Raw genomic sequence first — 57,671 nt, 5'->3', positions numbered from 1 at the left:
TGAGGACCAAAGCCTTCTTCAATTAAATGATGAAATTCATACACTTCCATCGCAATAAAGCCTAAGCCCAATAATGCGGTGATCAGTAACCAACGTTTTAGCCCTGCAACATCTTCACGTTTCATCGCAATGATGCCAAAACCAAATGTAATACTACTTAATAGTAGCAACATGGTTTCGACAAAAACAAATGGTACATCAAAAATGTCTTTACCTGATGGCCCACCAGCTGTGGCATTCATAAGGACTGCATAAGTGGCAAATAAAGTGCCAAATAAGATGCAATCGCTCATCAAGTAAATCCAGAAGCCATATTGCTTCATCTCATTAGCATCGTGATGATCGTGGTCATCATGCCCATGCTCAACAGCAGGATTAGCGTGCATAATCAACCTCCACATCGGTATCAATGTTTGCTTGTTGTTTTGATTTACGCAAATTTTCTTTATGCGCATCTTCTACGGCTTTAATTTCTTCAACCGTAACGTAGTAATCACGATCTTCATTAAAGCTATGGGTAATAACGCTGACAATAACGCCCACGAAACCAATAGCCGCAAGCCACCAGATATACCAGATCATTGAGAAACCAAAAATCAACGCGAACCCTGAGATATACATCCCTGTCGCTGTATTTTTCGGCATATGAATTGGAGAGTAGTCTTCAGCTGCTGCCAATGTAGCCTCAACACCTGCTTCTCCACGTTGCTTTTGGTACCAAAATGCATCAATTTCATCGCCTTTCGGGATTTTAGCAAAGTTATAGAATGGCGGTGGTGATGATGTTGACCATTCAAGCGTACGTCCGCCCCATGGGTCACCAGTTAAATCCACGTTTTGTTCGCGATCACGAATACTCACGATGAACTGAATTGCTTGACACGCCACACCACAGAAAATGATGAAAGTACCAAACGCTGCAACTGCAAGGAGTGGGAAGTATTCAGGATCAATGCCTTGGCTTAAACGACGAGTCATCCCCATAAAACCAAGCGCGTATAAAGGAATAAAGGCAAATAAGAAGCCGATAATCCAACACCAGAATGCACGTTTACCCCATGTTTCATTCAGCATGAAACCTGTCGCTTTAGGGAACCAGTAAGTCACACCAGCAAAGCAACCAAATACCACACCACCAATAATAACGTTATGGAAGTGGGCTATTAAGAACACACTGTTATGCAATACAAAGTCAGCCCCAGGCACAGCTAGAAGCACGCCAGTCATACCGCCAACAGTAAAGGTGATTAAGAAACCAATCATCCATAACATTGGTGACGTAAATTCAACACGCCCACGGTACATGGTGAAGAGCCAGTTAAAGATCTTAACCCCTGTAGGGATAGAGATAATCATGGTCGCAATACCAAAGAAGGCATTAACGTTAGCACCTGACCCCATGGTAAAGAAGTGATGTAGCCATACAACGAAAGCAAGAATAGTAATAACAACGGTTGCCCATACTAATGATGTGTAACCAAATAGTTTCTTGCGAGAGAAGGTTGCCACAACTTCTGAATAAACACCGAATACAGGTAAAATCAAGATGTAAACTTCAGGATGTCCCCACGCCCAAATCAGATTGACGTACATCATCATGTTGCCGCCCATATCATTAGTAAAGAAATGGGTGCCGAGGTAACGATCAAGCGTTAATAAAGCAATAGTCACTGTCAGAATTGGGAACGAAATAATGATCAATACGTTTGCGCATAATGAAGCCCAAGTAAAAACTGGCATTTTCATCATAGTCATCGATGGCGTGCGCATACGCATAATAGTAACGAAGAAGTTCACACCAGAAAGCGTGGTTCCGATACCAGAGAGCTGTAGTGCCCAAATCCAATAATCAACACCGGTTCCTGGGCTAGCCTTAATTCCAGACAATGGAGGATAAGCAAGCCAACCAGTACGAGCAAATTCACCCACACCCAAAGAGACATTCGTTAAAATAACCCCAACAACAAACAACCAAAAGCTAAGGTTATTTAAGTATGGGAATGCCACATCACGTGCGCCGATTTGCAATGGTACTGCAATGTTCATTAAACCAATGATAAGAGGCATTGCGACAAAGAAAATCATGATCACGCCGTGAGCACTAAAGATCTGGTCGTAATGCTCAGGCGGTAAGTAACCGGCATCACCAGCCGATGATAGTAGCTGTTGACTACGCATCATGATCGCATCAGAGAAACCACGAACCAACATGATCATTGCAACAGCGATATACATGAAACCAATTTTTTTATGGTCAACCGAAGTGAACCACTCCGACCATAAATATTGCCACTTACCGTAATAGGTAATGGCGGAAACAACAGCAAGCCCAACAATGGCAATAACAGCCATAGTTACCACGAGAATTGGTTCGTGGTACGGGATACTATCGAGTGAAAGTCTTCCAAACATACTCTTTCCTGCCCTTAATCTTTTGCCATATCCGTGTGGTGCATCTCATCCATTCCATTTTCATGGGAATTCAAAGCGCCCTTATATTGTTTCACCACATCGGCAAACAAATGTTCTGGAACCTGTGAATAGTAAGTTACCGGTACATTTTCACTAGGCTTAGCTAATGCTTGGTAATCACTAAAATCATGCATGGTCAATGCGCCATCTTTTTCTTTAACACTTTGAACCCACTGATTAAAGTCATCACGAGTCTCGGTAACATGTGCTGTAAACTTCATGCCAGAGAATCCACCACCACTATAACTAGCAGAGATGCCTTTATAATCATTAGCTTCGTTGGCAATCAAATGAACTTGAGTCATCATGCCTGGCATCGCATAAATTTGGCTGCCTAAACGAGGAATAAAAAAGGAGTTCATGATGTTGTCAGAAGTAATTTTAAACTGCACAGGGACATCTTTCGGAAAAGCGACATAATTGACGGTAGCAATATGCTGTTCTGGGTAGATAAACAACCACTTCCAATCAAGTGATACCACTTCGATTGTCATTGGTGTCACATCGCTAACAAGAGGTTTTGATTGCTCAAGTTCGTGCGTACTACGCCATGTGATCGTACCCAAAATTGCAATAATAATAATGGGAACCGCCCACACCACGATTTCAATTTTGGTAGAATGAGCCCATTCAGGTTCGTACTTTTCTTCTGTATTAGATGTTCTATACTTGTATGAAAAGTATACCGTCATCAATATTACAGGGATAACAACTACCAACATTAAAAGTAATGCGGTAATGATCAGTTCTTTTTCCTGAATGCCTATAATTCCTTTAGGATCAAGCAAAGCAGAACTGCATCCAGACATAAGTAGAATTGCACTAAGCAACCCTCCTCGTGACAGGATACTTTTGTATCTTGAGGCTTCCATTCTAAATCTCGATATTAAAGGCGAATGAGGGAGCAATCATGGTCAATAACCAATGCGCCCCAAACGCAAAAAAACATGAAATCGATAAAAGCGGCATTTTCACTACAAATAGCAACATTTAAACACCACCCACGACCAAGCTAACTCACTAACGAGACGGTAAATAGAGTATATAAGCTACTCAAAAACCATCGAAGTTAAGAAGAGAGAACAACAAACCACGCCTAGAAACGTAGAATATACATTGTTACATTTGAAGCATTATGCTTACAGATAATAACAAACTCACGCAATATAAATGAAAACTAACATTACGTAAATGGCCATTTGTCATATTTGATAGGTGTCTTGTATACAATATAGCGCGGGTATTGTAATGACGAATGGGCGAGCAATAATTAAATATATCTATACATTGGTGAACTTAAGAGCAATTCAAATCTTTTAGCGTGATATATGACTAAAATAAGCGCATTTACAGGAAATCGCTCTCAAAGAAAATAATTTATTACAGTTTCAATTTTCATAGTTCAAATATAAAAAAACATCAACATTATGAGGATAATATTTTGTAAAATATGTCACAAATAAAGCCCACTTGTTACATGTGTCATTTCCTTCTAAGCAACAACACCCAAAATCAAGAAAATCAGCGATAATAAAAAGAAATCAAACTTCTTATATTGCATAGGTTTTTGGTGCCATAATTGGCTCTAAACAGAGCTGTTCTTATTTGTGATATTTGAAGGATATTGTCTAACTATTCAGTAAACTGATTTCAGAGGAGGCTTTATCCTTAATTAGGCTGCTTTTGGACGCGCTCTAACCAAGAAAAAATTTGTGATAAAGCAAAGCATAAAATGAAATAGCCTAGTGCTACCATGATCCATATTTCAAAGATCATACCGCTCGAATTAGCGATTTCTGTCCCGACAAAGGTCATTTCTTGAATTGAGATCAGCGATACAATTGAGGAATCTTTTACCAGTGATATTAATTGTCCAGCCAATGGTGGAACTATCGATTTTAATACTTGTGGTGCAATAATATAGCGATAACGATGCCAAGCAGACAAACCCAATGTTTTTGCCGCTTCATGCTGGCCTTTATCGATATTATCCAACCCCGACCTCACAACCTCTCCGATATATGCGGCGGATATCATCCCAATGCATAGTACACCAGAAGCTAGATTCTCCCATAAATTAGCTTCACCAAATAACCAACGCTGTAATGGGTTAATTAGTTCAGAATGCTCACGTAATATCTCTTCAAGCCCAAGCAATGGTACTAATTGATTGGCAATAAAAAAATAGAAGATAAAAATGAAAACCAAAGGTGGGATATTGCGAACTAATTGCACATAGCTGTTGGCGATGAGTCGAATTGCAACATAAGAGGAACGCCGCCCAACGCCCAGTAATACGCCCAAAATGAGTGCCAATAAAGATCCCCAAAACGTCAAACGTAGTGTCGATAATATCCCTTGGATAAAATACGAAACGCTGCCATCCACTTTGGGGATAAAAAGTAACGTTAATGCCTTGTGCCATTGCCAGTGATACGACAAGGCGCCACTGTCTTTGAGACAGAGCCATGCAATAAAACTTCCCGCGAATATCAACAACAAGATATCTAATCGGTTTAACTTCCACATTTTACTGAGCACTCATTTACCTATTACTGATAATCTTTTTCAAGCAATCTTTTACTGATTGGTATTGGAAACCTGCTTTTGCCAATCAACACTCTTAAACCAATAATCATAACGTTGTTGTAACCAACCATCTTGAGATCGAGCATCAATCCATTTATCAAAAAAGGCCTTTTTATCTTGTTCACCTAAACGTACTGCAAAACCTTCATTGCCCGTATATAGGCGTTCTTGCAGTGGGATATATAATTTATTAGGGTATTTTAATGCTTCAAATTCAGGCTTGGGCGTAGAAGCTATCACCGCATCGGCATTGCCGTTTAAGACTTCTTGGAACGCTTGCGCTTCATCATCAAACTGTAGGATTTTTGCTTTTGGGAAGTTTTCTCGCAAAACAGTGATCCCAAGCGCTCCACGTCGTGCTGCAAACTTTATCTTACGAGAATTAAAGTCTTCTTTGCTAAAGCCTTTGGTCGTCTCAATATTAGCTGCAATTTGGATACCGGAATGAGAATAAGGAACTGTGAACAATACACTTTTGGCACGCTCGTCTGTAATGGTTAAACCGCCGATGACTACATCAAATTTCCCAGCAATTAACGACGGAATAATGCCATCCCATGAAGTAGGAATAAACTCGACCTTCCAACCAGAATCTGATGCTAAACGCTTAGCAACATCAACCTCAAATCCTACTAGATCGCCTTGATCATTTCGCATCGCCCACGGAACAAAAGTGCTAAGCCCAACTTTTAATGTGCCACGTTGGTTAATTTTATCTAGGTTTGGTGTATCACTTGCCCACGCACTTTGCGCCAACCCCAGCCCAAATCCCAATAGCGTTAAACCGATTATCCATAAACGTTTCATTTTAGCTCCTAATGTCCTTTACGGCTTTGTAGTTCTAGCCATGCAGATAATGCAGACAAACTTAATGTTATTAATAAATAAATAGCTGCCACAGTGAACCAAATCTCAAATGGCATGGCTGTATCTGAGACAATATTGCGGCCTTCCGTGGTGAGGTCAAAAATAGCCATCACACTCACAATAGACGTATTTTTAACTAACGAAATCGCTTCGTTAGTTAATGACGGTAACGTTTTTTTAATCACTTGCGGCAAAATAATATAACGGTAACTATTAAAACGCGATAAGCCCAAGGTTCGAGATGCTTCAAATTGACCTTTATCGACAGCCAATAAACCTGAACGGATCACTTCTGCGGTGTATGCGCCTTGAAATAACGCTAACGCCAATATAGCCGTACTAAAGCGTTCTAACCCTAAATATGGCCCAAACACAAAATATAATAAGTATATTTGTACTAGCAAAGGTGTATTACGGATCACTTCGATATATATAAAAGCAAACAGTCGCCCGACTTTAGAATCCGATAAACGTAACAGTGCCGTGCATAAAGCTAAGATCAAAGTTGCGATTCCGCTCATTAACGTGAGTTTTAAGGTCACTAATAAGCCATCAATAAGTTCACCGTTATACCAATGCCCATCTTCAAAAAAGAACACATAATCAGGTACTCGCAACCATTGCCAGTGGTAATGCATTGCTTGCGCACCAGACTGCAAAATCCAACTTATGCCAATCAATAAAACAGCAATCTGCAACATGGCCGATAACAACGGTTTAGCGATTTTTATCGTAGCCGACACGCTAATAACTCAGAATCTGGTTAAGAAAATGTTGAGTGCGTTGATGCTTTGGTTGACCAAAAAACGCCATTGGTGGTGCTATTTCTACAATTTTGCCTTGATCCATAAACACCACGCGATCAGCCACTTTTTTAGCAAAGCCCATTTCATGAGTAACACACACCATGGTCATACCATCTTGAGCAAGTTGTGACATCACATCGAGTACTTCGCTGATCATTTCAGGGTCAAGCGCGGAGGTAGGTTCATCAAATAGTAGAATTTCTGGCTGCATACACAGGGAACGAGCAATCGCGACTCTTTGCTGCTGTCCTCCAGAAAGTTGCGAAGGGTATTTATTGGCTTGTTCGGCGATATTGACACGCTCTAAATAATGCATCGCTCGCTCTAGAGCATCAGATTTCGACAGCTTTAACGTTTTGACTGGAGATAGCGTCAGATTTTCGGCAATAGTAAGGTGAGGAAATAAATGAAAATGCTGAAACACCATACCAATTTGACCTTGCCATTGCTGTCTTGGTGTCACTTGCTGACCAAATACTCGAAGATCACCCGATTGAATGCTCTCTAGGTTATTAATACAGCGAATCAAAGTGGATTTCCCCGAACCAGAAGGGCCGCAAATCACTAACTTTTCACCTTTAGTTACCTGCAAGTTGATATCAGTTAAGGCCTGAAAGTCACCATAGAACTTATTCACTTGGTTAAATTGAATCACCGTTTGTTGTTCTATCACATCTTATCCTTTATCAGACTTTCATTCCTTGAACCCAGTTTATAGTAACATTGAATCATCATTTATAAATAACTCGTGAGATAAACTAATAGGCAAAAAAAATGGATTATCCGAACAGATAATCCATTGATGATAATTATTTTTACTACCTTTTTCTATGCCATTAAATGTTGTGCATGAAACTTCAAATGCTCATCAATAAAACTCGCAATAAAAAAGTAACTATGGTCATAACCAGAATGCACATTGATCTCAAATGGGTAATTTACTTGATTCGCCGCATTTTCTAATAAGTGCGGTTTTAATTGTTCTTCAAGAAAGTTATCCGCTAGACCTTGGTCAACTTTAATCGGAGGTAAATTTGACGTCTCACCTTTGATTTTTTTCATCAGTTCAACCGCATCGTATTTCACCCATAATGCTTGGTCATCGCCTAAATAAGCGGTTAATGCTTTGTGTCCCCACGGGCACTGCAATGAACTAACTATCGGGCTAAAAGCTGAGATCGACTGAAATCTTGGCGCATTACGTAAACCTATAACTAAAGCGCCACGCCCTCCCATTGAATGACCAGAGATAGATCGCTTATCCGTCACTGGGAAATTCGCTTCAATCAAAGCTGGTAATTCATAAGCAATATAATCATACATCTGATAATGCTTATCCCAAGGTGCTTGAGTCGCATTTAAATAAAACCCAGCGCCTTGACCTAAATCATACGCTTCATCATCAGCAATAATTTCACCATTAATACCCACCCCACGCGGGCTGGTATCAGGCATGACAATCGCAATCCCCAGCTGCGCCGCCATACGCTGAGCTCCTGCTTTTTGCACAAAATTTTCATCACTGCACGTTAAGCCAGAAAGCCAGTACAAGACTGGAACCTTGTGATCTTGCGTTGCTTGAGATGGTAAATACACCGAAAATTTCATCGCACAATGCAACACTTTTGATTCATGCTCAAACTGCTGTTGCAGCCCACCAAAGGATTTATTTGAACTCAGTTGCTTCATAAATACCCTTACTTAATAGTGGATCACAGTTCGAATGCTTTTACCTTCATGCATCAACTCAAATGCTTTATTAATGTCTTCTAAGCCCATGGTGTGAGTAATGAAATCATTGAGTTTGAATTCACCTTTCATGTAACGCTCAACATAAGTCGGTAATTCTGAACGTCCTTTCACCCCACCAAATGCCGATCCTTTCCAAACTCTTCCGGTTACTAATTGGAATGGGCGAGTTGAGATCTCTTGGCCTGCGCCTGCTACACCAATAATAATTGATTCCCCCCAACCTTTATGACAACACTCAAGTGCGCTGCGCATCAGATGAACATTGCCAACACATTCAAATGAATATTCGACGCCGCCATCTGTCATTTCGACAATCACTTCTTGGATTGGCTTATCAAAATCATTCGGATTCACACAATCGGTCGCACCCAATTGTTTAGCTAATTCAAATTTTGACTCATTAATATCAATGGCAATAATGCGCCCTGCTTTGGCCATCGCAGAACCAATCACAGCAGACAAACCAATTCCGCCAAGACCAAAGATCGCCACCGTATCACCTGGTTGAACATTCGCAGTATTGGTGACTGCGCCCATTCCCGTCGTAACGCCACAACCCAATAAACATACTTCTTTTAAATCGGCATCTGGGTTTACTTTTGCTAATGAAATTTCAGGTAGCACGGTATATTCAGAGAACGTTGATGTTCCCATGTAATGGAAGATCGGCTGGCCATTAATCGAAAAACGTGTAGTACCATCAGGCATTAAACCTTTCCCTTGCGTTTCTCGTACCGCGGAACACAAATTAGTTTTGCCTGACGTACAGAATTTACAGACTCCACATTCTGCTGTGTAAAGTGGGATAACATGATCGCCAACTTTGACAGAAGTTACACCCTCTCCAATCGATTCAACAATACCGCCGCCTTCATGACCAAGTATGGCTGGAAATACTCCTTCAGGATCATCACCAGATAAAGTAAAAGCATCCGTGTGACAAACACCGGTTGCAATAATTTTAACGCGAACCTCACCGGCTTGTGGCGGCATGACATCCACAGTTTCCATTTTCAATGGCTCGCCCGCTTTCCACGCCACAGCGGCGCGTGATTTAATTACTTGTGCTGTCATGAAATATCCTTACGAATTCAAAAGGGTTTTCGATTATTGAGTTCTTTAGTATAGGTGAAATTACATCATTGATAATCCATCTTTTAAGTAAAACACTTTTACACATGAGTAATAATGATTAAAATAAACATTCGATTAGTACCAATGAGTGATGAATATGCAATGGCAGGGTATCAGTGAATTTGTGGCGGTTGCCGAGACCAAAAGCTTTACCTTAGCGGCCAAACAATTGTCTATCTCCACCGCGCAAGTCAGCCGCCAAATTAACCAATTGGAAAGTCGATTATCGGCAAAGTTATTTTATCGAACCACAAGAAAGGTGAGCTTAACGGATATTGGTAAGGCATATTATCAACAATGTCGCGCAATACTGGATGCTTTAAATACCGCAGAGCAAACCGTCACTAATTTGCATCATACCCCGCAAGGCCAATTGAAACTTTCAGCGCCAATTGCTTATGGTGAAAGCCACTTAGCGCCGCTAGTGAATGATTTTTGTCTACTGTATCCAGAATTAACAGTGGAACTATGGCTCACCAACCGAACCGTTGATCTCACTGAAGAAAAAGTTGATCTGTCAATACGATTGGGATCGCTCATTGATTCCACCATGATGGCGAAAAAATTGCGTGATAGAAATTTGTTCCTATGTGCCTCACCTGACTATTTAGCTAAGTACGCCACGCCACAGACATTAGCCGAATTAAAGCAACACAACTGCTTATTGGGGTCTCTTGATCATTGGCGCTTTCAGAATCGAAAATTAACGGTGCATGGGAGCTTTAAATGCAATAACGGTTATGCGCTATTAGACGCAGCGTTAAAAGGAATTGGAATTGTTCAGCTGCCTGATTATTATGTGCAGCCATATTTACAATCGGGGGAGCTAGTCGCTTTGCTGCCCTCTCATCAACCGAAAGATGAAGGTATTTGGGCTATTTACCCACATAACCGTCATCTTCCGTCTAAAGTGAGATTATTACTTGATTACCTAGATCAGCATTTAATGCAACGCTAATCAGACTTTTTCTGCATATCAATTAACGTTTGCTGTAGTTGATCAAGCTTGATATTCAACGCCTTAATTTCACTGGAGGTTGCAAGCGTATCCTCATCGGGATTTTGCTCTTCACGCAATAATTTATGCTCTTGTGACATCACCTCTAAAATCGTACCCACCATCATGTTTAAGAAGATGAATGCGGTTAAGAATATGAAGGTTAGGTAGTAAATCCAACTCAGTGAATAAACCTCCATCGTTTCGTACATCACGTCGGTCCAATCTTCAAACGTCGCCACCCGAAATAGCGTTAACATCGAGATCGAAACATCACTCCACAGCGTTGGGTTAATATCACCAAACAACATACTGCCGACTGCGGCGTAGATATAGAAAATTACAAACATAAGCAAGCCAATATAACCCATCTGGGGAATGGCTTTGATCAGTGCATTTACCAGCACCCGTAACTCTGGCACCATCGACACTAAACGCAACACGCGGAAGATCCGTAATAGACGCGCCACAAACATGGTTGAACCCGCCGCCGGATATAAACTACCAAGCACAATAACCAAATCGAAAATATTCCAACCTTTTTTAAAGAAGGCGCGAATACCATCACTGGCTAAATAACGGATTATCAATTCGATCAAGAAAAAGACGGTGATGGCTGAGTCCATAATATTTAATGCGTATTCCATCGAGGAATGCAATTCATACGTATGCGCGCCAACTGTTAACGCCGAAATCAGGATCACGGCGATCACAAATATCTGGAAAATATTACTTTGGTCAATACGCTTAAACACATTTTGTAGACTTTGAAGTATTGTTACCTGATGCAATGATGTCACCTTTCAAAATTAAATTTATATTTTAATTAACAGTTTCAATCCTCACATGTATGGTTAACTCACTCACAAGAATGATAAAAACCACAAAGGATGTTGTTATGATGAAACTTGGTTTTATTGGTTTTGGTAAAAGCACCAACCGATATCATATGCCTTTTATTGATGCCGCGAAGCAGTTTGAAGTAACAGGTTATTACACGCGTGGCACTCGCCAGTTTGATATGCCTTATCCGAACAATAAACCCTTGATTCAACGTTTTGACTCTATAGATGATTTATTAAACAGCAATGTGGAAATCATTGTGGTTGCGACTCCGGCAAGTTCACATTACCAATTTGCCAAACAAGCTATTTTGGCGGGTAAACATGTCATTGTTGAAAAGCCATTTTGCGGTACGCTTGAACAAGCTAAAGAATTATTTCAATTAGCCAAGCAAGCTAACGTCAAAATCACGCCTTATCAAAACCGCCGCTACGACAGTGATTTTTTAACCATCAAAACCTTATTGACTCGTGAAGATTTGGGTCAGATCATGGAGATTGAATCCAACCATACGCATTATCGCACCGATGGAGCAGTTCAAACCGGTAATAAATACGATGGCAGTGTGTATGGACATGCCGTGCATTTTCTCGATCAAATAGTATCGCTTTATGGTGAACCTGACGAAGTGATTTATGATATTGCTAATCAAAAGAACTATTACATTGGTAAGGGACAAGCTTATCAAATGACAGCCAATCAAACCGATGGCATCCCAGAAGATTATTACGATATAAAATTGATTTACGGTAACCTTCGGATCCGTGTTCGCTTTTCCCAATTAATCATAAAAGAGCCGCCACGTTGGATAGTCAATGCTACCAATGCCACAATTGAAAAGTATCAAATAGATCAGCAAGAGCGTGATTTAAAACAAGGGATCTTTTTAGATCATCTAGATTTTGGTAAGGATACCCCACAAGGAATCTGTACTGTTTATTTCCAAGATAGACAAGAAAAGATAGAAGCAAACTATCAGCATTACACTCAATTTTATAAAGACTTCAAAGCTTCAATCGAGAACAACACCATGCCACCGGTGTCAGAAAAAGAAGCGTTGATTGTGATGAACATTATGGAAGGAATTGTGAATCAAACAACCTATAACCCATTATTTAAATAGCAATAATTTTTTAATTAATACAAAGCCCCGTAATTCGCTTCAAACATCATAGAACGAAAAAACCGTCTAATTTTAATAATCAGACGGTTTTATTTATACAATAAGGTTAAAAAGCTTTAGAGGATTATTCCCACTCAATCGTCGCGGGCGGCTTACCTGAAATATCGTAAACTACACGTGAAATACCATCTATTTCATTAATGATGCGGTTAGATACTTTGCCAAGGAAATCATAAGGTAAGTGTGCCCAATGTGCTGTCATAAAATCAATCGTTTCGACAGCTCGTAGCGATACAACCCAATCATATTTACGGCCATCGCCCATAACACCCACTGAACGTACCGGTAGGAATACTGTAAATGCTTGTGAAACTTTGTTGTATAAATCTGCCGCGTGTAGCTCTTCAATGAAGATAGCATCTGCGCGACGTAACAAGTCACAGTATTCTTTCTTAACTTCGCCCAAAACACGAACGCCCAAACCAGGCCCAGGGAACGGGTGACGGTAAAGCATGTTATATGGCAAGCCAAGCTCTAGACCTATCTTACGTACTTCATCTTTAAATAGTTCACGTAATGGCTCAACCAAACCCATCGCCATATCATCAGGCAAACCGCCCACGTTATGGTGAGATTTAATCACATGTGCTTTACCTGTTTTCGATGCAGCAGATTCAATTACATCAGGGTAAATCGTGCCTTGTGCTAACCATTTAGCATTTTTAAGCTTCTTCGATTCTTCATCAAAGATCTCAACAAAAACGCGGCCAATAATTTTACGCTTCGCTTCTGGTTCAGCTTCGCCACCGAGTGCATCTAAGAAACGGTTTTCAGCATCAACGTGGATGATATTTAATCCAAAGTGATCGCCAAACATATCCATTACTTGATCGGCTTCGTTTAAACGCAATAAGCCGTTATCCACGAATACACAGGTAAGTTTATCGCCAATAGCGCGATGGAGCAGCATGGCTACAACAGAAGAATCAACCCCACCAGAAAGACCAAGAATAACTTCATCATCACCAATTTGATCTTTAAGGCGTACGATTGAATCTTCAATGATAGAAGATGGTGTCCACAACTTGCTACAACCACAGATGTTAAGCACAAAGTTCTCAAGCATGCGTAAGCCTTGACGAGTATGAGTAACTTCTGGGTGAAATTGAACGCCATAAAAACGTTTTTCATCGTTCGCCATCGCAGCGTATGGACAAGTATCAGTTTGAGCAACTTTAGTGAATCCGCTTGGGATCTCAACCACTTTATCGCCGTGACTCATCCATACATCTAACAGCGGTTTACCATCTTCTGAAATCGCATCTTCGATATTGGCAAACAAGGCACAGTCTTCAACCATTTTTACTTGTGCGTAGCCAAACTCACGTTCATTAGAACCGGCTACTTTCCCGCCAAGTTGCTCAGACATGGTTTGCATGCCGTAACAAATACCAAATACAGGTACACCAGCATTAAATACATATTCAGGCGCACGAGGAGAATTGGCTTCGGTGACACTTTCAGGGCCACCAGAAAGAATAATGCCGTCTGGGTTAAATTCACGGATATCCGATTCTTCAACATCCCAACTCCACAGTTCACAATAAACACCGATCTCACGAATACGGCGAGCAATCAATTGGGTGTATTGAGAGCCAAAGTCTAAAATTAAAATGCGTTCAGCATGAATATTAGTCGTCATTCTTTTTCTCTAAAATCTAATTAAAGTGAAATTGACATGTGCTTATCGTCAAATACTCAAAACACACATCATTAAAAATTTTCTATTCTTATTTATCCCAAATTTTCAATCTATCACGCAATTATTGAACTCAATAACTAGTGATAGATGAAAATTTTAACCAAGACGGTAATTAGGGGCTTCTTTTGTAATTTGTACGTCATGCACATGCGATTCTTGCATGCCCGCACCAGAGATACGTACAAACTCTGCTTTAGTGCGCATATCGTCAATCGTAGCACTGCCGGTTAGACCCATGCTTGAACGTAAACCACCCATTTGTTGATGGATAATTTCTTTTATATGGCCTTTATATGCAGTACGACCTTCAATGCCTTCTGGAACAAGCTTGTCGGCTGCATTATCTGATTGGAAGTAACGATCTGATGAACCTTGAGACATCGCGCCCAGTGAACCCATTCCACGGTAAGACTTATAAGAACGGCCTTGGTAAAGGATGATTTCACCCGGTGCTTCTTCCGTTCCTGCAAACATAGAGCCAACCATCACGCAAGATGCGCCAGCAGCAATAGCCTTACAAATATCACCAGAGAAGCGAATGCCGCCATCAGCAATCACAGGAATACCAAACTCAGCAGCTGCTTCTGCTGCATCTGAAATAGCAGTGATTTGTGGAACACCAACACCAGTAACTATGCGGGTGGTACAAATTGAACCTGGGCCTATGCCGACTTTAACCGCATCCACACCTGCATCGATCAGTGCACGAGCACCAGCAGCCGTTGCTACATTTCCGCCAATGATTTGTAAATCGGGGAAAAGTGCACGCGTTTCTTTAATTCGATCTAAGACACCTTGAGAGTGACCGTGAGAAGAATCGATAAGCAGAACATCAACGCCTGCTTCAACAAGCGCTTTAACACGTTCTTCGTTACCAGCGCCAGCGCCAACAGCCGCACCAACACGTAAGCGACCTTGGTCATCTTTACAAGCGTTCGGTTTACTTTCTGCTTTTTGGAAATCTTTTGCGGTGATCATACCTGACAATTGGAAAGCATCATTAACGACTAATACTTTCTCAATACGGCGCTCTTGCATTAATTTTTGTACATCAGAAAGTGAAGCACCTTCTTTCACTGTGGCAAGGCGATCTTTTGGGGTCATCACTTGTTCAACACTTTTGGTCAAATCAGTGACAAAACGAACATCACGGCCAGTAATAATACCGACTAATTCATTACTTTGCGTTACGACAGGAAAGCCAGCGAAACCATGTTTCTCGGTTAATGCTTTCACATCCAAGATGGTTTCAGTTGGGCGGATAGTCACAGGATTGCTAACGACACCAGCTTCATAAATCTTCACTAAACGTACTTCTTCAGCTTGCTGTTCAATTGACATATTCTTATGAATAAAGCCAATTCCACCTTCTTGAGCCAGAGCAATAGCCAAACGAGCTTCTGTAACCGTATCCATAGCGGCAGAAATCATCGGGACGTTAAGAGTGATCTTTTTAGTCAACTGAGTGCGAAGATCAGCTGTATTAGGAAGAACAGTGGAGTGTGCAGGGACAAGTAAAACGTCATCAAACGTTAAAGCTTCTTTCGCGATTCGTAACATTGCAATATCTCACATAAGAGTGTTAGAAGGATAAATCCCACTGTTAGTATTTAGCTAAAAAGCGACTAAAACCATAAGCGATAAACTCATTTTATCGTTTCGCATAATAAAATGAATTTGGGATTTGATATTGCAGCGGGATTATACGCCTCGCGCAATCGTTTGACTAGATGTTTTATCCTTTTTATTTATGAAAATTTAATGAATAAGCCTGAAGGTAGTTCAAATATCAATTAATCGCATAAATGTTGTCACACGCTTAAGTTTTTGGTTGTTCTTGGCTGACACCATTCGCAATTTAAACTCTAATTCCGCTATAATTATCTTATTCTTTTTGATTAGATTTGTGAGATTTCCTGTGCCAATAACCCCAAGCACTAATCCAAATATATTTACGGTTTCTCGCTTGAATGCAGAAGTACGAATGCTACTTGAAAATGAAATGGGAATTGTGTGGTTGGTGGGCGAATTATCAAATTTTTCTGCTCCTGTTTCTGGTCATTGGTATTTCTCATTAAAAGATTCACGTGCACAAGTCAAATGTGCCATGTTCAAAGGTAATAATCGTCATGTTAGCTTTAAACCAATAAACGGTAATCAAGTGTTAGTCAAAGCGCGATTATCTTTATATGAACCTCGTGGTGATTATCAATTGATCATCGAGAGTATGCAGCCTGAGGGTGACGGGCGTCTGCAACAAGAATTTGAGCAGCTTAAAATGCGCTTAGCTGGCGAAGGTTTATTTGCTCAAAGCTTAAAACAAGCCCTACCTGAAAATCCAAAACGAATTGGCGTTATTACCTCAAAAACAGGCGCAGCATTATATGACATTTTGGATGTATTAAAGCGCCGTGATCCAAGCTTACCAATCATCGTATATCCAACCGTTGTGCAAGGAGAAGAAGCGCCCTTCAAAATTGCTCAAGCGATAGGACGAGCCAATAGCCGTAATGAATGTGACATACTGATCGTCGGTCGTGGTGGTGGTTCGCTGGAGGATTTATGGTGCTTTAATCATGAGATTGTTGCTCGTACTATTGCTGCCAGTCAAATTCCTATTGTGAGTGCCGTTGGGCATGAAATTGATGTCACTATTGCTGATTTTGTTGCCGATGTCCGTGCACCAACACCATCTGCGGCTGCTGAGCTTGTAAGCCGTGACAATAATCATAAGCACCAAACGTTGCATCATCAACATCAACGTTTACTCAACGCAAGCCGATATTATTTCTCGCAACAAAAATCACGCCTCACTCAGTTAACTCACCTGTTGGATAAATTACATCCTCGTTATCAGCTCAATAATCAAGCTCAACAATTGGATGATTTGAGTCAGCGTTTACAACGTTCAATGTCGTACTACTTGCGTCGTCAGAACAGCCAAGTCGAATACTTAACTCATAAATTCAATAGCTATTCACTAGCCAAAAAAATTGAAAGGCAAAAAGATCAAGTACAACAAAAGCAACGTCATTTAATCAACGCGATTGAAAAGCAGCTCACAACTCAGAGATACCATTTGGCGATAAAGGTTGAAAAGTTAGAAACAATGAGCCCACTTTCAACACTAAAAAGAGGCTATAGCATTGTAAAAGATGAAAATAGCCGGGTGGTATCTCAGGCTGCGGGCCTAAAAAGCGGACAAAAGATTGCAATTTCATTTATTGATGGAGAGATCCATTCAATCGTAAGTTAACAGTCCTAAGTAAACTGCAACTTAGTTATCACTGTTGATTTAGACTTTAGTTCATTACATTGTGGGCAAAAGAAACTGCTAGAACCGCATGCTTGCAAGTAATTGAGCTCATTGTCACAAGCTGGACAAAAGGCCTGTTGAGTGAAATTAACGTGGCAGTTATTACAACCATAAACCGGTTGGTTCTTATCATTTTTCCTTTGCCATACTAATTTAGTATCGCAATTTGGGCAGTCATGATCTGGCATAAATGAGTCCTTCATAATACTTTTTATAAGCACCATCACTTCTTTAAAATGAAAGTGAATGCCCTTCTACTTTACTCTTCTTAAACCTTGATAACAAAATGACATGTCATTTCTGGAAAATGTCGGTTATTGTCATCTAACTAATACAAACTTTCATTTAATATGCGATTTTAAGCATGGCATGATCTTTTATGATCTCAGCCTTTATACTCTTTGATCAGCGATCTACCCCATTAAGAATATTTATATCACCACAACCCGAAAGCATAAGTTACATGTGCTGCATTTGAATTTTAAACAGGATAATAAACCTTATAGTTACATTTAAATCATAGGATCCAATATTTTAAAATATTCAAATACGCGATCTATAGATAAAAAAATACCACTTCAGCGAGTGGTATTTTTGTTTAATCATTAAAAATAGAATATCCGCTTATTGCTTTTTGCGGCCACGTTTAATCAAGCTCACCAAACGTTTACGCTTATGTGCTTCTGTAACGCTAGATTTATTTACCTGACCTTCAAATGGGTTCTCACTATTTTGGAACTGGATCCTAATAGGTGTTCCCATGATCTCAAGAGCTCGACGGAAATAGTTCATCAAATAACGTTTATAAGAATCTGGTAGCTCTTTTACTTGGTTACCATGCACAACAATAATCGGTGGGTTATAGCCACCCGCATGAGCATATTTCATCTTAACTCGACGTCCACGCACCAACGGTGGTTGGTGATCATCTTGCGCCATTTTCATAATACGAGTAAGTACAGAAGTACCAACTCGAGTTGTGGCTGATTTATATGCCTCTTGTACCGACTCAAATAAATGACCAACGCCAGTACCGTGAAGTGCTGAGATAAAGTGAATACGAGCAAAATCAACAAAACCTAAGCGGCGGTCTAATTCTTTTTTAACATGCTCTTTTACATCCGTATCTAAGCCATCCCACTTATTCACGGCAATCACGATAGAACGCCCGGCATTAAGTGCAAACCCAAGTAAGCTTAAATCTTGATCTGAAATACTTTCACGGGCATCAATGATAAGTAGTACAACGTTGGCATCTTCAATCGCTTTCAGTGTCTTGATCACTGAGAATTTCTCAACGACTTCATTAACACGCTTACGACGACGAACACCGGCGGTATCAATTAAGACATATTCACGTTCATCACGCTTCATTGGAATGTAGATAGAGTCGCGAGTCGTTCCTGGCATATCATAAACAACCACACGCTCTTCACCTAAGATACGGTTAGTCAGCGTTGATTTACCGACATTAGGTCGACCAATGATCGCCAATTTAATCGGTTGATCTTGCAGGCGTTTAAATTCGGCTTCTGCTTCTTCTTCGGTGTATTCTAGTTGCTCATCTTCAGCGTCAACTTCACCTGTTAAATCTTCGATTTCTGCTTTTAATTTAGCTTCTTCTTCTGCCAATTGGTCAGAAAAAGGTTTCAATGCTTTATCAATTAAGCTCATCACACCACGGCCATGAGCAGCGGCAATTTGATACACTTTATCCATGCCCAACTGCCAAAACTCAGCACTCGCGGCGTCAGCATCAACGCCATCAACCTTATTGACCACTAACATGGTTGGTTTTTCACGCATACGTAAATGGCGAGCAATCGCTTCATCAGAAACCGTTAATCCTGCACGGCCATCAACCATAAATAGAACAACATCAGCTTCTTCAATTGCCGCTAATGATTGTTCTGCCATTTTGGTTTCAACACCATCTTCAGTACCATCAATACCACCAGTATCAATCACGATGAATTCATGTTCACCAGATTTTGCTTGGCCGTATTTACGATCCCGAGTTAAGCCCGGAAAGTCAGCAACCAATGCGTCACGCGTACGAGTTAGACGGTTAAATAACGTTGATTTACCAACGTTTGGGCGTCCAACTAAAGCCACTACAGGAATCATATATACCTCAAAAATCTTTAAAATAACCAGAGTAGTTATAGGTAATAAGCCTATGTTCTGCCATTACCTATAACTACTAACTCAAAACAATATACTCTCCATTAAGAAGAATAACGGCCCCATCAATAGGAGCCGATTTTAGGTCTGATAAATCAGGGTGCCGGATTATATCACGATCCTTCAGGGATCTGCATTTTCTTTATCTCCCCTTCTCTTGTGATAACAATAAAGCCATCATCAAGCTGAATTGGAGCTACTGCAATTCCATCATCATCATCATCATCACCAATCAACTGCTGGGCAACAAAAGCACCAGTATTACGATCTATCCAGTGTAAGTAACCTTCATTATCACCGACAACCAAATAATTGTGGATCACTGCAGGTTCAGATAGTTGGCGATATTGAAGTTCGTCATTTTCCCATAGCTTGGTTCCACTACGGACATCCACACCAGTAAGATGATCTTGATCCGTAACAACGAAAAGTTTACTACCATCGGTAGCCAAATCAGTCGCCGAAGAATAAGCGCGTTTCCACATCGGTGTGCCCGAACGTAAATCAATCGCAACTAATTGACCATTAATACCAACCGTATAGAGGCTTGAGCCAATAATCAGCGGCGAAGCATCGACATCCACCAAGCGATCAATCTCTGTCGATCCTTTTGGAGTGCCAATAGGCTGTTGCCATAATAGTTGCCCTTTTTGAATCAATGCGGCTGCTAATCGACCGTTCGACATACCCCAGAAAACACCACCAGAAACAGAGGTAGGTGAACTGTCTCCTCTCAGGGTTAAATTCGGAACTTCATTATTGATCACCCAGGCTTGTTCACCGGACTCTTGCTTTAATGCTACCAAAGAACCTTTGGCCGTATTAAACATAACTAAGTTTTCATCCGCTAACGGCTTGGCAAGTACTTCACCTTCAATATCTTGTTGCCATACAAGAGATCCATCATCGGCAGATAAAGCGTAAACCTGACCATTTTCAGATCCAACATAGACTTTATCGTATAATGCGCTCAATCCACCCGATAATCGTGCAGGTTCATCTTCACCTAAATCAGCTTCCCATAAGGTTTTACCTGTTTCAGGATCAAGAGCCTTCACTTCACCATCACGGCTAGCCACAAAGACTTTATTGTAAGCATAGACTGGGGACAGTTTTGAAAAATAGTGCCCAACACCATCACCTACGGATGCGGTCCACAGTGTTTTTGGCGTAAATTGACTTTTTACTATAGGAAGTGGAGACATAACAATTGTATCTTCCTCGCTTGAACACCCTAAGAGTCCTAAAGCAATAAAAGTCAGAGTCAGACCACGTTTAAGCACTTTTTTCATTAAAACGGTCCCTACTTGGCAAGATCATCAAGTTTCATTTGCAAAGCTTGGTTTGCGGTTCCATCTTGCTGTGCTTGGATATAAGCTTTCTGAGCAGCATCTTTATCCCCTTTCAGTAAATAAATATCGCCCATTAATTCTTGATTACGTGCTTTCCAAGCTTCCGATTTCACTGCTGAAATTTCCGAGATTGCATCATCATACTTAGATTGAGCAGTAAGCACGCGAGCCATACGATAAGAGATAATCGGCAATAACGTATCATCTTTAGCATGAAGTTTTGCCCACTTTAACTGCGTTAATGCATCATCAAGCTTGTTCGCATCAACCTGAGCTTTGGCTAATTGTAAAGAAGCCAAAACTGCATAAGACGTTTTATCATTTGCGGTAATAAAATCTTGAGTTGGTTTCTGTGCTTCAAGACCTTTTTCTTCTAGGTTTGAAATCACAGCACTGTAACCATGAGAAGCGGTTTCTTGCTCAGCGGTAATACCATCTTGGTAATAACGCCAGCCTAAAATACCACCGATACCCACAACAACACCAATGATCACGGATTTACCGTTTGCTTTCCACCAGTCTTTAATTGCTTCTACTTGTTGTTCTTCATCCGCGTCGTAGATACTCACGTTACATCCTCTTTAAAATTCGATAATTGCACTTAATACTAAAATTTAAGCGTTAGATAATTAAATGGCATTAGTTAAATAAGCGGCAAGCTCAGACTGAGTAAGCGTTTGTTGCTCACCACCAATAAGATCTTTTACTACCACCGTTTTCTCTGCGACTTCATTTTCGCCCAGAACCAGTGCGATAGATGCACCCACTTTATCTGCACGTTTAAATTGTTTTTTAAAGTTACCACCACCAAAGTGAGTCATTAGGCGTAACCCATTAACATTTTCGCGTAATGATTCAGCCAGTTTCATACCATTAATGAGTGTGCCTTCACCTGCTGTGACTAAATAAACATCAACTGGTTTACGAACTTCATTAAGCTCTAGCGTTTCCATCATCAAAACTAAACGCTCAAGTCCCATAGCAAAACCTACAGCTGGAGATGGTTTACCACCTAACTGTTCGACCAAACCATCATAACGACCACCAGCACAAACGGTACCTTGAGCACCAAGGCTTTCAGTGATCCATTCAAAAACAGTTTTGTTGTAATAATCTAAACCGCGAACCAAACGTTGATTAACTTGGTATTGGATACCAGCTGCATCAAGTAGTTCACATAAACCAGTAAAATGTTCACGTGAGTCATCATCAAGGTAATCGGCTAACTGAGGCGCATCCACTAATATCGCTTGAATAGCTGGGTTTTTAGTATCCAGTACTCGCAGAGGATTGGTATACATCCGACGCTTACAATCTTCATCTAAAATATCGATATGTTGCTCAAGAAATTCAATTAAAACAGTGCGATAATTAGCTCGAGATTCAATAGAGCCGATCGAGTTTAATTCCAAGCGAACATGTTGATCAATACCTAGTTGACGCCATAATCGAGCTGTCATCATGATCAATTCAGCATCAACATCAGGACCTTGTAGGCCAAATGTTTCTACTCCAACTTGATGAAATTGACGATAACGACCTTTTTGAGGGCGCTCATGGCGGAACATCGGTCCCATGTACCATAAACGTTGCTCTTGATTGTAAATTAATCCATTTTCAATTCCTGCACGGACACAGCCAGCCGTTCCCTCAGGGCGTAACGTCAAGCTATCGCCATTGCGGTCTTCGAAGGTATACATTTCTTTTTCGACGACATCGGTCACTTCGCCGATCGCACGTTTGAATAAATTAGTCACTTCAACGATTGGCATACGAATTTCACTGTAGCCATAAGAACTCACTACATTTTTTACCGCATCTTCTACTTTATGCCAAAGAGGAGATTGGCTTGGTAGGCAATCGTTCATGCCTCGAATTGCTTGAATTGTTTTACTCACAGTCACTACCACTCAATATTCTTTAAAAGATAACGACTTAACGTTAACCATCAATATTATCGACATCAATCCGATTCGCACTATCTAGCATCGCGGCTTTTGCTCGGATTTTAGCTTCTAGCTGATCGATCACATTATTGTTATCAAAACGTTCTTTTTGGCGTTTACCATCTTCATAAAATGCGCTTTTTTTATGTCCGCCAGCAATGCCCATATGTGAAGCTTCTGCCTCACCAGGTCCATTGACCACACAGCCAATAATAGAAACATCCATTGGAGTAATAATATCTTCTAAACGTTCTTCTAATGCATTTACAGTTGAAATCACATCAAACTCTTGACGAGAACACGTTGGGCAAGCAATAAAGTTGATACCACGAGAGCGAATACGCAGCGATTTTAAAATATCAAAACCAACTTTAACTTCTTCAACTGGATCGGCAGCAAGAGAAATACGCAGTGTATCGCCAATTCCTTCCGACAATAGCATTCCTAGACCAACGGCTGATTTAACCGACCCCGCACGCGCACCACCGGCTTCAGTAATACCTAAGTGCAAAGGTTGATTTATTTGTTTAGCCAGCAAGCGATAAGAATCAACAGCCAAAAATACATCAGATGCTTTGACACTTACTTTAAATTGATCAAAGTTTAAACGGTCTAAAATATCCACATGACGCATGGCAGATTCAACTAACGCTGCCGCTGTTGGTTCACCATATTTCAATTGGATCTCTTTTTCTAAAGAGCCACCATTAACCCCAATTCGTATTGGAATATTTTTATCTCGAGCACAATCCACAACTGAGCGAATCCGAGCTTCGTTACCAATATTACCAGGGTTAATTCTCAAGCAATCAACACCGTACTCCGCCACTTTTAAGGCAATACGATAATCAAAATGAATATCTGCGATTAATGGCACATTCACTTGTTGCTTGATCAATTTAAAGGCTTCTGCAGCATCCATGGTGGGAACTGAAACTCGAACTAAATCCGCACCTACTTTTTCAAGTGAGCGTATTTGAGCAACAGTCGCCTCAACATCAGTTGTTAAAGTGTTGGTCATGGATTGAACTGCAATAGGAGCACCGTCACCAATTGGGACGTTGCCAACATAAATTCGAGTCGAAGGACGACGCTTGATAGGAGATTCGTGATGCATAATTTATCTACGGTAATGTCAATCTAGCGGCTTTGCCTGCAGTATACCGAGAAAGGTCTACAGGTTCATCTGCTAAGGTGATAGAGACTCCTTCAGGAGCGCCTAATATTATAGAGTACGGAGTGTTTCCAGTTAAAGTAACAGACTCGCCTGCTTTTTTCATACCGGTAGCAAGGATCTTATTTTGACTGTCTTTTACTTGGATCCAACAGTCATTCTTAAAATTCATTACTAATGGTTTATTTGAGGTTTCAGATTGAGATAAAGCCTCAATCTTTTCTTCTTGTGATTCTGGCGTTTGAGCATCTGAAACTACAGCTTCCTCAGAAGAAGATGAAGTATCCGACTCTTGCGCGTCTTGAGTTAATACATCTGAATGTTGAGAGTCATCAGAAGATAAATCATCAGAGCTCGCCGATACGTCTAAATCAGCTGAACCATTCTCTTGTTCATTCGATTGGTTTTGTTCTAATACAGTATCAACGGTAGCAGTCTGCTCTTGTTTTATTGAGGATGCTGAAAGAGTATCTTGTTGATGGTTTTGCCACCACCAAATCGATGATATACCAATGATCACCACCAACACACCCCATGTGATACGCATAATATGGCTATCATGTTTTTGCTTTTTCGTCTGTTGAGAAAAGCTGTGCATCATGTGTTCTTTATGTTGATGCTGACCTTCGCCGGAAAGCTCCAACACCTTCAATATTTCTTTTTCGCTGATACCAACCACTTTTGCGTAAGATCGAAAATAGCCACGGATAAAAGTGGCTACTTGATGGGATCCAAATTCATGGCTTTCTACACTTTCAATTACCGACACTTTCAGTCGTAATTTTTGTGCGATATCTTTTTGACTCAGCCCAAGTTCTTCACGACGTTGGCGTAATATTTCGCCGGCAGTCAAACCATCACTTGAGTGAAGCTCAGTTTGGGAATGTTGTGGTGTTTCTGTTGGTTCAATTTTATGTTCAGTACTCATTCTTCTTGTACTTCTGATATTGAATCGAGTTTGGATATTTGGTCTTCAATATGTTGCCATATTTAGACACCAGTTCAGGATTTGCTGCTTGTTTTTCTAATTGTATGAGCAACTCTAAACTAACAGGGAGATATCCATACCTCTTATTAAATTTAAACAAACGGAGCCTTGCATCGGAAAGTTCACCCTCTTGAATTTCCAATTCAGCTAAATGTATCGCTGATTTTGCTCTGTCTGGATCATGAGCAAGCGCACGAGAAAAATAATGGCTGGCTTGTTCTTTATCCCCGCTTTTTAATGCACAGAGGCCCGCATTCTCATAACTGGCTGCGACCAGATAATAATAAGGCTGCTCTATTGCGAGGTTAAAGTACTCATCGGCTTTCTTATATTCACCTTGTCGGCATAAGAATGCACCATAATTATTTAATACGTCACCATTTTTCGGTGAGCTTTTTAAAGCTTTCTCGTAAGCTTGTTTTGCTAATTCATCTTCCCCAACTCTCTGGTAATAATACGCAACAGAGTTAAGTGCTCGATAATAGGTTGGGGCATATTTTACAGCCATTTCAAGATTCTCTCTTGCTTTGACCATATGATTATCTTTTAAATACCCTAAACCCAAAGAAATTCGGCCTTCTGATGCTTTGATACTATCAAAGGCAGCCATATTTGGATTGTCAGTTACTGTAACACAACCGGCTAAAAAACTAACTACCGAAATAAAGCCTAACTTCTTAATTAATAACATTGACACTCATCCTTTATAAAAACAAGAGCCAATCTGTTATCAGTACCTATCAGATAGCTTTAACTGGAATTGGTTCCCCTTGCTGTTTCTGTTTTGTGCGCTTTGTACGGTCGATCACATCACCAACTAATTGACCACACGCAGCGTCAATATCGTCACCACGAGTTTTTCGAACCGTCACGGTATAATCGTATTCCATCAATGTTTTTTGGAAGCGATCAATACGTGAGTTACTTGGTTTTTTATATGGTGACCCAGGGTAAGGGTTAAATGGAATTAAATTAATTTTTGAAGGGGTATCTTTTAATAACTCTGCGAGCTGTCTTGCATGTTGCATGTCATCGTTCACATGATCAAGTAAGACATACTCTATCGTCACGCGGCCACGGTTCGCATTTGAAGACGCAATATAGCGCTGAACAGACTCTAAAAATGCTTCAATATTCCAGCGATCATTAATCGGCATGATCTCGCTGCGTAATTCATCCGTTGGCGCATGTAGTGAGATAGCCAATGCAACATCAATATTACCCGTCATTTGATCAAGGCCAGAAACAACACCTGAAGTCGATACCGTTACCCGACGTTTTGATAAGCCGAAACCTAAATCATCCAACATAATTTCCAATGCTGGGATCAAATTTTTCATATTTAAAAGTGGTTCACCCATTCCCATCATAACCACGTTGGTGATAGGCCGACGACCCGTTTCTTTTTCTAGGCCAATTTCACGAGCAGCTCGCCATACCTGACCAATGATTTCAGACACTTTTAGATTACGATTAAATCCTTGTTGGCCCGTTGAACAAAATTTACATTCCAATGCACAGCCCACTTGAGAGGACACACATAAGGTTGCGCGGTCATTGTCAGGAATATAAACCGTTTCAACATCTTGATCACCAACACGCATTGCCCATTTGATCGTGCCATCTTTTGAATGCAAGGCTTCTGAAACATAAGGAGCGCGAATTTCACATCGTTCTTGAAGTTTAGTACGTAAGGTTTTGTTAATGTTATTCATTTGTGCGAAGTCATCACAACCAAAATGATATATCCACTTCATGATTTGATCGGCCCGAAAAGCTTTTTCATTCAGCTCTTCAGAAAAATACTTACGCAGACCTTTGCGATCAAAATCGAGTAGATTTACTTTTGTGATGGTCATGTTTATCTCGCTAATGGAACAATAAATAAGGGCGCGAATTGTACAGGCTTTAGTCATTTACAACAAGGCTTGTATACATTGCGACTTTATATAATTAAGGGGAATGGAATAAAAAAGAGGCCGATTTAATCAGCCTCTTTCAGTATAGTTCAATCTTACATAACGCTTGATTAACCGCGAGGGCAGATTTCTGATTGCGGAAAAAAGAACTCTATTTCACGAGCGGCAGATTCAGAACTATCTGAACCATGAACAGAGTTATAACGCATACTTATTGCGTAATCAGCACGGATCGTCCCACATGCTGCTTCTTCCGGATTGGTTTTGCCCATTAATTCACGATAACGAGAAATGGCATTTTCACCTTCAAGTACTTGAACCATAACCGGCCCAGAAGTCATGAATTCTTTTAATGGTTCAAAAAATGGTTTGCCTTCATGTTCCGCATAAAAACCACTCGCTTGCGCATCGGTTAGATGCAACATTTTAGCCGCCACAATCGACAATCCTGCCTTTTCAAATCGGTGATAAAGCTCTCCAATTAAATTTCGTTCAACCGCATCTGGTTTGATGATTGAGAATGTTCTTTCTAGAGCCATAATGAATGTCCTATTAACTTATGTTGTATTTTATTAATAGAGGAGCATCAACCCCTCTTAATTGTTTAAAATCTTATTTAGACTGCTCAATCAAAAGGCCAGCTAAGGTTCTTACGCCCATGCCAGTAGCACCCGCCGACCATTTGTCACTACTCGTTTTGCGATATGTACCAGCGCAATCAAAATGCAACCAGCCTTTTTTGTAGTCTTCAACAAAGTAAGATAAAAATGCCGCCGCAGTACTTGCACCGGGTGCATAGCCTGCGCTAGAAATGTTAGACATATCAGCAAAGTTAGATGGCAGCATATTACGGTGGAAGTCTTCCAGTGGCAGTTGCCATAATCCTTCGGCTTCAGCTTTCGCTATTTTCAATGCTTTTTGTGCCAACTTATCATCAAAACTAAGCAGTGCGTGATAATCATTACCTAATGCATTTTTTGCCGCGCCCGTAAGCGTTGCGCAATCAATAATCAGCTGTGGGTTTTGCTCACTGGCATACATTAAACCATCAGCTAAAACTAAACGTCCTTCAGCATCAGTATTCATCACTTCAACCGTTTTACCATTTTTGTAAGTGATGATGTCGCCCAGTTTTAGTGCTCGCCCAGAAATCATATTTTCAGCACAGCATAAAATTAATTTAACACGCTTATTAAGTCCACGAGTGATGGCAAGTGCTAAACCGCCAGTAATTGTGCCAGAACCGCCCATATCCGCCTTCATTGAATCCATAAAGCCTGAAGCTTTAATACTGTAACCGCCGGAATCAAACGTGATGCCTTTACCAACCAGACACGCAAAAACAGGGGCGTTATCATCACCAGTTGGATTGAAATCGAGTTGTAACATGGCTGAAGTACGATCAGAACCTCGGCCCACGGCGAAAATCCCTTCCCAACCTTCAGTTAGAAGATCTTTATCTTTCACTATGCGATAACTAACAGAGCCTTCAGGTGCAACCGATTTAATAAACTCACCAGCCATAGTAGCCAATTGACGAGGTGCCACTTCTTCGGCGCTCTTATTGATAATATCTCGTACCCAATCAGTTGTTTTAATACGAGCTTCAAGCTCTGATTGTTGAGCTTGTTCTAATGCTGGCCAAGAAACTTGATTGCCTTTTTTCGATGAACGGTAACCTTGTACAAAAGCCCAGACTTTCTCTAAATCCCAGCCTTCGCCACTTAATTCAATATTTTTAAGACCTTGAGAGTCTAACTTACGAGCCGCTCGTTGTACTGAGTCTATATCTGTAGCCGATGTAATATGAATAGTCGCGCCATTTTCATCAAAAGATAATAGAGCTTTGTCGCCCCATTGGGACTGCGCTGCTTGTTGTGTAATTGAAACCAACATAGATGTAGACATTTTAACTCCTTTATCGCCTTTTATTCTTCAGCGATCCATGCATATTGTGAAGGCAGAATACCCATCCTTCATGACTGTAAACTTTGACACTCTTATTAGAATTAAATCGAACGTAAACATAAGTAAGGTGACAAAATTGAGGTCTATCATAATGGATTTTTGTTAATTTGACATGAAAACGGCAAAAGACTTGTGCACTAAATAGCATAAAAGCCTCCGGAGAGGCTTTTATAAAAGTTCAGTTCTATTTACTCATCAATCTCATGATTAAATAGTGTTCAACATCGAACTAAATTTCATCTAACCAGCATAATAAAATAGCTTCTAGGATTTTTTCATTTGAACGGTTAGGCTCATCATCAAACTCTTCAAGCTCAGTGATCCATTGATGCATATCGGTAAAACGCACTGTTTTAGGATCTAAATCAGGAAATTTTTCGTATAATTCGATCGCAATATCTTGCGAATCTGTCCACTTTAACCCCATAACCCTTTCCTTTTGATTGGTATCTCTATTGCTCAGAAGCTTAGCTTAACGAAGCTAGATTAATGTTTTTCCGAGGCTAGATTAATAGTATAGCGAGGAATTTCTACTATAAGATCCTCATCAGCAACCAAAGCTTGGCAACCTAAACGGGATTCTGGCTCTAAACCCCACGCTTTATCTAGCATGTCGTCTTCGAGCTCTTCACTTTCGACCAGTGAATCAAAACCTTCACGAATAATAATATGGCACGTTGTGCAAGCGCACGATTTTTCACACGCATGCTCAATACCGATTCCATTTTTTAAAGCCACATTAAGTACTGACTCCCCTTTTTCGGCCTCTAATACTGCGCCTTCTGGGCATAACTCTTCATGTGGTAATACGATAATTTTAGGCATAATCCATCCTACTATAATTATAAATGTGATGGGTAATCGCTCAGAGGATTAAGCCCACCACAGAAAATTCAATATTATTGTTTGTAATCTAACCAGTGAAACTAAATATCATCCACCGATTGGCCTGACAAAGCGGCTCGAATAGATACATCCATACGACGTGAAGCAAAGTCCTGACTCACTCTATCGGTGTCTTTAATTCCTTGCTCTATCGCATCGGAATCTTGGCCATTGCGTAGCTCAATCAACGTTTTCAACGATGCTTCAATTGCATGATACTCGTCGACACTCAGTAGCTGCTCACCATTTTCTTGCAATGCAATTAGCAGACCTTCAATCACTCGATCGGCTTCTACCTTTTGCTCAGCTAAAGCACGAGCTTGCATATCTTCTTTAGCATGAGTCATCGAGGCTCTTAGCATATCGGCGATCTCATTATCACTTAATCCATAAGATGGCTTAACTTGGATATCCGCCTGAACGCCTGTGCTTTTCTCCATCGCAGTAACCGAAAGTAAACCATCCGCATCAACTTGGTAAGTTACGCGAATATGTGCAGCGCCTGCTTTCATTGGGGGAATACCTCGTAAGGTAAATTGAGCCAATGAGCGGCAATCTCCAACCATTTCACGTTCACCTTGTGCAACATGAACTAGCATAGCGGTTTGGCCATCTTTGAAGGTGGTAAATTCTTGTGCTTTAGCGACTGGAATTGTGGTGTTACGAGGGATGATTTTTTCAACTAATCCGCCCATTGTTTCAATCCCAAGAGATAATGGGATCACATCCAACAGCAGCATTTCTGAATCAGGCTTATTGCCCACCAAGATATCCGCTTGAATGCCTGCGCCAATGGCTACAACTTCATCTGGATTAATACTAGTGAGCGGTGTTTTACCAAAGAAATCACCCACCATCGAACGAACAAGTAAAGTTCGTGTTGAGCCGCCAACCATAACCACTTCAACCACTTCATCACTTGTTACTTCAGCATCTTTTAGTGCTCGACGGCATGACAACAATGTTTTCTTAACCAACGGCTGAATCAATGATTCAAACTGCTGGCAAGTAAATGAGATTAAAGTACCGAATACATCAACTTGAACTTCATTTTGTTCCGATAAATCAATTTTAGCTTGCGTTGCCAAATCAAGTAGCACGCGATGTTGCTCTGCGCTTAATGGAGTCTCAATACCAGCTTGCTGCTTAAAAAACGTTAAAATAAGATCATCAAAATCATCGCCACCTAATGCAGAATCACCACCAGTCGCAAGTACTTCAAATACACCTTTAGATAAACGAAGTAAGGAGATATCAAATGTACCACCACCAAGATCATAAACAGCAATCACGCCTTCTTGCCCTGAATCTAAACCATAAGCAATCGCCGCGGCAGTTGGTTCATTAAGCAAACGTAATACTTTAAGCCCAGCCAATCCTGCTGCGTCTTTAGTACCTGCTCGTTGAGCATCATCAAAGTAGGCAGGAACAGTGATCACAACACCTTCTAGTTCATGATCTAATGTTTTTTCAGCACGCTTAGCGAGAGTTTTAAGGATCTCACTGGAGACTTGAATCGGATTTACCGTGCCATTAGGAACGCCAATCAACGGCAGTCCATTTTCGCTAGCTTTAAATTGATAAGGTAACGTGGTGTAACGAGTTTGGATATCGGCAAGCGAACGACCGATTAAACGTTTAGCCGAGCTAATGGTATGAACAGGATCTGTTTGAGCTAAGGCTTTAGCAGCATCGCCAACCAGAATCTGTTGCTCACCGTAATGTACCACTGACGGTAAAATCACCTGCTGATGTTCATCTTCAAGTGGTGTACAACGACCACTTCGTACTGCCGCAACAAGTGAATTGGTTGTCCCTAAATCGATACCGACAGCAAATTTATGTTGATGAGGTGCGGTGCTTTGTCCGGGTTCGGCAATTTGAAGTAGCATGGTATTACTTTGTCCTTTTTCTAGACGAATTATCCCAACAGTTTATCTTCTAACTGTTCGATTTCACGTCGTAATTTATTTACAAACTTGAGTTTTCTTACGCTATCAGCCGCAATATCCCACTCTTCACTCACCAATTGTTGTTGCAATAACTCAATGTGCTGCTGATACATAGATTGAATCTTATGATCAAACTCAAGCAAAGCGTCATTTGGATCATTTAAATGAGAAATATCTTCGAGGGTTTCGCGTAGTTCCATTTGCTCCATAAGAAACAGTGGATCGCTCATAGTTTGGTGTTCACCACGAATGTGAACGCCGTACAAAGAAAGCAAATATTCAGCGCGTTCAATAGGTGTTTTTAACGTTTGATAGGCATCGTTAATTTCGGCCGCTTTTTGTACTGACATGAGGCGATCACGTTCAGAGGCTGCGGCAAATTTATCCGGATGGAATTGTTTTTGTAGATCTCTAAATTTTTCAGATAGGTGGTTTTTATCGAGGTCAAACTGATTAGGAAGGCCAAATAATTCAAAATGATTCATAGCATGACTTCTTTTAGGCTGATAAATAAACCAAACCGACACTATCGTTGATGATCAGCTATCGATTGTCGTAATAAGGAGATGAAAAAGCTAAACGTTGAAGCTTTCGCCACAACCACACTCACCTTTTACATTAGGATTATTAAACTTAAAGCCTTCATTTAGCCCTTCTTTGGCAAAATCCAATTCAGTGCCATCAAGGTACACCAAGCTTTTAGGATCAATGATAATTTTCACACCATCATGCTCAAAGGTTTGATCTTCTTCGTTCAATGAATCTACAAATTCGAGGACATATGCCATACCTGAGCATCCCGTGGTTCTAACACCTAAGCGCAAGCCTAGGCCTTTCCCGCGATTTTCTAAAAATGATCTTACGCGACCAGCTGCCGCATCTGTCATGGTAATGGCCATACTTCAACCTTGTTCTATTTCATTAAATATAAGTAAATATGAAACATTGTAATAAATAAGAATGAGGGAAGATATTCTCCCCTCATTAAGATTTTATTGTAGATGTTTCTTTTTATAGTCAGCTACTGCTGCTTTAATTGCATCTTCAGCCAAAATTGAGCAGTGAACTTTTACTGGTGGTAACGCCAGTTCTTCTGCAATTTCAGAGTTTTTGATTGATGCTGCTTCATCTAGGCTTTTACCTTTAACCCACTCAGTAACCAATGAGCTTGATGCGATCGCAGAACCACAACCATAAGTTTTAAACTTAGCATCTTCGATAATGCCTTCTGGAGATACTTTAATTTGCAGCTTCATAACATCGCCACAAGCAGGAGCACCAACCATACCGCTACCGATAGATGGATCTTCTTTATCAAAAGAACCAACGTTACGTGGGTTCTCATAATGTTCTATTACTTTTTCGCTATACGCCATAATATTATCCTCAAATCCTTGATACCTAACTGAAGCGATAAATTCAAACTTACAGTCTCTCAGGTATGTTAATTGATCTTAGTGATGTGCCCACTCAACAGTGTTCAAATCAACCCCTTCCTTGTACATATCCCAAAGTGGTGACATATCACGGAGTTTATTGACGGCTACAAGAATCTGTTCAACCGCGTAGTCCACTTCTTCAACTGTTGTAAAACGGCCAAATGAGAATCGAATTGAGCTATGAGCTAATTCATCTTCAAGACCAAGCGCTCGTAGTACATAAGAGGGCTCAAGGCTGGCAGAAGTACAAGCTGAACCCGAAGATACCGCTAGATCTTTTAATGCCATCAGTAAAGATTCACCTTCAACAAAAGCAAAGCTGATATTGAGGTTATTAGGTAAACGTTGCTCTAAATCACCATTAATGGTCAGCGCTTCCATATCTTTTAAACCATCCAACATACGGGTTCGCAGCTTTAGTGCGTGATCATAGTCTTGTTGCATTTCTTGTTTCGCAATAGCAAAAGCTTCACCCATTCCAACGATTTGATGAGTAGGTAATGTACCAGAACGGAAACCACGCTCATGACCACCACCGTGCATTTGTGCTTCAAGGCGAACGCGAGGCTTACGGCTCACATACAATGCACCAATGCCTTTAGGACCATAAATTTTATGGGCAGAAAATGAAATCAAATCAACTTTCAATTCTTGTACATCAATTGGAAGCTTGCCCGCTGATTGCGCAGCATCCATATGGAAAATGATTTTGCGTTCACGGCACATATCACCAATAGCATTGATGTCTTGAACCACACCAATTTCATTGTTCACATGCATGATCGACACTAAAACTGTATCTTCACGCAGTGCTGCTTCAAGTTTTCTCATGTCAATTAAGCCATTAGTTTCAGGCTCAAGATATGTGACTTCAAAACCTTCACGCTCTAATTGGCGACATGGATCAAGTACGGCTTTATGCTCAGTTTTGCAGGTAATAATGTGTTTGCCTTTCTTACCATAAAAACGTGCAGCACCTTTAATCGCTAAGTTATCTGATTCAGTTGCACCAGATGTGAATACGATTTCACGAGGATCAGCATTAATCAGTTCAGCGATTTGTTCACGAGCATGGTCAACTGCTTCTTCTGCTTGCCAACCAAAACGGTGTGAACGAGAAGCTGGATTACCAAAAGTGCCATCCATCGTCATAAATTGAACCATTTTCTCTGCTACGCGAGGATCGACAGGACACGTTGCTGAATAGTCAAAATAAATAGGCAGTTTCATTCTTTACTCCAATGTAAAAGCTTGTACCCGCTTATGAGCGAGAGTTGATACCGATAGTGTTTGTTTTTGTATTTTCTTTGGTATTAAAATTTTTATTACCAAAGCCATTATTGACTATCAGTTCGATATTTTGTCGTTCTGAGATATCTTTGATTTCATTGTTGTTCATCAACTCACCCAGAGTGATGCCATCAAGAAATTCACTAATACGAGCGCTTAAATCGTGCCATAAAGTGTGAGTGAGGCAGCGTGAACCACCTTGGCAATCACCTTTGCCTTGGCATTTAGTTGCATCAACGGATTCATCAACAGCTGCGATCACAGCGCCAACAGCAATTTGATTCGCATCAATACCTAGTCGGTAACCACCACCAGGGCCTCGAACACTGGCCACTAATCCCGCTTTACGTAAACGCGAAAAAAGTTGCTCTAAATAAGACAATGAAATGCCTTGTCGCTCTGAAATATCTGCAAGCGGAACAGGACCTTCGTTTGAATGTAGGGCTACATCCAACATTGCCGTTACCGCATATCTTCCTTTTGATGTAAGTCTCATATTGCACGTATCCACAGTAAGCATGTGGATACAATGTTCACATACCCGACCAATTCAGTCAACTATTAATTTGACTATTTTAGTCAGGTATTACTTTACAGATTTTGTTGATTTATCAATAGCCGTCAATACGCCACGTAGCATGTTAAGCTCTTGCTGCTCTGGTCGAGCACGGCTAAACAAACGGCGGAATTTATTCATCACTAAATTAGGCTTATCTTTTGTTATAAACTGGGTGCTAAATAGAATCTTTTCAAGGTGGTCATAAAACATTTCTAATTCTTTATTACGAGGATATTCTTCTTGTTCTACCGCAGGATAAGCCGATGCTTGCCAATCTAGCCATGCTACGCGAATTTCATAACTTATAGTCTGCACGGCCATAGCAAGATTTAATGAACTGTATTCAGGGTTAGCAGGAATGCAAACATGAAAATGGCACTGCTGTAGCTCATCATTCGTTAAACCAGTACGCTCACGGCCAAATACAATGGCCACCTTTCCTTTCTGGCCTTCTTCGACAAATTTTTTGCCACATTCACGTGGTTCAAGCATTGGCCACTCTAATGTACGAGATCGAGCACTCGATCCGACCACTAAAATGCAATCTTTTATCGCCTCTTCTAGCGTGTCTACAATGACTGCATTTTGTGCGACATCCGCAGCACCAGAAGCTAATGAACGAGCTTGATCATCAACTTCACATTGAGGTGCAACTAAAACCATTTCGGTCAACCCCATCACCTTCATTGCTCGGGCGGCAGAGCCAATATTACCAGGGTGGGAAGTGCCGACTAAAATAACTTTAACGCTCTCTAACATGACTCAATATATCCTTCTCAATTTTGCTCCAGATGATACCACATCCAATGAAAAATGAATCAGTTCGTAATGGATTCATCCTGACAACAAAATAAAGTCCAATGAATGAATAAAAAACCGACACTTTCTATTTAATAAAACTCTGATATACTGCACGCCGCTTTTTCGTTCTTTAACATCCGTTGGGAAAATCCTATGCATCCTATGCTAAACATTGCGATTCGTGCTGCACGAATGGCTGGCAATCATATTGCTAAATCTGCAGAAAATACTGACAAAGTTGAGATATCTCAAAAAGGTCAAAACGACTATGTAACTAATGTCGATCAAGAAGCAGAGCAATTAATTATTAATACCATCAAAAAATCCTACCCTGATCATTGTATTGTGGGCGAAGAGATGGGTTCGATTGAAGGTAGAGATACCGATGTTCAATGGATTATTGACCCACTGGATGGCACTAATAACTTTGTAAAAGGTTTCCCACATTTTTCTGTTTCTATCGCTGTCCGTATGCGTGGAAAAACAGAAGTCGCTTGTGTTTACGATCCAATCCGTAATGAACTTTTCACCGCTCAACGTGGTTCTGGCGCTCAGCTGAATAATGCTCGCCTGCGTATTAATCCAATTAAAGATTTAAATGGTGCCGTTCTTGCAACTGGTTTTCCATTTAAACAAAAACAACACGCTGAAAGTTATGTAAAGATCGTTGGGGCACTATTTAACGAATGTTCTGATTTCCGTCGTACTGGCTCTGCTGCTTTAGATTTATGCTATCTTGCTGCTGGTCGTGTTGATGGTTACTTTGAACTTGGTCTTAAGCCTTGGGATATGGCGGCAGGTGAACTGATTGCTCGTGAAGCTGGCGCGATCTTAACCGACTTTGCAGGCGGCACTAACTACCTTGCATCAGGCAATCTAGTTGGGTCAAGTCCACGCGGTGTTAAGAATATTCTTAAACACATCCGCGAGCATGCTAACGAAGGCATGATGAAGTAAGACACTTCTAACTCAATAATTCTAACGCCGATACGGTAAAGTATCGGCGTTTTTTTATACTTCATTTATCACTTTTTTAATTTCTCAAATACAAAAAAGGTTTTGAGAATAATCCCAAAACCTTTCTACAGTTTAGTACCAAACTAGATTAATAATGCCTAAGGCAGCATTGCATCTTGATCTGCACCTTCTTTATCTACTTGTGTTGGCATTAAATGCTCACGCGTTAAGCCTAGTTTCAAGGCTAATGATGAAGCAACATAGATAGATGAGTATGTACCTACTGTAATACCTAATAGCAACGCAAGCGCGAAACCATGGATATTAGCACCACCTTTAGTGAACAAAGCAATGACCACAAATAATGTAGTACCTGATGTGATTAATGTCCGACTCAGTGTTTGCGTAATTGAATGGTTCATAATATCACCAGGAATGCCATTTCGCATTTTGCGGAAATTCTCTCTGATCCTATCAAATACAACGATAGTATCATTGAGAGAATAACCAACAACTGTGAGCAATGCAGCAATAATGGTAAGGTCAATTTCAATCTGTAATACTGAAAATACACCTAACGTAATAATGACATCATGAGCTAATGAAAATACAGCACCTGCTGATAAACGCCATTCAAAACGCATTGACACATACATGAGAATACATAACAACGAGATTAAAATCGCTAAACCACCCGCCTCGGCTAATTCACCGCCAACATTAGGACCAACAAATTCGATACGTTTCAGTTCAACTTGATCGCCACTTCCTTGCTTCACAGAAGCCAGAACCTGATTACCAACCACTTCACCTTTAGTACCTTCACGTGGACGTAAACGAACCATTACATCACGAGCAGAACCAAAATTTTGAACCGTTGCATCCGAAAAACCATCATTTGCTAGTGACTCTCGAATTTGAGGTAAATTTGCTGGGTGCTCAAATGTTACTTCAATTAATGTACCGCCAGTGAAATCTAATCCCCAATTGAACCAGTTGGTTGCAATTGAATAAAAAGACGCTGCGATCATTAGCCCAGAGAATGCAAAGGCAAACTTTGACCAACGCATGAAGTCGATCACTTTGTTTGCTTTCAATATTTGAAACATAACTATTCCTTAGATCGACAGTTTCTTAAGATTACGTTTACGGCCATACATTAAATTAACAATGCAGCGCGTACCAATAATGGCGGTAAACATAGAGGTTAAAATACCGATCGATAATGTCACCGCGAAACCTTTAATAGCACCCGTTCCTACTGCAAATAAGATAATAGCAGTAATCAACGTCGTAATATTGGCATCGGCAATCGTACTAAATGCATTAGCGTAACCTTGATGAATAGCTTGTTGAGGACTCCGTCCTTCTTTAAGCTCCTCTCGTATCCTCTCAAAGATAAGAACGTTAGCATCGACTGCCATCCCCACCGTCAAAACGATACCAGCAATACCAGGTAAGGTCATCGTTGCCCCTGGAATTAATGACATGATGCCAATAATCAGAATCAAGTTTGCCATCAATGCCATATTAGCAATCAAACCAAATGCACGGTAATAGAGCAGTGTAAACAGCATGACCGCAACCATGCCCCAAACACAAGCTTGAATACCCATATCAATATTTTGCTGCCCCATTGATGGACCGATGGTACGCTCTTCAACAATAGAGATCGGTGCAATCAAAGCACCAGCACGTAATAGCAAGGCTAGATTGTGCGCTTCAGCAGTAGAATCAATACCAGTAATACGGAAGCTTCTACCTAGTGCTGACTGAATCGTCGCTTGGTTAATCACTTCTTCATGCTTGGTTAAGATTACGTTTCCTTTTGCATTACGGCGTCCACTGTCTTTATATTCAGTAAATACCGTTGCCATCAACTTACCAATATTCTTTTTAGAGAAATCCGACATTTTACTGCCGCCTTCGCTATCTAAAGAAATATTAACTTGTGGACGACCATATTCATCAGCACTAGAGCTCGCATCAGTAATGCTTGAACCGCCAAGAATAACGCGTTTTTTCAAGACAGCAGGGCGACCATTTTTATCAAACTTAACTTCACTACCCGGAGGTACACGACCATCAGCAGCGGCAGCTAAATCAGCTTTATCGTCAACTTCTCTAAACTCAAGAGTTGCGGTTGCGCCTAAGATCTCTTTCGCGCGAGCGGTATCTTGTACGCCAGGCAATTCAACTACGATACGGCTTGCACCTTGACGCTGAACTAATGGCTCGGCAACGCCTAACTCATTCACACGATTACGCAAAATAGTGATATTTTGCTCAACGGCATAATTACGAATTTCAAGTAAGCGAGCTTCCGTGAAGGTTGCGATTAACGCATTGTTATCACCTTCAGAAAATTGCATATCACGATGCTTTTGAGTCAATAGTGCTTTAGCTTGATCGCGTTGTTTTTCATTACGCAATACAATCTCAACACCATCTTGTCCAGTAGGACGAATAGCACGGTAACGAATACGCTCTTCACGTAATTCGCCACGGAAAGATTCTTCTTGCTGACCAACCAGTTTTTCCATCGCAGCGTCCATGTCCACTTCCATTAAGAAATGCACACCACCGCGTAAGTCGAGGCCCAGCTTCATTGGTGTCGCACCAATTGAAGATAACCAACCAGGAGTTGCAGGAGCAAGGTTTAGAGCGACAATGAAATCTTTACCCATTGCTTGAGAAATCAAGTCACGAGCACTGATTTGCGTATCGGTATTTTTAAAACGAATCAATATTGATCCATTCTCTAATCCGATCGTTTTTGCGTCTAATTTATTTTCTTTGAGTACGGTATTTAAAGTATCGAGCGTTGACATGTCAACTGAGGCGCCTCGCGCCCCAGTGACTTGTACTGCGGGATCTTCACCGTAAATATTTGGAAGCGCATACAATGCACAAACGAGGATGGCTGCAACCACCATCATATACTTCCATAACGGGTAACGGTTTAGCACAGCGGATATCCTTTAGCTGTTTATAACTCAAGTGTTATAAGTAGGAAACGATTAAAGAGATTTAAGCGAACCTTTAGGTAACACAGCAGTAACGAAATCTTTCTTGATTGTTACTTCATTGTTTTCGTTTAAAGCTAATAGAATGTAATCATTATCATCTGAAATTTTTACAATTTTACCGACTAAGCCGCCACTTGATAACACTTCATCACCTTTAGACATTGATGACATAAGTGTTTTATGAGCTTTAACACGTTTTGCTTGTGGGCGATAAATCATGAAATAAAAGATCACGGCAAACATGCCAAGCATGATGAACATTTCCATACCACCACCCGCAGGTGATCCACCAGCAGCATGTGCTTCAGAGATAAATAGACTCATTAAAGTTTTCCTTCTTGTATATTAATATTAAAATAATTGAATTATTAATTGGGTTACTCCGTACCTTTTTCAATGGCACAGAGTAAACTAAAGTGACTATAACGCTAAGAATTACTCTTGTTCTTGGCTTTTTCTAATGTCTTTTTGCATTGGTGGAACTTCGCGAGCTCGTCGAGCATAAAATTCTTCAACAAACGTCTCAAAACGATCTTCATCAATAGCTTTACGAATACTGGCCATTAGGCGCTGATAATAGCGTAAATTATGGATAGTGTTTAAGCGAGCACCTAAAATTTCATTACAACGATCCAAATGATGCAAATATGACTTTGAATAATTTTTACAAGTGTAACAGTCACATTCAGGATCAAGTGATGATGTATCTACTTTATGTGATGCATTTCGGATCTTAACTACGCCACCTGTGACAAACAGATGCCCGTTACGCGCGTTACGAGTTGGCATCACACAATCAAACATATCAATACCGCGGCGTACACCTTCAACTAAATCTTCAGGTTTGCCAACTCCCATTAAGTAACGAGGTTTGTCTTCCGGAAGTTGCGGGCAAGTATGTTCGAGCATATGATGCATATCATCTTTAGGCTCACCAACCGCCAAACCACCTACAGCATAGCCATCAAAACCAATATCAGTCAGACCTTTAACCGACTCATCGCGTAAATCACCATAAACACTACCTTGCACGATACCAAACAATGCATTCGGGTTTTCTTGCTTGTCAAAATGATCACGGCTACGTTTCGCCCAACGCAATGACATCTGCATCGATTTTTTGGCTTCATCATGAGTGGCAGGATAAGGAGTACACTCATCAAATATCATAACGATATCTGAACCTAAGTCCTTTTGAATTTCCATCGACTTCTCAGCGTCCATAAAAATTCGATCGCCATTCACTGGGTTACGAAAATGCACACCTTCTTCAGTGATCTTACGCATTTTTCCCAAACTGAAGACTTGAAAGCCACCTGAGTCAGTTAAAATTGGGCCATTCCAATTCATAAAATCATGCAAGTCACCATGAAGCTTCATGATCTCTTGACCAGGGCGTAACCAAAGATGAAAAGTGTTTCCAAGTAATATCTCAGCACCCGTTTCTTTTACTTCTTCTGGCGTCATGCCTTTTACAGTGCCATAAGTACCGACAGGCATAAAAGCAGGTGTTTCAACTGAGCCACGTTCAAACGTTAAACGTCCACGGCGGGCAACACCATCTTTTTTAATTAGTTCGTATTTCACGAAACCTCCAAAATGTCGGAAAAACAGTCCAACGATTTAAACAGCGATAAATTCTAGCTACTCAAAACTAAGAATTCGCTAGCATCTTTTTAGTTACAAACATCGCATCACCATAGCTAAAGAAGCGATATTTTTGTTGTACAGCATGTTGATATGCAGCCATGACATTATCATAATCAGCAAAAGCACTAACGAGCATGATCAATGTTGATTCAGGTAAATGAAAATTAGTAATAAGAACATCGACTAATTGATACTCATAACCTGGGTAAATAAAGATTTCTGTATCACCAAAAAAGGGAACTAATTCAGTTCCTTTTTGTTTTGCATCTTGTGCTGCACTTTCCAGAGATCGCACCGATGTTGTACCTACAGCTACAATTCGACCACCACGGGCACGAGTTCTGGCAATCGCATCGACCACCTCTTGTGGCACTTCAACATATTCAGAGTGCATGTGATGATCATTAATATCATCGACACGAACCGGTTGAAACGTTCCCGCCCCGACATGCAAGGTCACATAGGCAAACTCAACACCTTTGTCTTGGATCTTATCTAAAAGTTCATTATCAAAATGAAGACCTGCGGTTGGCGCAGCTACTGCCCCCGGTTTTTTATTATAAACAGTTTGATAACGCTCTTTATCGGAATCTTCGTCTGGGCGATCGATATAAGGAGGAAGTGGCATATGACCCACATCATTCAATACATCCAACACCCCTTTATCGGAATCAAAACGAATTTCAAACAAAGCATCATGACGCGCGATCATTTCAGCTTGATATTCATCATTTTCACCTAAGAATAGCCGATTACCGGGTTTTGGTGATTTCGATGCTCTAACGTGAGCTAAGATGGTTTTATCATCCACAACACGTTCAACCAAGACTTCAATTTTACCGCCGGACTCTTTACGTCCGAATACCCGAGCAGGGATAACGCGCGTATTATTAAATACGATCAAATCACCTTCATTTACAAGATCAAGTACATCGGTAAACTGCCCATCCTTCAATTGCCCACTATTACCATTAAGTTGCAATAAACGGCTAGAAGTACGTTGTGGTTGAGGATAACGAGCGATTAACTCATCAGGAAGGTCAAAATCAAAATCAGATACTTGCATGGAAATCACTTATCAAGGCTAAACGGCAATTTATAAAACGACGTTATTAGACGAACTTAAGGGTTCAAAAACTGGCGCTAGTATAGGCTTACCACCAGTAATTTCAAGATTTGTTCCTTTTCAATAACCACTACATCAATTTCAATAATAGAAGTTTACACCACCGTTTATTGAGTCTAATTGTTTAACAAGATTTACTATAGATACTCGAAAAAGATCGAACTTGCACCACAATAGATGACAAATAGTTAGAGCAAGCCTTCAACTACATTCGCTAAAGTTTTAAATGTCTCAATTCTATTCGTGCTTGGTCTCCATATCAGGCCAATTTCACGATAAGCATTTCGACCTGGTGGTTCTATGACAACTAAGTTTTGGTTATCTAATAAGCCGTGATTTATTGCCATTTGTGGGATAAAGGTTGTTCCTAAGCCATTAGCCACCATTTGCACTAAAGTATGCAAACTCGTGGCTGAAAAAGGGTTAATTTTTTCTTTTTTGGTGAGTTTACATGCTGAAACAGCGTGTTCAGTTAAACAGTGCTCATTTTCGAGTAAAAACACCGACTCATCAGGTAAATCATCGTAACGAATAGGAACACGAATTCCGTCGGCTTGTTGTCGACTCATGATCATACGAAAAGGATCCTTCCCTACGATATGACATTCCATTTCTGCAATATCGACCGGCATCGCTAAAATCAACACATCAAGCTCACCATTACGCAGTGCTTTTAATAAATTGACTGTAGTGTCTTCGCGCAGTAATAAAGTAAGTAAACTAAAACGCTGATTCAATTCTTGGACTAAATTGCCCAATAAAAAAGGCGCTATCGTTGGAATACAACCAACCCTTAACTGTCCTTGCATATTACCACTTTGGCAAAGCGCACCAATTTCGAGTAAATCTTGGCTTTTAGCTAAAAGTTCCCGCCCTTGCTTGACAACTTTCTCCCCTGCTAAAGTGAAAATCAACGGGCTTTTTTTATCTTTTTTTTCAAATAAAGGGCAACCGATAAGCTCTTCAATGTTTTGTATGCCTTTACTCAGCGTCGACTGACTAACAAAGCAACGCTCAGCGGCTTCACTAAAATGATGGGTTTCATAAAGTGTGATCAGGTAATGTAGTTGTTTTAAACTTGGCCATTTAGTCATATTAAATTTCGATGATAGTAAGTGGAAACAGAACGAAGATCACAAATTTCGAATCATCGCTTTTTTCGATTAAGTTAATCGGTTTAATTCGCTTTTTTTCATACTACAACTTGTACTATAGTTTGTCCTGTTGAAATATTCAGACACTGATGTTTGAATGCTGATTTTTAAATCAAAGTAAAATTTAGGAGCAAAATAATGGTACTAGTAGGTCGTCAAGCCCCAGACTTCACAGCAGCAGCAGTTCTAGGTAACGGTGAAATCGTTGATACATTCAACTTTAAAGATTTCACTAAAGGCAAAAAAGCGGTTGTTTTCTTCTACCCTCTAGACTTCACATTCGTTTGCCCATCTGAGCTTATTGCTTTTGACAAACGTTTTGAAGATTTCAAAGCGAAAGGCGTTGAAGTGATCGGCGTTTCTATCGATTCACAATTCTCTCATAACGCATGGCGTAACACTGCTATCGCTGATGGCGGTATCGGTGAAGTTCAATACCCACTTGTTGCTGATGTGAAGCACGAAATCGTAAAAGCTTACGATGTTGAGCATCCAGAAGCTGGTGTTGCTTTCCGTGGTTCTTTCCTAATTGATGAAGAAGGCACAGTACGTCACCAAGTAATTAACGATCTTCCACTAGGTCGTAATATCGATGAGATGTTACGTATGGTTGATGCACTAAACTTCCACCAGAAAAATGGTGAAGTTTGTCCTGCACAATGGGAAGAAGGTAAAGCTGGTATGACTGGTTCTACTGCTGGCGTTGCCGCTTACCTATCTGAGCACTCAGGTGATCTAGGTAAAAAATAATTTAACTTAAAATTATTTTTATTTTAAAACCTCGCCTCGTGCGAGGTTTTTTATTTTCACCTCTAAAAATAATATTTTTAAACCAGGTTATCTTCTTATCCCAACGAATTGATCTACAATGCTGCTCTGTTTTTTCATTTAGTGATCATTATGACCATTCAACTTGAAGTTTGTATCGACAATATAGAATCTCTTCATAACGCTATCTCCGGTGGCGCAACTCGTATTGAACTATGCTCATCTTTAGCTTTAGGTGGATTAACACCAAGTTATGGCTTTATGAAAATAGCAGCTAAGCAATCCAATATCCCTGTTTATGCCATGATCCGCCCTCGCCAAGGGGATTTCCTATATAGCCAAGAAGATCTCAATATCATGTTAGAAGATATTGCCAGTGCCAAACAAGCCGGTCTCGACGGCGTAGTATTTGGTGTGTTAACAGCACAAGGTGATGTGGACATAGTAATGGCGCAGCAACTAATGAACGCAGCGAAGGGAATGGGCACCACATTTCATAGAGCAATTGACCAATGTCGAGATTATAAAAGTGCTATTGAAGCTATCGCTACATTAGGTTGTGAGCGGATTTTGACATCAGGACTTGCTTCAACAGCCTCTCAAGGAATTGAGGTAATTTCAGAGATGGTTGTGATCGCCAATGGTCGTTTTTCAATTATGGCAGGAGCCGGTGTTACCTCAGAGAATGCCGCGAAAATCATTCACTCGACTGGTATCCATGAGATTCATTTATCTGGAAAAACGACCCGTCCTAGTGAAATGAAGTTAATGGCTGATTCTGCCAAAATGGGTGCTGATCATATCGATGATTTCTCGATTCCTATTACTAACACTCAAGCTATTCAAGCCGTAAAGAATATTGTCAAATCAGTCTAAATAAACGTTGGTTAATCTAATTATCAACCAACACTAAAATAGAGAAGTAAGGTATTGTGAATCATTCCTTACATCTTTTCCTTCAACAAAATAGATAATATATTCACAGATATTTTGACATCGATCACCCACTCTTTCGATCGTGTGAACGCCTGTCATAATAAGCATCACCTTGGCAATAGAATCGACATCTTGCTTCATAAAAGCCACTAATTGGTCAATTAACTTTTTATGCTCCTGATCAATAAGTTTATCCATTTGATAAACTCGCGCGGCAGCTTTCACATCCATACGTGCAAAAGCATCTAATACTTGATGGAGCATATCTACAGCGATCCGACCTAACATTTCAACCGATGCTAATAAACCCGCTTGAGCATGAGAGAACGAATCTTGTGCCACTCTCGCCAATTTCTTAGCACCATCACCAATTCGTTCTAAATCAGAAATAGTTTTAATAATCGCAATAACTAAACGTAAATCTCTAGCTGTTGGCTGACGCTTAGCAATAATTCGAGTACAAGCCTCACCAATTGCCATTTCCATCTGATTTACTTTTTGATCATCACGATGAACCTTGCTTGCCAACTGAGAGTCTTGTTGTGACAGCGCTTGCAGCGAGAGAGAAAGCTGTTCCTCCACCAATCCTCCCATTGCAAGTACGTGAGTTCGAAGTGATTCCAGTTCAATATTAAATTGCTCTGAAATATGCCGACCTAAATGCATTTTCATTTTGTGCCTCTCAACCGTATCGACCAGTAATATAATCTTCTGTTTGCTTCTTCTTTGGAGAAGTGAACATCGAATCTGTATCACCATATTCGATCAATTGCCCCATATGAACAAAAGCGGTGTAATCACTCACTCTCGCCGCTTGCTGCATATTATGTGTCACCATCACTACCGTATATTGCGTCTTTAACTCACTAATCAACTCTTCAATGGTCAAGGTTGAAATCGGATCCAAGGCTGACGTCGGCTCATCCAATAATAAAACTTCTGGTTCGATTGCAATCGCCCTTGCTATCACTAAACGTTGCTGCTGCCCCCCCGACAAACCAAACGCATTATCATGCAGTCGATCTTTGACTTCAGTCCATAAAGCGGCAGCCCTCAATGAACGCTCAACCGAATCGTCTAGGGTTCTTGACTCTTTAACTCCTTGTAAACGCAATCCATACACAACATTTTCATAAATCGATTTAGGAAATGGATTTGGTCTTTGAAATACCATCCCGACTTGTCGACGTAAACTCGCTACATCAACTCTTGGGTCGTAAATATTTTGCCCATGCAGCAAAACCTCACCTTCGACACGACATCCATCAACTAAATCATTCATTCGATTAATACAGCGTAATAACGTCGATTTACCACATCCAGATGGACCAATAAAAGCCGTTACATGTCCTTTCGGTAGCTTCATATTAATTGATTTTAATGCTTGAGTTTGTTGGTAATATAAATTCAAATTTTCAATACTGATCGCGGTTTGGCTATCGCTTAATTGGCTGACATCTAAAGGTTCTGCATAACCAAGAGCCGAATGCATAGAGAGCATACTAATCATTCCCTAAAGTTTTGAATTTTTCGCGTAAGTTATTACGGATCATAATGGCTGTAATATTGAGCCCAACTACGACCGTAATCAATAAAAATGAAGTGGCAAAAACTAATGGTCTCGCCGCTTCAATATTAGGTGTTTGAAAACCAAGATCGTAAATATGAAAGCCTAAATGCATAAACTTACGATCTAAATGTAAATAAGGAAAACTAGAATCAAGCGGTAAGCTAGGCGCTAATTTGACAACCCCCACCAACATTAATGGAGCGACTTCACCTGCCGCTCTTGCAACTGCCAAAATTAATCCAGTCATAATTGCCGGGCTAACCATAGGCAAGATAATCCGCCATAAAGTTTCAAACTTGGTCGCACCCAATGCATAAGAGCCATTACGTAAAGAACTTGGCACTCGAGATAACCCTTCTTCGGTCGCCACTATCACGACTGGTAATGTAAGGATCGCTAACGTTAATGCCGACCAAAGTAACCCAGGAGTACCAAAAGTAGGTGCAGGTAAACTTGCTGAATAAAATAATGAATCTATCGTAGCGCCTATTGTGTAAACAAAGAATCCCAACCCAAATACACCATAAACAATCGACGGAACTCCCGCCAAATTGACTACCGAAATGCGGATCAGCTTGGTCACAAAAGTATTGGGGGCATATTCATGTAAGTACACTGCCGCAATGACCCCAAGTGGCATCACGATAATCGACATGATGATCACCAATAATACAGTGCCAAAAATAGCAGGAAATACACCACCTTCAGAGTTTGCATCACGTGGGCTATCCGATAAAAATTTACCCACTTGATTAAACCAATGCCTGATTTTTTCAGAATATGTCATCGAGTTGGGATACCACATATCCAAAACTGTTTCTAAAGAAAGAGGGAAAGCTTTGCCTTGCATATCTTGTACGATGATCTTTTGATTTTGCAATAGAGTCTGCTTATCGCGGATCGCTTGCTCTTGTTGGCTAAACTTTATTTCTAATGCATTTTTCTTTTCAAGTAATGGCTGTATGTCGGCTTTATTTTTACTTGTAGTCACTGCACTTTGTATTGATGTAATAGAACGATTAAGGCTTCCTAATTCTTGACTCAAATAACTTAAATCACCTTCTCGGATAAACTCAATCTCATCTCTAATAGTGCGAGCTTTAAATACAGCCTGCTCAATATGATTTTTAAGGTTGTCTTGTTCAATAGGTGAATTTCCAATTTGATAACCAATCGGAATGCCAAAAAAAGCCCCATTTCGAGTTCGCTCAAATACAACAATATCTCGTGGTTGGGTTTTATTTTTCAACTCTACATTTAAAACAGAGATAAAATCTTTAGGATACACTTCTCGATTTGCCACTTTGATAGACAAGCGTTCAGCTTCGCCCTTTTCAAGTATTTTCGGTGACCATTGATGTCCAGAAGATGACAATTGATCCAAAGATACCCAATCTTTTTGGTAAACTTGACCAATAAGACGATTACCAGATTCATCCTGCCATTGATAAACAGGCATCGGCCAAAAGTACACCAAGCCTTTCCAACCAATCAAAAGCAACAATCCAAGCACTGAAATTAGACAAATACTTACCGAGCCTGCTGTTAACCACACCCAAGGGCTGCCCGATCTCATCCACCCTTTCGATTGAGTTAACATTCTAAACCTCGGCCATAGTCAATAATGCTGCTACATCGCACGATATTTCTCTCTTAACCGTTGGCGAACCACTTCAGCGATGGAGTTCACAATGAAAGTAAATACAAACAATAAAAATGCCGATAAAAACAACAATCTAAAATGAGATCCTCCCACTTGCGATTCTGGCATCTCAATCGCGATATTGGCCGATAATGTTCTCATGCCCTCTAAAATATTCCAATCCATCACCGGTGTATTTCCAGTAGCCATTAAAACTATCATAGTTTCACCTACCGCTCGCCCTAACCCCATCATCACAGCAGAAAAAATCCCTGGACTGGCGGTCGCTAGCACAACGGTAGTTAAACATTGCCAAGGTGTCGCTCCCAACGCACTTGCCCCATCCGATAAATGCTTTGGCACCGAAAAGATAGCATCCTCAGCAATCGTGAAAATAGTTGGGATAACCGCAAAGCCCATGGCAAAACCAACAATGAGCGCATTACGCTGATCAAAATCCACACCATAACTTGCAAGAAATAAGCGGATATCGCCTTTAAACATAATATGTTCAAGATGATGACCATACTGTATGCCAATATAACTGGCGATTAATAATATCGGGATCAAAAGCAGAGCTAACCACTCATTTCGTAGCGATTTTTTTTGAGTTAGCGACACAACATTCCATACAACAGCAGTACTAATGATTACAACTGGCAGAATGATAAACAACAAAAGCAAACTAAATAGATTCATCTCGACCCAAGGTGCAAACCATAGTCCAGCCAAAAAGCCAATAATAACCGTTGGCAAGGCTTCCATTAGCTCAATCGTAGGTTTGACATATTTCCTCATTTTCGGGGTCATAAAATAAGCGGTATAAATAGCGCCGCATAGTGCAATGGGCACTGCAAATAGCATCGCAAATAAAGCCGCTTTTAACGTACCAAATGCAATAGGGGCTAAACTAAATTTGGCTTCAAAATCATTACTAGCCGAAGTCGATTGCCATACATACTCTGGTTTTTCATAACCTTCGTACCAGATCTTACTCCATAATGATGAAATCGCGATTTCAGGGTGATAATTACTGACCTCAAAAGTACGGATATGTGATTTCGATACAGTGACAAGATAACGCTCATTACGTGAAGTCGCAGCGGCTTGTGGCGCAGCTGACAATAACGATTTAGATAACACTTCTTTATTGGTCGTGGTGTAAAAGTTCTTAATCATGCCATTGGATTGAAAGCTATAAAAACCTTTACGAAAATAATCCGGCAGTAGCAAACTGGGTGTGCTGCCTAATTGAAAGTCTCGAATATGAGTTAAATGGCGTTGTTCATTTTTCAAAACATCAAACCATTGTGAAACTTGACCGCCTTGATAGCGGATTAGCAAAGATTTAGCTCCCGATAAAAAAGATAAACCGACCGCAGGTGTACGAGAAGAGCTAGTGAGCTCAACCGACTCCCTTAATATAAACTGATTATGCTTACGCTTGAGTACGAATAACGTAGTCGGTGACAAAACATATAAGGTTTGTCCATTTGGGGTAAGGCGGTAATCGTTAATTTCAACATCTAATAATGGAATTGAGATTCGATAAGACTCCCATAAACTATCCTTGTTATTCCCTTTCATTAGTGCTGATTTTTTATCAAAGCCAAAGCCAATGCCTTGCCAATGATCTTGATCGTCCCGCCCAATAAAAATCGCCTGCTGCTTTGCAATAGAAAAATCGAAAGATTCAATCGGTTGTTGATTATCAGATAGAAGAATTGGCATCTCACGAAAACGAGTTAACTTGGCGACAACTTGATTGCCATTTTGAGTATATGTCGTCGAAAAACTAGGTTTCACGGCCATAACTTCGCCTTTATCATTGGCGTATCCATACCAACCACTTTCCGCATTCGAATCTCTAAAGGCTGTCACATCGCTCATAATTTGTTGTTGCGATATTGATTGTTGTGGTATCGATTGCTGCGAGAAGTGTTTTTCACCTGAGCCGTTCAACGGATAAAATTGAAACTCACCATCATTACGAAAAATAAAAGCGTGTTGACCATCATCACTAATCCCGATGGCTTTGGCGGTATTGTGCTCGTAAGTTTCCGTTTTCACTGTTAATACAGGCTTAAGATCAGCAGACGAAAATATAGGGATAGTCACCCAAATAAGATAAACGATAAGTAGGACTAATGTGATCAAAACACTGACTCCGCCGACTTTTATCAACGAACGAATCAAACGGTCTATCGCCCAGCGCCGTTTATCTCGTTGTTTAAAAAAAGTATCTATTGGAGCCATTGGTTATTTATTCCTAAGAGATAACGATTGTTACGGTCAACAAACATAATTTACTGATTATGCTTCATTTAATATGACTGTTCGAGTGATTATAATGATGAAAGCTTTGGCGATAGACTAAAGTGCGTGACACCTAAACCGATATCAAAATGCTAACCCTACTTTTTTAAGCTGAGACTCGGCTAACTCGGTTGATAACGAAACATAACCATCTTTTTCTACACCTTTCTGGCCTTGTTTCGAGAAAATAAACTTTATAAACTCAGCATCATTTGGAGCTAATGGCTTTAATGGGTTTTTATTCACATACAAATATAAATAGCGAGACAGTGGATACTGACCAGATAAGATATTCTCTCTCGTCGCTGCGATATAATGGTTACCATCAATAGCAATAGGCACTAAACGAGCCTTAGAAACTTGATAACCGACGCCAGAATAACCAATACTGTTAATTGAAGATGCTACCGACTGAACTACCGAGGCTGAGCCAGGTTGCTCATTCACTTCTCTCTTGAAGTCTCCTCCACATAAGGCATTTTGTTTAAAATAACCATAAGTACCCGATGCAGAGTTTCGGCCAAACAATTGAAAACCAAGTTTAGCCCAATCAGAGGAAATACCTAACTGCTGCCAACGATTCAACCTCTGTGTTGCGCCGCATTGTAATGTAGATGAAAAGATTGCATCAATTTGCTCAAAATTCAAACCTTGTATGGGATTATCTTTATGAACAAAAATACCGATAGCATCAATTGCTATTTTAAGTTGTACCGGTGGGTAGCCATATTGCTGTTCAAATGATTCGATTTCTTTCGCTTTCATTGGACGGCTCATTGGGCCAAGTTGAGATGTTGCTTCAGTTAATGCTATAGGGGCTGTAGATGAACCAGATGCTTGTATTTGCATATTAACATTTGGGTATATTCGTTGAAAATCTTCAGCCCATAAACTGATTAAAGTCGCTAGCGTATCTGACCCAACCGACGATAAATTGCCAGAAACACCTGCTACTTTTTGGTAATCAGGTAAACGTTCCACATCACTCGATGCTCGGCACAATGGTGAGATAATTAAACCAAGTAATAATGAATATAAAGACAACTTTATGTTTTTAAACGTCATGCACTATCACCAATACGGAAAATGAGTTTTTTCGGGAGCACAAAAGAAAAACAGCTACCAAGGCCAACTTCACTTTTAATTTCAAGATAGGATTCATGATGGCTCAAAGCATGCTTGGTAATTGCTAACCCCAAACCACTTCCACCCGTTTCACGAGATCGGGCTTTATCGACTCGATAAAATCGTTCAGTTAAACGATGAATATGCTGAGCTTCAATACCGTCCCCACTATCTTTAACCGACAAGCTAGCACCACTCGAAATTTCTTTCCATGTAACGAATACATCCGATCCAGCTGGAGTGTATTTCACTGCGTTATATACCAAGTTTGAAATCGCACTACGCAACTGATCATGGTCACCATAAACATGCAGCATTTTATCCACATCAAACACGATATTATGATGATTATCACCACTTAATGCTTGAGCTTCTTTCTCTAGGGCATCAAGCATTAAAGGAATATTCACCACTTCATCTAATTGATGCGTAATTGATGCTTCTATTTTCGATAACGTCAACAATTGTTCAACCAATGCATTCATACGCGAAAGTTGCTCAGTCATCACGCCATGCGCTTTGGGCCACATAGGACCGACGAGCACATCCGGATCCTCAGTCATTTCCAAGTAACCTTGCAATACTGTCATTGGCGTTCTTAACTCATGCGAGACATTGGCAAAGAAATTTCGGCGCATACCTTCAAGTTTCTTCAACTGAGTCACATCACGCACGACCATCAAATGCTCACCATCAGTATAAGGCACAATACGCAGCTCTAAAATACGATCGGGCGTTAGCGGTGATAACATCTCTAACGGATCTGAGAAGTCATTTTTAACCAGATATTTAATAAAATCGGGAGTTCGAAGTAAGTTCGCTATAGGCTGACCTGAATCATCTGGCCAGCGAAAACCTAATAATGATTGAGCGAGTTTATTGCACCAAACAATATTCCCTTCACTGCGAAAGACGACTACAGCATCCGGTAAAGCTTCAGCACCATGACGAAAACGTCGAATTAAACTCCCTAATTCTTTTCGACGGCGACGCTGTTTTTTCTGCAGTTGGTAGATACCATTAAATAAAGGTTCCCAACTGTTGGTGCCGGAAGGAGGGCTTAACCGTTTCTCATCCCATAACCATTCAGATAAACGAATTTGATTATAATATTGCCAAATAAGTTGCATCACAGTCGCCGCAAGCAACAACCAGCTCATATAGCCAAAAAGCCAGCCTATTAAAATCCAAGGAATGTAAAAAAAAGCCAGCGACCAAGCTAGCTTTTTCCATGTTAACTTTTCAACCATTCAAACAAGCACTCCGATCATTAATCATTAAACTCGTGTAGAAAAACGGTAACCCGCTCCACGTACCGTTTGGACCAGCTTATCGTGCCCTGCAGTTTCCAGTGCTTTTCTTAAGCGACGAATATGCACATCGACAGTACGATCTTCAACATACACATTAGTACCCCAAACATTATTCAATAACTGTTCACGGCTATAAACACGCTCTTGATGAGTCATAAAAAAATGCAACATTTTAAATTCTGTTGGTCCCATATCCAAAGGTTCATCATTGGACATCACTCGATGAGAAACAGGATCAAGCTGTAAACCTTGAACGTCAATAACATCCTCTAATGCAGTCGGCGTAACACGGCGAATAACAGCTTTTAAACGCGCCACTAACTCTTTAGGTGAAAATGGTTTAGTTATGTAGTCATCCGCGCCCACTTCAAGCCCACGAACTTTATCTTCTTCTTCACCACGAGCCGTCAGCATCACCACTGGAATATGGCGAGTTAACTCCTCACGTTTTAAGTGTTTAATATAATTAATACCAGAGCCACCAGGCAGCATCCAATCAAGTAAGATCAAATCAGGATAAGGTTCACATAGTTTATTTATAGCTGAATCATAATCTTCAGCTTCAACGGTTTGGTAGCCTTTTTGTTCCAAAACAAAACAAATCATTTCCCTAATTGGGGCTTCATCTTCAACAACTAGAATTCTTCTCGACATATCCGAAATACCTTCCGCGCCTAAAGTTAGAATATTAATTTATATTTATTATGAGTTTTAAGTATGACAGTTTTGTGACTAACGCAAAGAAACTTTAACAGAAGTGTCATTCAAACGGTAAAAACGTGGCATAAGACAAACGAATAAAAATCGCATATCATGGCCATAAACTTACACACAAAGAATGAGAATTATGTGGTTTAAAAATTGTTTAGTATACCGTTTCAACCGTGACATCGATTTCAATCTCGATACTTTAGAGTCTCAACTCGCTGAATTCAAATTCTCACCTTGTGGCAGCCAAGATAAACAAAAATTTGGCTGGACTAGTGTAATCAATCGTAACAGCGACATGCTCACTCATATTGCTGGCGAGCATATTTTGATTAAAGCCCAAAAAGAAGAAAAGTTACTACCAGCATCGGTGATCAACGATTCACTTAAAGATAAAATCGATGTACTTGAGCAGCAAGAAAATCGCCCGCTTAAGAAAAAAGAGAAAGATGATTTAAAAGAAGAAATCCTGATTGATTTACTGCCACGAGCTTTCAGTCGTCATAATTTCACCTCAATCCTGATAATGCCAAAACTAGGATTCGTTTTAGTCGACTCTAGCAGCTCGAAAAAAGCCGAAGACGCATTAGCTTTATTGCGTAAAACAACCGGTAGCCTTCCTGTTGTTCCAGCGATTCCAGAACAAGCAATAGAATTAACTTTGACGGAATGGGTGAAATCAGGTGATTTACCACAGGGCTTCCAGTTAATGGATGAAGCGGAACTAAAATCAGTACTAGAAGAAGGCGGGATCATCCGCTGTAAGAAACAAGATCTTAGTACCGATGAAATTCAAAACCACATCGCAGCAGATAAACTGGTCACTAAACTGGCGTTAGACTGGCAAGAACGCATTGAATTTGTATTATCTGATGATGCTAGTATTAAGCGCTTAAAATTTAGTGATGAGCTCAAGGACACCAATGAGGACATTCCTCGTGAAGATGCAGCTCAGCGATTTGATGCTGATTTCACGCTAATGTGCGGTGAATTTGAACACTTCATCCCCGCATTATTTGATGCTTTAGGTGGATTACCAGAAACGAAATAATCTAATTTCACTCCTTTACGATACACATACTTATCCAACGAACTAATATTTAAGAAAGGAATAGATCTCACGCTATCAATGAGATTTATTCCTCTTACTATAAAACCTGACACTTTGTGTGCTTTTCTCGCTTTTCTAAGCAAATTGACGTAAAATTCGCCTCCCAAATTCATGCCATATAGTGGTATGAACCTGACCTGAAATCAGACCAAGAGAAACTAATATGCTTAATACCCCAGAATTATTATCGCCAGCAGGCAGTCTTAAGAATATGCGCTACGCTTTTGCCTACGGCGCAGATGCTGTTTATGCAGGCCAACCACGCTACAGCCTACGTGTGCGTAATAACGAATTCAATCATGAAAACCTTCAAATAGGGATAGATGAAGCACACGCATTAGGTAAAAAATTCTATGTAGTTTGTAATATCCAACCTCATAATTCAAAGTTAAAAACCTTCATTCGCGATCTTAAGCCAGTGGTTGAAATGGGCCCTGATGCATTAATCATGTCTGATCCAGGCTTAATAATGATGGTACGTGAGGCTTTCCCTGATATTGCTATCCACCTTTCTGTGCAAGCCAATGCAGTGAACTGGGCAACCGTAAAATTCTGGTCAACCCAAGGAATTGAGCGTGTGATCTTATCTCGTGAATTATCACTTGAAGAAATAGAAGAAATTCGCGAGCACTGCCCAGAAACCGAATTAGAAATATTCGTGCATGGCGCGCTTTGCATGGCATATTCTGGTCGTTGTTTATTGTCTGGCTATATGAATAAACGCGATCCAAACCAAGGTACTTGCACCAATGCTTGTCGCTGGGAGTACAATGTTGAAAAAGGCAAAGAAGATGAAAGTGGTCAGATAGTTGCGGCTAATACTCCTCAAAAAAATAGCGTAGAACAATTTGATCCTCAATCTGCGCAAGCGATCGAAATCCAAAATGAACGCCCAGACAATACACTAGGCTTAGGCAAACCAAGTGATGAAGTTGTGTTGTTATCAGAAGCTCATAAGCCTGAAGAAAAGATGGCGGCGTTTGAGGATGAGCATGGTACTTACATCATGAACTCAAAAGACTTACGCGCTATTCAACATGTAGAACGTCTAACTAAAATGGGTGTACATTCACTCAAAATTGAAGGACGTACGAAATCTTTCTATTATTGCGCCCGTACCGCTCAAGTTTACCGTAAAGCGATTGATGATGCCGTTGCAGGTCGTCCATTTGATGATAGTTTGATGGGGACACTAGAAAGCCTTGCTCATCGTGGTTACACCGAAGGCTTCTTGCGTCGTCATACTCACGATGCTTACCAAAACTATGATTACGGTTACTCAGTTTCAGATTCTCAACAATTTGTTGGTGAATTTACCGGTAAGACTCGCGTATCAGAAAAGCATGGTCATCTAGCTGAAGTGGAAGTGAAGAATAAATTCATCACTGGTGACAGTATTGAAATGATGACACCATTAGGTAACATCATTTTTACGCTAGAAGTAATGGAAAACCGTAAATTCCAAGAAGTGGATGATGCGAAAGGTAATGGTCATTTTGTATTTATTCCAGTTCCTGAAGATTTAGATTTAAGTTTTGGCCTGTTGATGCGTAACTTAAAATCAGGACAAGATACTCGTAATCCAAATCAAGCCGTTGCTGCAATGCAAGCTGAACAATAAGAATCGAATAGATGTCCTTACTGATCACAGACAAATGTATTAATTGCGATATGTGCGATCCTGAATGCCCTAACGGTGCAATTACCATGGGCGATAGCATCTATGAAATCGATCCTAATTTATGTACTGAATGTAAAGGACATTACGATAAACCGACTTGTCAATCAGTCTGCCCAATAACCAATTGTATTACGATCGATCCGGAACATATTGAAACTGAAGATGAATTATTAGAAAAGTTTGTTGTGATCCAAGGAATGGCTTAATTGTTTTAATATTCAAGAAAAATAAAAAAGGCTGACCAGATATATTCTGCTCAGCCTTTTCTTTTATCTACTACCGAGAGAATACGTTACTTCTCGGCTAAACCTTTAGAATGCAGATAATCTTTAATAAATGGACGAGACTCTTTGCTTAAACGACTAGCTGTCAACACCAGTTGAAATCTGATCCACTTTTTTAAAAATTCACCGTTTTAATATTGATCCACTTATTTGCTCAGCTATTGCTAATTTCTAATATTCCAG

54 protein-coding genes (1 of these 54 running past the window's edge) are annotated in these 57,671 nt (G+C 40.3%); 9 read left to right on the top strand and 45 right to left on the bottom strand.

What is annotated here, in order from left to right:
* From cyoC to HC725_RS10080, 9 genes are all read right to left on the bottom strand, one after another.
* A protein-coding gene (gene cyoC / locus HC725_RS10120) for a cytochrome o ubiquinol oxidase subunit III (RefSeq protein WP_190331706.1) crosses the window boundary here: on the bottom strand, positions 1 to 386 show its 5' portion. The gene continues 223 nt to the left of window position 1, outside the view; the window shows 386 of its 609 coding nt (coding positions 1-386); its start codon is at positions 384 to 386; its stop codon lies off the left edge, out of view.
* Positions 376 to 2,412: a cytochrome o ubiquinol oxidase subunit I gene (gene cyoB, locus HC725_RS10115; protein ID WP_190331705.1), complete on the bottom strand. Its 2,037-nt coding sequence runs from the start codon at positions 2,410 to 2,412 to the stop codon at positions 376 to 378. The genes cyoC and cyoB overlap by 11 nt, the downstream gene beginning before the upstream one ends.
* Before the next feature lie 14 nt (positions 2,413 to 2,426).
* Positions 2,427 to 3,344, bottom strand: coding sequence for a ubiquinol oxidase subunit II (gene cyoA, locus HC725_RS10110; RefSeq protein WP_190331704.1), 918 nt, complete (start codon positions 3,342 to 3,344; stop codon positions 2,427 to 2,429).
* 796 nt (positions 3,345 to 4,140) lie between these two features.
* A complete protein-coding gene (locus tag HC725_RS10105) occupies positions 4,141 to 5,001 on the bottom strand; it encodes an amino acid ABC transporter permease (RefSeq protein ID WP_190331773.1) in 861 nt (286 codons plus the stop codon).
* A gap of 51 nt (positions 5,002 to 5,052) precedes the next feature.
* A complete protein-coding gene (locus tag HC725_RS10100; protein WP_190331703.1) occupies positions 5,053 to 5,868 on the bottom strand; it encodes a transporter substrate-binding domain-containing protein in 816 nt (271 codons plus the stop codon).
* A gap of 8 nt (positions 5,869 to 5,876) precedes the next feature.
* Positions 5,877 to 6,629: an amino acid ABC transporter permease gene (locus tag HC725_RS10095; RefSeq protein WP_190331772.1), complete on the bottom strand. Its 753-nt coding sequence runs from the start codon at positions 6,627 to 6,629 to the stop codon at positions 5,877 to 5,879.
* Between the two features lie 43 nt (positions 6,630 to 6,672).
* On the bottom strand, positions 6,673 to 7,389 hold the full coding sequence (locus HC725_RS10090; RefSeq protein WP_190331771.1) for an ATP-binding cassette domain-containing protein: 717 nt from the start codon (positions 7,387 to 7,389) through the stop codon (positions 6,673 to 6,675).
* Positions 7,390 to 7,562: 173 nt separating this feature from the next.
* A complete protein-coding gene (gene fghA, locus HC725_RS10085; protein WP_190331702.1) occupies positions 7,563 to 8,423 on the bottom strand; it encodes an S-formylglutathione hydrolase in 861 nt (286 codons plus the stop codon).
* 12 nt (positions 8,424 to 8,435) lie between these two features.
* Entirely contained in the window at positions 8,436 to 9,560 is a 1,125-nt protein-coding gene (locus tag HC725_RS10080; RefSeq protein WP_194687931.1) for an S-(hydroxymethyl)glutathione dehydrogenase/class III alcohol dehydrogenase, read from the bottom strand.
* A gap of 157 nt (positions 9,561 to 9,717) precedes the next feature.
* Between HC725_RS10080 and HC725_RS10075 the strand changes: the two genes are divergently transcribed.
* Complete coding sequence (locus HC725_RS10075) at positions 9,718 to 10,578, top strand: LysR substrate-binding domain-containing protein (RefSeq protein WP_190331769.1); 861 nt, start codon at positions 9,718 to 9,720, stop codon at positions 10,576 to 10,578.
* Here the strand turns inward: HC725_RS10075 and HC725_RS10070 are convergent.
* The gene (locus HC725_RS10070; protein ID WP_194687930.1) at positions 10,575 to 11,408 is read right to left on the bottom strand and encodes an ion transporter; all 834 of its coding nucleotides are present in this window, start codon (positions 11,406 to 11,408) and stop codon (positions 10,575 to 10,577) included. The genes HC725_RS10075 and HC725_RS10070 overlap by 4 nt on opposite strands.
* A gap of 107 nt (positions 11,409 to 11,515) precedes the next feature.
* Between HC725_RS10070 and HC725_RS10065 the strand changes: the two genes are divergently transcribed.
* Positions 11,516 to 12,583 (top strand): Gfo/Idh/MocA family oxidoreductase, encoded by a 1,068-nt coding sequence (locus HC725_RS10065; RefSeq protein ID WP_190331701.1) that lies wholly within the window; start codon positions 11,516 to 11,518, stop codon positions 12,581 to 12,583.
* A gap of 124 nt (positions 12,584 to 12,707) precedes the next feature.
* Here HC725_RS10065 and guaA read toward each other — a convergent pair whose 3' ends face one another.
* Complete coding sequence (gene guaA, locus HC725_RS10060; protein WP_190331700.1) at positions 12,708 to 14,285, bottom strand: glutamine-hydrolyzing GMP synthase; 1,578 nt, start codon at positions 14,283 to 14,285, stop codon at positions 12,708 to 12,710.
* 156 nt (positions 14,286 to 14,441) lie between these two features.
* Entirely contained in the window at positions 14,442 to 15,905 is a 1,464-nt protein-coding gene (gene guaB / locus HC725_RS10055) for an IMP dehydrogenase (RefSeq protein WP_190331699.1), read from the bottom strand.
* 424 nt (positions 15,906 to 16,329) lie between these two features.
* On the opposite strand from guaB, the gene xseA reads away from it, so the two are divergent.
* Positions 16,330 to 17,601: an exodeoxyribonuclease VII large subunit gene (gene xseA, locus HC725_RS10050; RefSeq protein ID WP_238928483.1), complete on the top strand. Its 1,272-nt coding sequence runs from the start codon at positions 16,330 to 16,332 to the stop codon at positions 17,599 to 17,601.
* Between the two features lie 5 nt (positions 17,602 to 17,606).
* On the opposite strand, the gene HC725_RS10045 is transcribed toward xseA, so the two are convergent.
* The 20 genes from HC725_RS10045 to trmJ form a co-directional block, all read right to left on the bottom strand.
* Positions 17,607 to 17,849, bottom strand: coding sequence for a YfgJ family double zinc ribbon protein (locus HC725_RS10045; RefSeq protein ID WP_190331698.1), 243 nt, complete (start codon positions 17,847 to 17,849; stop codon positions 17,607 to 17,609).
* Between the two features lie 436 nt (positions 17,850 to 18,285).
* A complete protein-coding gene (gene der, locus HC725_RS10040; RefSeq protein WP_190331697.1) occupies positions 18,286 to 19,788 on the bottom strand; it encodes a ribosome biogenesis GTPase Der in 1,503 nt (500 codons plus the stop codon).
* Between the two features lie 170 nt (positions 19,789 to 19,958).
* Positions 19,959 to 21,137 (bottom strand): outer membrane protein assembly factor BamB, encoded by a 1,179-nt coding sequence (bamB, locus tag HC725_RS10035; RefSeq protein WP_190331696.1) that lies wholly within the window; start codon positions 21,135 to 21,137, stop codon positions 19,959 to 19,961.
* A gap of 11 nt (positions 21,138 to 21,148) precedes the next feature.
* A complete protein-coding gene (locus HC725_RS10030; RefSeq protein ID WP_190331695.1) occupies positions 21,149 to 21,766 on the bottom strand; it encodes a tetratricopeptide repeat protein in 618 nt (205 codons plus the stop codon).
* 60 nt (positions 21,767 to 21,826) lie between these two features.
* Entirely contained in the window at positions 21,827 to 23,095 is a 1,269-nt protein-coding gene (gene hisS, locus HC725_RS10025) for a histidine--tRNA ligase (protein WP_190331694.1), read from the bottom strand.
* 43 nt (positions 23,096 to 23,138) lie between these two features.
* Positions 23,139 to 24,260 (bottom strand): flavodoxin-dependent (E)-4-hydroxy-3-methylbut-2-enyl-diphosphate synthase, encoded by a 1,122-nt coding sequence (ispG, locus tag HC725_RS10020; RefSeq protein ID WP_190331693.1) that lies wholly within the window; start codon positions 24,258 to 24,260, stop codon positions 23,139 to 23,141.
* A 7-nt stretch (positions 24,261 to 24,267) separates the two neighbouring features.
* Positions 24,268 to 25,245 carry a cytoskeleton protein RodZ gene (gene rodZ / locus HC725_RS10015; protein WP_190331692.1) on the bottom strand — a complete coding sequence of 326 codons (978 nt, stop codon included), beginning with the start codon at positions 25,243 to 25,245 and terminating at the stop codon, positions 24,268 to 24,270.
* The gene (gene pilW / locus HC725_RS10010) at positions 25,235 to 25,996 is read right to left on the bottom strand and encodes a type IV pilus biogenesis/stability protein PilW (RefSeq protein WP_190331691.1); all 762 of its coding nucleotides are present in this window, start codon (positions 25,994 to 25,996) and stop codon (positions 25,235 to 25,237) included. Before pilW ends, rodZ begins: the two co-directional genes overlap by 11 nt.
* Before the next feature lie 49 nt (positions 25,997 to 26,045).
* On the bottom strand, positions 26,046 to 27,164 hold the full coding sequence (locus tag HC725_RS10005; protein WP_190331690.1) for a bifunctional tRNA (adenosine(37)-C2)-methyltransferase TrmG/ribosomal RNA large subunit methyltransferase RlmN: 1,119 nt from the start codon (positions 27,162 to 27,164) through the stop codon (positions 26,046 to 26,048).
* 170 nt (positions 27,165 to 27,334) lie between these two features.
* On the bottom strand, positions 27,335 to 27,763 hold the full coding sequence (gene ndk, locus HC725_RS10000; RefSeq protein ID WP_190331689.1) for a nucleoside-diphosphate kinase: 429 nt from the start codon (positions 27,761 to 27,763) through the stop codon (positions 27,335 to 27,337).
* A 73-nt stretch (positions 27,764 to 27,836) separates the two neighbouring features.
* Entirely contained in the window at positions 27,837 to 29,132 is a 1,296-nt protein-coding gene (pepB, locus tag HC725_RS09995; RefSeq protein ID WP_190331688.1) for an aminopeptidase PepB, read from the bottom strand.
* A 289-nt stretch (positions 29,133 to 29,421) separates the two neighbouring features.
* A complete protein-coding gene (gene iscX, locus HC725_RS09990; RefSeq protein WP_190331687.1) occupies positions 29,422 to 29,619 on the bottom strand; it encodes a Fe-S cluster assembly protein IscX in 198 nt (65 codons plus the stop codon).
* Between the two features lie 59 nt (positions 29,620 to 29,678).
* Complete coding sequence (gene fdx, locus HC725_RS09985; protein WP_190331686.1) at positions 29,679 to 30,017, bottom strand: ISC system 2Fe-2S type ferredoxin; 339 nt, start codon at positions 30,015 to 30,017, stop codon at positions 29,679 to 29,681.
* 101 nt (positions 30,018 to 30,118) lie between these two features.
* Positions 30,119 to 31,969, bottom strand: a complete 1,851-nt coding sequence (hscA, locus tag HC725_RS09980; protein WP_190331685.1) for a Fe-S protein assembly chaperone HscA — start codon at positions 31,967 to 31,969, stop codon at positions 30,119 to 30,121.
* Positions 31,970 to 31,998: 29 nt separating this feature from the next.
* Entirely contained in the window at positions 31,999 to 32,514 is a 516-nt protein-coding gene (gene hscB, locus HC725_RS09975) for a co-chaperone HscB (protein ID WP_190331684.1), read from the bottom strand.
* Positions 32,515 to 32,604: 90 nt separating this feature from the next.
* A complete protein-coding gene (gene iscA / locus HC725_RS09970; protein ID WP_190331683.1) occupies positions 32,605 to 32,928 on the bottom strand; it encodes an iron-sulfur cluster assembly protein IscA in 324 nt (107 codons plus the stop codon).
* Positions 32,929 to 33,021: 93 nt separating this feature from the next.
* On the bottom strand, positions 33,022 to 33,405 hold the full coding sequence (gene iscU / locus HC725_RS09965) for a Fe-S cluster assembly scaffold IscU (protein WP_190331682.1): 384 nt from the start codon (positions 33,403 to 33,405) through the stop codon (positions 33,022 to 33,024).
* A gap of 78 nt (positions 33,406 to 33,483) precedes the next feature.
* The gene (locus HC725_RS09960) at positions 33,484 to 34,698 is read right to left on the bottom strand and encodes an IscS subfamily cysteine desulfurase (RefSeq protein ID WP_190331681.1); all 1,215 of its coding nucleotides are present in this window, start codon (positions 34,696 to 34,698) and stop codon (positions 33,484 to 33,486) included.
* A 31-nt stretch (positions 34,699 to 34,729) separates the two neighbouring features.
* Entirely contained in the window at positions 34,730 to 35,254 is a 525-nt protein-coding gene (gene iscR, locus HC725_RS09955; protein ID WP_190331680.1) for a Fe-S cluster assembly transcriptional regulator IscR, read from the bottom strand.
* A gap of 90 nt (positions 35,255 to 35,344) precedes the next feature.
* Entirely contained in the window at positions 35,345 to 36,076 is a 732-nt protein-coding gene (gene trmJ / locus HC725_RS09950; RefSeq protein WP_190331679.1) for a tRNA (cytosine(32)/uridine(32)-2'-O)-methyltransferase TrmJ, read from the bottom strand.
* A gap of 195 nt (positions 36,077 to 36,271) precedes the next feature.
* Here trmJ and suhB point away from each other — a divergent pair, with 195 nt between their 5' ends.
* Complete coding sequence (gene suhB, locus HC725_RS09945) at positions 36,272 to 37,075, top strand: inositol-1-monophosphatase (RefSeq protein WP_190331678.1); 804 nt, start codon at positions 36,272 to 36,274, stop codon at positions 37,073 to 37,075.
* Between the two features lie 158 nt (positions 37,076 to 37,233).
* Here suhB and secF read toward each other — a convergent pair whose 3' ends face one another.
* The 6 genes from secF to HC725_RS09915 all read right to left on the bottom strand — a co-directional run bounded on the left by secF (position 37,234) and on the right by HC725_RS09915 (position 43,974).
* Positions 37,234 to 38,184: a protein translocase subunit SecF gene (gene secF / locus HC725_RS09940; RefSeq protein ID WP_190331677.1), complete on the bottom strand. Its 951-nt coding sequence runs from the start codon at positions 38,182 to 38,184 to the stop codon at positions 37,234 to 37,236.
* 9 nt (positions 38,185 to 38,193) lie between these two features.
* Positions 38,194 to 40,044: a protein translocase subunit SecD gene (gene secD / locus HC725_RS09935; protein ID WP_190331676.1), complete on the bottom strand. Its 1,851-nt coding sequence runs from the start codon at positions 40,042 to 40,044 to the stop codon at positions 38,194 to 38,196.
* A 51-nt stretch (positions 40,045 to 40,095) separates the two neighbouring features.
* On the bottom strand, positions 40,096 to 40,428 hold the full coding sequence (gene yajC, locus HC725_RS09930; RefSeq protein ID WP_190331675.1) for a preprotein translocase subunit YajC: 333 nt from the start codon (positions 40,426 to 40,428) through the stop codon (positions 40,096 to 40,098).
* 111 nt (positions 40,429 to 40,539) lie between these two features.
* Positions 40,540 to 41,691 (bottom strand): tRNA guanosine(34) transglycosylase Tgt, encoded by a 1,152-nt coding sequence (gene tgt / locus HC725_RS09925; protein ID WP_190331674.1) that lies wholly within the window; start codon positions 41,689 to 41,691, stop codon positions 40,540 to 40,542.
* Positions 41,692 to 41,758: 67 nt separating this feature from the next.
* Positions 41,759 to 42,820: a tRNA preQ1(34) S-adenosylmethionine ribosyltransferase-isomerase QueA gene (queA, locus tag HC725_RS09920; RefSeq protein ID WP_190331673.1), complete on the bottom strand. Its 1,062-nt coding sequence runs from the start codon at positions 42,818 to 42,820 to the stop codon at positions 41,759 to 41,761.
* Positions 42,821 to 43,068: 248 nt separating this feature from the next.
* Complete coding sequence (locus HC725_RS09915) at positions 43,069 to 43,974, bottom strand: hydrogen peroxide-inducible genes activator (RefSeq protein ID WP_190331672.1); 906 nt, start codon at positions 43,972 to 43,974, stop codon at positions 43,069 to 43,071.
* A gap of 198 nt (positions 43,975 to 44,172) precedes the next feature.
* Here HC725_RS09915 and HC725_RS09910 point away from each other — a divergent pair, with 198 nt between their 5' ends.
* Both HC725_RS09910 and HC725_RS09905 read left to right on the top strand, forming a co-directional pair.
* A complete protein-coding gene (locus HC725_RS09910; RefSeq protein ID WP_190331671.1) occupies positions 44,173 to 44,784 on the top strand; it encodes a peroxiredoxin in 612 nt (203 codons plus the stop codon).
* Between the two features lie 150 nt (positions 44,785 to 44,934).
* Positions 44,935 to 45,678, top strand: a complete 744-nt coding sequence (locus tag HC725_RS09905) for a copper homeostasis protein CutC (protein ID WP_190331670.1) — start codon at positions 44,935 to 44,937, stop codon at positions 45,676 to 45,678.
* 33 nt (positions 45,679 to 45,711) lie between these two features.
* Here HC725_RS09905 and phoU read toward each other — a convergent pair whose 3' ends face one another.
* The 7 genes from phoU to phoB form a co-directional block, all read right to left on the bottom strand.
* Positions 45,712 to 46,404 carry a phosphate signaling complex protein PhoU gene (gene phoU / locus HC725_RS09900; protein ID WP_190331766.1) on the bottom strand — a complete coding sequence of 231 codons (693 nt, stop codon included), beginning with the start codon at positions 46,402 to 46,404 and terminating at the stop codon, positions 45,712 to 45,714.
* A 16-nt stretch (positions 46,405 to 46,420) separates the two neighbouring features.
* Entirely contained in the window at positions 46,421 to 47,239 is an 819-nt protein-coding gene (gene pstB, locus HC725_RS09895) for a phosphate ABC transporter ATP-binding protein PstB (protein WP_190331669.1), read from the bottom strand.
* A 1-nt stretch (position 47,240) separates the two neighbouring features.
* Positions 47,241 to 48,908: a phosphate ABC transporter permease PstA gene (pstA, locus tag HC725_RS09890; protein ID WP_190331668.1), complete on the bottom strand. Its 1,668-nt coding sequence runs from the start codon at positions 48,906 to 48,908 to the stop codon at positions 47,241 to 47,243.
* 30 nt (positions 48,909 to 48,938) lie between these two features.
* Entirely contained in the window at positions 48,939 to 51,206 is a 2,268-nt protein-coding gene (locus tag HC725_RS09885; RefSeq protein ID WP_190331667.1) for an ABC transporter permease subunit, read from the bottom strand.
* A 144-nt stretch (positions 51,207 to 51,350) separates the two neighbouring features.
* Entirely contained in the window at positions 51,351 to 52,316 is a 966-nt protein-coding gene (locus tag HC725_RS09880; protein ID WP_446751361.1) for a PstS family phosphate ABC transporter substrate-binding protein, read from the bottom strand.
* An 11-nt stretch (positions 52,317 to 52,327) separates the two neighbouring features.
* Positions 52,328 to 53,641: a phosphate regulon sensor histidine kinase PhoR gene (gene phoR, locus HC725_RS09875; RefSeq protein ID WP_190331665.1), complete on the bottom strand. Its 1,314-nt coding sequence runs from the start codon at positions 53,639 to 53,641 to the stop codon at positions 52,328 to 52,330.
* Between the two features lie 27 nt (positions 53,642 to 53,668).
* The gene (gene phoB, locus HC725_RS09870; protein WP_190331664.1) at positions 53,669 to 54,358 is read right to left on the bottom strand and encodes a phosphate regulon transcriptional regulator PhoB; all 690 of its coding nucleotides are present in this window, start codon (positions 54,356 to 54,358) and stop codon (positions 53,669 to 53,671) included.
* A 193-nt stretch (positions 54,359 to 54,551) separates the two neighbouring features.
* On the opposite strand from phoB, the gene rdgC reads away from it, so the two are divergent.
* The 3 genes from rdgC to HC725_RS09855 all read left to right on the top strand — a co-directional run bounded on the left by rdgC (position 54,552) and on the right by HC725_RS09855 (position 57,410).
* Positions 54,552 to 55,463 carry a recombination-associated protein RdgC gene (rdgC, locus tag HC725_RS09865; protein WP_190331663.1) on the top strand — a complete coding sequence of 304 codons (912 nt, stop codon included), beginning with the start codon at positions 54,552 to 54,554 and terminating at the stop codon, positions 55,461 to 55,463.
* 223 nt (positions 55,464 to 55,686) lie between these two features.
* Positions 55,687 to 57,144: a prephenate-dependent tRNA uridine(34) hydroxylase TrhP gene (gene trhP, locus HC725_RS09860; RefSeq protein ID WP_190331662.1), complete on the top strand. Its 1,458-nt coding sequence runs from the start codon at positions 55,687 to 55,689 to the stop codon at positions 57,142 to 57,144.
* An 11-nt stretch (positions 57,145 to 57,155) separates the two neighbouring features.
* Positions 57,156 to 57,410 carry a YfhL family 4Fe-4S dicluster ferredoxin gene (locus HC725_RS09855; RefSeq protein WP_190331661.1) on the top strand — a complete coding sequence of 85 codons (255 nt, stop codon included), beginning with the start codon at positions 57,156 to 57,158 and terminating at the stop codon, positions 57,408 to 57,410.
* Positions 57,411 to 57,671 lie beyond the last annotated feature (261 nt).

It is taken from the genome of Vibrio sp. S17_S38, assembly GCF_014694375.1.
GTDB lineage: Bacteria > Pseudomonadota > Gammaproteobacteria > Enterobacterales > Vibrionaceae > Vibrio.
The sequence above is the reverse complement of the archived record's forward strand: the minus strand, read 5'-3'. Positions and strand labels throughout refer to the sequence as shown.

Coding starts and splice junctions, on each gene's coding strand:
- trmJ (WP_190331679.1), bottom strand. CDS start 36,076: ATGTTAGAGAGCGTTAAAGTTATTTTAGTCGGCACTTCCCACCCTGGT.
- HC725_RS09905 (WP_190331670.1), top strand. CDS start 44,935: ATGACCATTCAACTTGAAGTTTGTATCGACAATATAGAATCTCTTCAT.
- ispG (WP_190331693.1), bottom strand. CDS start 24,260: ATGCATCACGAATCTCCTATCAAGCGTCGTCCTTCGACTCGAATTTAT.
- HC725_RS09960 (WP_190331681.1), bottom strand. CDS start 34,698: ATGAAACTGCCTATTTATTTTGACTATTCAGCAACGTGTCCTGTCGAT.
- der (WP_190331697.1), bottom strand. CDS start 19,788: ATGATTCCTGTAGTGGCTTTAGTTGGACGCCCAAACGTTGGTAAATCA.
- HC725_RS10100 (WP_190331703.1), bottom strand. CDS start 5,868: ATGAAACGTTTATGGATAATCGGTTTAACGCTATTGGGATTTGGGCTG.
- cyoB (WP_190331705.1), bottom strand. CDS start 2,412: ATGTTTGGAAGACTTTCACTCGATAGTATCCCGTACCACGAACCAATT.
- fdx (WP_190331686.1), bottom strand. CDS start 30,017: ATGCCTAAAATTATCGTATTACCACATGAAGAGTTATGCCCAGAAGGC.
- trhP (WP_190331662.1), top strand. CDS start 55,687: ATGCTTAATACCCCAGAATTATTATCGCCAGCAGGCAGTCTTAAGAAT.
- pilW (WP_190331691.1), bottom strand. CDS start 25,996: ATGTTATTAATTAAGAAGTTAGGCTTTATTTCGGTAGTTAGTTTTTTA.
- secF (WP_190331677.1), bottom strand. CDS start 38,184: ATGTTTCAAATATTGAAAGCAAACAAAGTGATCGACTTCATGCGTTGG.
- ndk (WP_190331689.1), bottom strand. CDS start 27,763: ATGGCTCTAGAAAGAACATTCTCAATCATCAAACCAGATGCGGTTGAA.
- bamB (WP_190331696.1), bottom strand. CDS start 21,137: ATGAAAAAAGTGCTTAAACGTGGTCTGACTCTGACTTTTATTGCTTTA.
- HC725_RS10105 (WP_190331773.1), bottom strand. CDS start 5,001: ATGTGGAAGTTAAACCGATTAGATATCTTGTTGTTGATATTCGCGGGA.
- yajC (WP_190331675.1), bottom strand. CDS start 40,428: ATGAGTCTATTTATCTCTGAAGCACATGCTGCTGGTGGATCACCTGCG.
- HC725_RS10045 (WP_190331698.1), bottom strand. CDS start 17,849: ATGCCAGATCATGACTGCCCAAATTGCGATACTAAATTAGTATGGCAA.
- queA (WP_190331673.1), bottom strand. CDS start 42,820: ATGCAAGTATCTGATTTTGATTTTGACCTTCCTGATGAGTTAATCGCT.
- rodZ (WP_190331692.1), bottom strand. CDS start 25,245: ATGAGTACTGAACATAAAATTGAACCAACAGAAACACCACAACATTCC.
- HC725_RS10065 (WP_190331701.1), top strand. CDS start 11,516: ATGATGAAACTTGGTTTTATTGGTTTTGGTAAAAGCACCAACCGATAT.
- guaB (WP_190331699.1), bottom strand. CDS start 15,905: ATGTTACGAATCGCGAAAGAAGCTTTAACGTTTGATGACGTTTTACTT.
- suhB (WP_190331678.1), top strand. CDS start 36,272: ATGCATCCTATGCTAAACATTGCGATTCGTGCTGCACGAATGGCTGGC.
- iscU (WP_190331682.1), bottom strand. CDS start 33,405: ATGGCGTATAGCGAAAAAGTAATAGAACATTATGAGAACCCACGTAAC.
- HC725_RS09885 (WP_190331667.1), bottom strand. CDS start 51,206: ATGGCTCCAATAGATACTTTTTTTAAACAACGAGATAAACGGCGCTGG.
- hscA (WP_190331685.1), bottom strand. CDS start 31,969: ATGCTACTTCAAATTGCCGAACCCGGACAAAGCACCGCACCTCATCAA.
- phoU (WP_190331766.1), bottom strand. CDS start 46,404: ATGCATTTAGGTCGGCATATTTCAGAGCAATTTAATATTGAACTGGAA.
- hscB (WP_190331684.1), bottom strand. CDS start 32,514: ATGAATCATTTTGAATTATTTGGCCTTCCTAATCAGTTTGACCTCGAT.
- HC725_RS10075 (WP_190331769.1), top strand. CDS start 9,718: ATGCAATGGCAGGGTATCAGTGAATTTGTGGCGGTTGCCGAGACCAAA.
- phoB (WP_190331664.1), bottom strand. CDS start 54,358: ATGTCGAGAAGAATTCTAGTTGTTGAAGATGAAGCCCCAATTAGGGAA.
- iscA (WP_190331683.1), bottom strand. CDS start 32,928: ATGGCCATTACCATGACAGATGCGGCAGCTGGTCGCGTAAGATCATTT.
- iscX (WP_190331687.1), bottom strand. CDS start 29,619: ATGGGGTTAAAGTGGACAGATTCGCAAGATATTGCGATCGAATTATAC.
- HC725_RS09855 (WP_190331661.1), top strand. CDS start 57,156: ATGTCCTTACTGATCACAGACAAATGTATTAATTGCGATATGTGCGAT.
- guaA (WP_190331700.1), bottom strand. CDS start 14,285: ATGACGACTAATATTCATGCTGAACGCATTTTAATTTTAGACTTTGGC.
- HC725_RS10095 (WP_190331772.1), bottom strand. CDS start 6,629: ATGTTGCAGATTGCTGTTTTATTGATTGGCATAAGTTGGATTTTGCAG.
- phoR (WP_190331665.1), bottom strand. CDS start 53,641: ATGGTTGAAAAGTTAACATGGAAAAAGCTAGCTTGGTCGCTGGCTTTT.
- fghA (WP_190331702.1), bottom strand. CDS start 8,423: ATGAAGCAACTGAGTTCAAATAAATCCTTTGGTGGGCTGCAACAGCAG.
- HC725_RS09910 (WP_190331671.1), top strand. CDS start 44,173: ATGGTACTAGTAGGTCGTCAAGCCCCAGACTTCACAGCAGCAGCAGTT.
- pstA (WP_190331668.1), bottom strand. CDS start 48,908: ATGTTAACTCAATCGAAAGGGTGGATGAGATCGGGCAGCCCTTGGGTG.
- iscR (WP_190331680.1), bottom strand. CDS start 35,254: ATGAGACTTACATCAAAAGGAAGATATGCGGTAACGGCAATGTTGGAT.
- HC725_RS09915 (WP_190331672.1), bottom strand. CDS start 43,974: ATGACTAAATGGCCAAGTTTAAAACAACTACATTACCTGATCACACTT.
- HC725_RS10005 (WP_190331690.1), bottom strand. CDS start 27,164: ATGACCATCACAAAAGTAAATCTACTCGATTTTGATCGCAAAGGTCTG.
- pstB (WP_190331669.1), bottom strand. CDS start 47,239: ATGCTCTCTATGCATTCGGCTCTTGGTTATGCAGAACCTTTAGATGTC.
- HC725_RS10080 (WP_194687931.1), bottom strand. CDS start 9,560: ATGACAGCACAAGTAATTAAATCACGCGCCGCTGTGGCGTGGAAAGCG.
- cyoA (WP_190331704.1), bottom strand. CDS start 3,344: ATGGAAGCCTCAAGATACAAAAGTATCCTGTCACGAGGAGGGTTGCTT.
- rdgC (WP_190331663.1), top strand. CDS start 54,552: ATGTGGTTTAAAAATTGTTTAGTATACCGTTTCAACCGTGACATCGAT.
- xseA (WP_238928483.1), top strand. CDS start 16,330: ATGCTACTTGAAAATGAAATGGGAATTGTGTGGTTGGTGGGCGAATTA.
- pepB (WP_190331688.1), bottom strand. CDS start 29,132: ATGTCTACATCTATGTTGGTTTCAATTACACAACAAGCAGCGCAGTCC.